Below are 57,671 nucleotides of genomic sequence, written 5' to 3' on the forward strand. Positions count from 1 at the left end.
AATTATAACAGCCTGCAACCGCTGGTAAGCAAATTTGGTATTCCGTTTCACTACGTCTCTCACGAAAATAGAACCCGCGAAGAGCACGAGCAGGCCATTCTACGAACATTGGCCATCTACGAACCTGAATACCTTGTACTGGCCAAATACATGCGGGTGCTGACACCGGGATTTGTCGATCAGTTCCCAAACCGAATTGTCAATATCCATCATTCATTCCTGCCCGCTTTTATCGGAGCCAATCCGTACCGGCAAGCCTACGAGCGAGGGGTGAAAATTATTGGAGCCACGGCTCATTTTGTGAACAATAATCTGGACGAAGGGCCAATTATTGCGCAAAATGTGAAAGATGTGGACCACCGTCACACGGCTGCCGACATGGCTACCGAAGGAAAAGACATCGAAAAGATTGTGCTATCGCAGGCACTAAAGCTGGTGTTCAACGACCGGGTCTTTATCGCAGGAAATCGGGCTATCGTTTTGTAAACCAAAGGGGCGTAGCGGGGGCTAGGTCGCTGTTATTTTGCCTCATTAAACAAATCAAGCTACGTTTAACGGCGTTAGTAGGCGAAAAGCACACTTTTTTGTATCAGGAATATGGTATATTTCGGACCTAAAAAATACTATTAACATAACATAGCTTTCCTGTACCCGCTCTATCATGCAAAAACTTCAGGCGTTAGACTACACAGTCTTTTTCGTTTACTTCATTATCGTCAGTGCCTATGGCTACTGGATTTACAAAAAAAAGCACGCTGAAAACATATCTACCACCGATTTCTTCCTGGCCGAAGGGTCACTGACTTGGTGGGCTATTGGTTCTTCGCTGATCGCGTCCAATATCTCAGCGGAACAATTCATTGGTGCTTCGGGCGACGGATTTGCGATGGGACTGGCCATTGCTACCTACGAATGGATGGCCGCGGCTACGCTGATTGTAGTAGCCGTTTTTTTTATGCCTATTTACCTCAAGAACCGCATCTTCACGATGCCGCAGTTTCTGACTCAACGGTACAACAATACCGTTGCGATGATCATGGCTATCTTCTGGCTGTTCCTGTACGTCCTTGTTAACTTAACCTCGATCCTCTTCCTGGGTGCATTGGCCGTTTCAACCATTTCGGGTCTGAACTTTACGGCTTGTATGATCGGACTAGCCGTTTTTGCCGTCATCATCACACTAGGGGGAATGAAAGTAATCGGCTATACCGACGTAATTCAGGTATTTTTCTTGATTCTGGGTGGCTTGGCAACTACGTATCTGGCGATTAATCTGGTTTCAACGCAAAGTGGGACAGAAGGGGTTATGAACGGATTCAATCAGATGCTGACTCAATCGGCGGACCACTTCCATATGATTTTTGAGAAAGACAATCCGCATTATTCGTCTTTGCCTGGACTGACGGTGCTGATTGGCGGTATGTGGATTGTAAACCTGAACTACTGGGGTTGTAACCAGTACATTACGCAACGGGCGCTGGGCGCTGATCTGAAAACGGCTCGCGAAGGTATTCTTTTTGCCGCCTTCCTGAAATTGTTGATGCCAATTATTGTGGTCTTACCGGGTATTGCGGCCTATACGTTGTACCAGAAAGGACTGTTTCAGCAGGAGATGCTCGACGCAACGGGTGAAATCAATAAAGACCATGCGTATCCGGTGTTGCTTAACCTATTACCAGCCGGTTTAAAAGGGCTTTCCTTCGCGGCACTAACGGCTGCGGTCGTCGCGTCACTGGCCGGTAAAGCCAACTCGATTTCAACCATTTTCACGCTTGATATTTTCAAGAAATACATTTCTCCCGACGCCAGTGAAAAGCGGCTGGTACAAGTTGGCCGTATCACCATTTGGGTATCGATGGTCATGGCTATTCTTATTTCGCCATTCATGGGTATCGATAAAAAAGGTGGTTTTCAGTTCATTCAGGAAATGACTGGTCTGGTTTCGCCGGGGGTTTTTGCTGCCTTCCTGCTTGGTTTCTTCTGGAAAAAGACGAATTCGCAAGGTGCCCTGTTTGCCATTGTCGGCGGCTTTTTGCTCTCCCTCTTTTTCAAATACGTACTTCCTGATATCGTGAACCTGGAATTCCTGGCTCCGATAGGCTTTGCCGTTCAGAATGCAAACGGTGTTTACACGATTCCGTTCCTCGACACGATGGGGCTTGTGTTCCTTATCTGCGTTGCGGTTATGATCGTTATGGGGCTAATGAAGCCCGGTTCGAAAGGGCTGGAAATTGATGCCAGTATGTTTAAAGTGGCACCTACGTTTGCAATAGGTGCCGGGGTAATTCTGGTATTGGTTACTATCCTTTACGCGACTTTCTGGTAAGGATCACCCCTTAACCTGATCAATCACGCTTTGAATGGCGTCGGCGCTGGCTTCGATACGTTCGTATTCGCCCAGTACAGCCGACGCCATTTGTATGTTTGGCCGACGATAAACCATGGGACTGGGTTGATTGCTTTTCCCGCTGAGGTGTAACGCGTCGAGACCAATTTGCGTGAACAGGTTCGCGTTGCGCCCGGAAACGCCGACGCCCGCCATTATTTCGATGCGTCCGGCGGCCTGCTCGGTTAGTTGACGAAGAACGGATAATCCCTCTTCGGCGGAAGGGTGCTGACCCGATGTCAGAATGCGGATAGCACCCGTACGGATGACGGCTTCCAGCGCTTCTGCCGGATCGCGGCTCACGTCGAAAGCGCGGTGGAAAGCAACCGGCATTGGGTGCGCCAGGGCTACCAATTCTTTGGTCCTCTCTTCGTCGATGGTTCCGTCAGCTTGCAGGATGCCCAATACAACGCCGTCGGCTCCTAATGACTTAGCAACGGCAATGTCGGCGCGCATAACCTCAAGTTCCGTATCGGAATACAAAAAGTCGCCCCCGCGTGGCCGGATCATGACAAATAGTTGGATAGACAGATGCTGACGAGCCAGTTGAATCAGTCCAGCACTTGGTGTGGTACCGCCTTCGCTCAGACCTCCACAAAGTTCGATCCGGTCGGCTCCGGCTTGTTGCGCCGTCAGGCACGATTCAAAAGAGTAAGCACAAACTTCGATGCGCATTGCAGATGAAATTAAAATTTAGAGAAGTGATGGCCGAGGCAAGAAATTATCGTCAAAATGATGGTATAGGTCCGAAAGTGTGTATTTTAACTGAAAATTATTGCTCAGCCTATATTTAGGACGAGATCCAAACAAAAGTAATGAATGGCTGTTATTGGCCTAAATCCCCTGCTAAATGCGCTTGCAAACATTTTTGCCGAAAAGCGTTTGGATATTAACTGTTTTTTTACTTTTGCACCCTCATTGAAAAAGTAGTCATTAAATACTGAAGACACTATGTACTGGACTCTCGAACTCGCATCCTACCTGGAAGATGCTCCTTGGCCTGCCACCAAAGATGAACTGATTGACTATTCCATCCGCTCCGGCGCACCCCTGGAAGTTGTAGAAAATTTGCAGGAATTGGAAGACGACGGTCAGCCTTACGAAAGCATCGAAGAAATCTGGCCGGATTACCCGACCAAAGACGATTTCTTTTTCAACGAAGACGAGTACTGAGTAATCCGAATAGTCTTCAACCCAAAAAGGCGTAACCTATCTATAAGGTTACGCCTTTTTGGTACATATGAATTAGTTATTACTTCGAAGCGCCGGTTGAGCGTTACTTTTCCTTGACGGTTGCCGGCGAGGATTTTACAGAACGATCATACTTCTTGGGAGCGTATAAAAAGCCAAATGCTTCAGCGCCCTCTTTTGTGTGGACTTTATGGTGAATGTAGTGCGCGCGCATGATGCGTTGCATGTATCGACCGCTCGTATCAATTTTCATCTTTACACGACGATGTACAATGATGTCGTGAAACACAAAGTAAAAGAAGCCGTATAGCGTTACGCCCGCACCAATCCAGGCAAGATAGCTTAACTCAGGTACTTCTACACCGACAACGATAAGGATGATGGCTGTCAGGCTGAAAACTACTGCGAACAGGTCGTTGATCTCAAAAAAGCCTTTATGATGGTTATGGTGATCGCGGTGCCAACTCCACAAAAAACCATGCATAACGTACTTATGAGTGAACCATGCAACACCTTCCATAAAGAGAAAAGTCCCTAGTACTAAGGCAACGTTTAGCAGCATTTTTGTGTTATTTAGTTAATATAAAGGTAATTGAGCGGGGCAATTACTTCTGTAGTTAGCTCACCAATTATTAGTCAGTAACGGTTTGTTCAGCGGAAAAGTTGGCTTGACCAGAATGACTTTTAAACGAAAAATAGGGATATATAACCGATACTTGCATGTTTGAAGAAAAGCCGTATCTTTATCCCGATTCAGTGCTCAACCAGATGAACCCATCGGTTATGGACTATCAGGCACTTAAGAACCTGGTTAGACGGGGAGAGGGTAGCAATTTAGAGTTTAAACTGAAAACGAATCATCCCGAGAAAATCATCCGGGGTGTAGTCGCTTTCGCGAATTCAAATGGCGGCATCATGCTGATCGGCATCGGTGACGACAAAAAAATTGTGGGACTCAAATACGCCGATGAGGACGAATACCTGCTCGTCCGGGCCATCAACAAGTATTGCTTCCCGCGTATCAGCTACACCATCGAACGAGTGCAACTTTACGACGAACGTGAAGTACTCGTTATCCGGGTGCCCCCCAGCCCGACCCGCCCGCATTACATCATCCCGGACCTCAACGAACCCGAAAATAAAAAGGCTTACGTTCGCGTAGCCGATAAGTCGGTTCAGGCCAGCCGCGAAGTGCGCGAAATCCTTAAAGGAGAACAGGCCGCCCGCGACATTCGATTTTCGTACGGTGAGAAGGAAAAGAAGCTGATGCAGCACCTCGGCGAACACAACAGCATTACGGTTGATCTGTTTGCGTCCATTGCTGGTATTTCAAGACGTATCGCATCCCGAACGCTTGTTTTGTTAGTTCTCGCCAATGTGCTCGAAATACATCCTAGCGACATAGTCGATCAATACACGACCCGACAGGTTAGTTAACAGTATTTAGAAAAAAGCGTAGAAGCGAAGAAGCATACGCCGTATCTTTAAGATACGGCGTATGCTTCTTCGCTTCTACGGGGGGCTACGAAAGGCTGGTCAATAACGCTTCTATCTGCGCATAGGTATACGCTAGCTGCTCGTCGGTAGTGCAGTAGGGTGGCATCAGGTAAAGTACGTTGCCCAACGGACGCATGAGTACTCCCCGTTCCAGCAGGAAGTGGTAAGCGCGGTCGCGGATGCTGTTGAAGTAGGAAGTTTGTTCGCCCACCTGCAAATCGAACGCAAGCAACGTTCCCCGCTGGCGGACATTGGCAACGGTCGAATAAGTCCGTAAGCGTTGGCTGAACGCAGCATGATGCGCAGCAATCCGCTCAATACTGGCCTGTGTTTCGTCCAGCAGCAGCAAATCCATGCTGGCTAAGGCAGCCGTACAAGCTACCGGATTAGCCGTAAAGGAGTGCCCGTGAAAAAGCGTCTTGCTTTTATCGCTCGACAGAAAAGCGTCGTAGATAGCCTGGGTGCATGTCGTTACGCCCAGTGCCATTGTGCCGCCGGTCAACCCTTTTGATAAGCACATCAAATCCGGTTTCTCTGGTACATAATCGCTGGCAAATCGTTTCCCCGTCCGGCCAAAGCCCGTCATCACTTCATCGGCAATAATGAGTGTACCATTTTGCCGCGCCAATGCATATAATTCGTTCAGGACAGCTGGCTCGTACATAATCATACCCCCGGAACCTTGCACCAGCGGCTCCACAATAAAAGCAGCCACTTCGTCGGTGAACAACTGCTTTGCTTGCTGAAGAACGGCTTCCTCCTGCCCAGCGACGGGCGCGGGTAAATATTCCACATCGAACAGGAAGGGGAAAAACGGAGCCGTAAACGCACTTCGGCCCCCTACAGCCATCGCGCCGAAGGTATCACCGTGGTAAGCGTTGTCCAGCGCTACGACTTTGTAACGCGGTCTACCGAGGTTGTGCCAGTACTGAAACGCCATTTTCAAGGCTACCTCAACGGCCGTCGATCCGTTGTCTGAATAAAAAACTTTCGACTGGTTCTGAGGCAGTATCGCCAGCACTCGTTCGGCTAGTTCGACGGCGGGCTCATGCGTAAAATCGGCGAAAATAACGTGTTCCAAGCGCTGCAACTGTTCCGAGACGCGTTGGGCAATGTGAGGATGCGCATGGCCGTGCAGATTGACCCACCAGGAGGCAATCATGTCGAGGTATTCGCGACCATCAGCACCGTATAGTATCGATCCGCTCCCTCTTACAATCGGAGTGGGGGGCAAAGCCGTCTGCATCTGCGTAAACGGGTGCCAGATCACCGCTTTATCGCGTTCTGATAAGTTCGGCAAATTGGTCGGCGTAGTGTCGGATAACATCCTTTGTGAGCGTATCTTCCTGCCCGATTCGACCGAGGCAGGGTATATTGGTGTAACTAAGAATAAATGATTCGGAACTGGTAACCGTTGGGCCGTTGAAAATGATCCCTAAGATTGGAATGTTGCGGCTCCGGCAGGCATCGATTGATAACAGCGTATGATTGATACTGCCCAGATAGTTGCGGGAAACCAGTATCACGGGTAGCCCCCACCGTTGTACCAGATCGATGTTCAACTCGCGTTCATTAAGCGGAACCATCAAACCACCGGCTAGCTCAACAACCAGTGCGTTGCTGGTTTGCGGCAAAACAATGTTGTCAAGACTGATGTGAACCCCATCAATGTCGGCGGCTGCGTGGGGCGACAACGGTTCGGTAAGCCGGTACGCTTCCGGGTGAAACTGCGTTCCTGAGTTACTGATCAACCGTCGGACGGCTTCGGTATCGGAGTCTTCCAGCGCACCGGACTGAATGGGTTTCCAGTAATCGGCCTGCAACGCTTCGACCAGTATCGTCGAAACGATTGTTTTTCCGATTTCGGTGCCGATACCAGCAACGACAAATTGGGTTGGAAAAATAGGGGTATTCATAAGCGTACTGTATGCGTAAGGGCTGTTTGTAAAACGGCAATCAGCCGGTCGATCTCGTCGAACGAATTAAAGAGGTGGATACAAATGCGCAAGCGTTCCTGGCCGCTCGGAACCGTTGGACTGAGAATCGCTCGTACGTCGAAATCCGCCCGTTGTGCTTCCTCGGCCACCTGCCGGGCCTGCTCATTGCCCGGTACTATCAAACACTGAATGGGAGATTGACTAGCCGTCCAGTTCGTTTCGGGTAATATGCTTGCCGCCTGTTGCCGGAAATAACTGATTCGGTTGTGCAATTGCTGACGGTCTTCCCCTGAAATGGATAGGTGTTGATGGGCGCACTGAATTGCCAGCAGGCTATGGGGCGGGAGCGCCGTGGTATAGATGAACGGTCGGGCGAAATTAATCAGGTAATCAAGCAGAACCGCCGGACCGACAACCACTGCTCCGTGAACGCCCAAGGCTTTTCCAAACGTGTGAACGCGGGCCAGTACCTGATTCGTCAAACCTAAAGCAGCTACTAACCCTTCACCATTGGGACCGTAAACGCCCGTTGCGTGGGCTTCGTCAACCAGCAGTGCCGCACCGTATCGCTCACACAAATCGACCAGTTCGGCCAGGGGAGCCTGATCGCCATCCATCGAATAAACTGATTCAACCGCAACAAATACCTGTCCTGATTGACCGTCGCCTGTTGCTTGCTGAAGTTTCGATTGGAGATCATACAGGTCGTTGTGCCGAAAACGCAGACGGTGGGCATAGCTAAGCCGTGCCCCGTCGATCATGCTGGCATGAATTAGTTCGTCTGTTATCAGGGTGTCGCCCGCTTGCGGCAGGCAAGCCAGCAAACCGAGGTTAGCGTCGTAGCCAGAGTTAAAAATCAGGGATGATTCGGTCTGATAAAATTGAGCCAACTCCTGCTCGACGTGATCGGCCAGCGCCGTCTGTCCAGCCAGTAGACGAGAACCCGTAGCTCCATTCTGCGTACCGGTGTTCAAACGTTCCGCTTCCTGAATACGTGCTTTGAGTGCGGCCGAACGGGCAAACCCCAGATAGTCGTTTGAGCAAAAATCGGTGAGGTGATCAGCCGTACGCAACTGGCGCAATAGCCCGGACTGGCGTCGGTTTACCAGCCGTTCGGCGAGTTTATCAGCGATTGAGAGATTTTGTTCAATCATAGCACAAAGGTAAAACAGGCGGCTCTACCGTTGTCTTTTTAATTTGCTTCTTATGAAAATGTTAATAAGATGGTAGTTATCCACATTTAGAATGTGGATAACTTTTGTAGCGTGTTACTAAGTTTTGGCAAAATCTTTTCTAGATATACGATTAGTTAACTATTCAAGAGGTTTGTTTCCTACTCGTCAATACGCAAAACGAGCTTTCCGAATTGCTTGCCGTCGTTCATTCTACGCATAGCCTGCTCTGCATCAGCCAATGGGAAAATTTCGTCAATAACGGGGACCAGCTGTTTTGCGGTTACGAAAGAAAGCATATCGGAAAATTCTAATTCGGTACCCATCGTAGTGCCCGCGATGTTCAGCTGCTTGAAAAAAACTTTGGCCGGGACAACATCGGTGATAACTCCCGTTGTGCCGCCATAAAAAACAATGCGCCCACCGGGGGCGGCTACGTCAATCAATCGGGCAAAGCCGGGGCCTCCTGCACTATCGATGATCACGTCAAAATAGCCCCGCGCTGAACGGCTTTGCGTTTGGGACATAAGCGTTTTAGCCCAGTCCGGCTCCCGATAATTGATACCCCCGGTTGCCCCTAGTGCCTTGGCGAGCTCCAGTTTCTGGGATGATCCCGACGTTACCCAGACCTCGGCATCTGCTCCTAGTGCGAACTGTAACGCAAACAAAGCGACTCCTCCGCCAATGCCGGTGATAAGCACTTTTTCGGGCTGACTGCTTGCTTTCTTGTGAAGCCCCGCTCGGGTCATAAGCGCTCGCCAGGCGGTCAGACCCGCCAGTGGAAGTGCGGCTGCTTGTTCGAAAGATAGGTGGTCTGGTTTCGGGAAAATGTACTCGGCATCTACGGCTACGTACTCCGCAAACGTACCATTGGCAGGCATCCCCAGGATCTGAAAGTCAGGCCCGTAAAAGTTGGGATCATCTCCCCAGTTCATGGCGCAGTTAATAACGACTTCCTGGCCGAGCCAGCTTGCATCAACACCTTCACCTACCGTATCAACGATTCCCGCACCGTCAGAACCTAAAATGACGGGAAGTTTGATGCCAGGATACAGACCTTGCTGGATAAAGAGGTCGCGGTGGTTTAGTGCCGCAGCTTTAAGATGAACAAGTACCTGACCCGGTCCGGCAATGGGCTTTGGCAGATCGATGTACTGAATGGGCTGGTGTATGGCCGACAGATAGATAGCTTTCATGAGTTGTTTACGGATCAGGGAGCGATTACGCAAATAAGTGCGGGTTCGGTGTTATCTGAGCGTATCTTTGTACCTCCAACGGATGCGTAAAATTCATCCTACAATCAGATTATGATTCGGTTTTTCAACGAAGACGTTCCGTACAAACTTCCTCAGAAACAGGCTACCCGCCAGTGGTTAAAACAGCAGGCTGAGCGCGAGGGTTACGCTGTGGGCGATTTAAATTATATTTTTTGCTCCGATGACTACGTGCTGCAAGTCAATCGGGATTACCTCGAACACGATTATTATACGGACATTATCACGTTTGATCAAAGCGAGGAGGAAGGAAAAATAGAAGGGGATATTTTTGTCAGCGTTGACCGGGTGGCCGATAATGCGGCACAACTGGGTGTACCTTCGGAGCAGGAAATGCGTCGGGTGCTGGCGCACGGACTGCTTCACCTCTGCGGCTACGGCGACAAAACAGGGGAAGAGGAAGCGCAGATGCGCGCAAAAGAAGAAGAATGGCTCCGCAATGCTTGATTGCTGTGCTCACTGATTCACAGACATAAAGTACTGGTTCGGTTGAGTTAGCCGGCTGTCATGCCCCCGTCCATCTGGATGGCCTGACCGGTACAAAAAACGTTTTCGTCGGAACACAGCCAGAGAATGGCCTGCGCTATATCGTCTGGATGTCCTAACCGGCCTACGGGGATCACCCGGCGCATTCGTTCTTCCATGTTGGGCGCCATCGTGAGCAAATGATCCACCATAGCCGAGTGGGTGTATACCGGGCAGACGGCGTTGATCCGAATATTTCTTTGTGCGTATTCCAAAGCGGCTGTTTTGGTCAGGCCAATAACCGCGTGTTTCGATGCACTATATGGCGCTCCCATTGGCATTCCCCGAACACCGGCTACGCTGGATACATTGACAATTTTGCCCCGGTCGCTATGCCCATTTTCTGGTTGCTTGAGCATTTGCCGGATCTGGGCTTGCATTCCGTGGAAAACGCCACCCACATTGACGGCCATTATTTCGTTAAAATCGTCGGGTGTCTGGTCCAGCAGTCGCGCAAATCGACCCCCAATACCCGCGTTGTTAATGGCTATGTCTAACCGGCCATACGCTTCGACTGTCTGCTGAATAGCTGTATCAATTTGGCTGGGGTTGGCTACGTCGCACGTAACGGACAAAGCTTCGCGACCGCTCTCCCGAATAAGCGTTGCGGTTTCCTGACCACTGGTTTCGTTTACTTCGGCCACGACAATACGGGCGCCTGCTTTTGCGAAGGCCAGAGCTGTTGCCCGACCGATACCAGAGCCTGCTCCTGTAATAAATGCTACTTGATTGGTAAAATCTAACATATATTGCTGAACGGTGAAGTCGAAAGACGAGCCGAAAATAAGGTTATTTTGTAGTCGATTCGTAGAAAGTCAACCAATTTTGCCGTTCCTATCCCGTGAAAACGCTCTGGCGCGACCTGCGCGATCATCTTCGTATTGACTTTCGACCTGATCTCTATGCGGCTACGGCAATCTGGGCGGCACTACTGCTTACTGTCAATTACTACATCGATCTCGAAGATTCGTACATCGACACGTTTCAGGGCGATCCGCGCTGGCCAGTATTGTACTTTGCCTTGTACGCGACAACGTATTATGTCAGCGTCTGGCTCTGGACTTATTTTCATCACCGATCCGACATCTGGCGAAACCGGGAGTTTTGGCTTCGCAGTCTCTGGGCGCTTGTCTTTTACTCGCTTTATTCCGGCTTCTACGCGCATACCGAATGGAGCCGTCAACTGTTTGGCGGACAGATTTTCGTGTATGCCTACTACTGCCTGCACAATCTACAGTCGGTGCTGACCATTGTGTTACCGTTGTACGTGTTTTACAAGCTGGTCGACCGAAACCCGAGCAGTTTTTACGGGATGGCCCCGAAGCGAAAGGGATTGGCGTTGTACGTGATCTTACTGGGGCTAATGATTCCGCTTATCACGCTGGCGTCGTTTCAGCCGGACTTTCTGGAATCGTACCCGACCTATCGCGATACCAACGCCGGTGAATTTCTAGGCATACCAGAATGGGTCACCGTACTGATTTACGAACTCTGCTACGGCTGGGATTTTATCCCCACTGAATTGTTGTTTCGCGGCTTTCTGGTTATTGGCATGAGTCGGGTACTGGGCCGGGGAGCTGTATTGCCCATGATTGTTTGGTATTGCGCCATTCATTTTGGCCGTCCGCTGGGCGAAGCAGTTTCTTCCCTGTTTGGTGGGTATCTGTTGGGCGTTCTCGCCTTGAGTACCCGAAGTATCTGGGGCGGGTTGCTCATTCACATCGGTATTGCCTGGGGAATGGAACTGGCCGCATTTTTACAGCGGTCCAGTCATTGAGGCAGTGGTCATGCCGGAGAAAATTACCCCAGCATGACCAGCTCTTTCAATTCATTGTCGCTCAAATCACCAAGCCAGGTTTCGCCCGTCTGGATACTCAGGTCGGCCAGTTCGCGCTTGGACCGGATCATCGCGTCGATTTTTTCTTCCAGCGTCCCCTGATTCATCAGGCGGTAAACCAGCACGTTTTTCGTTTGGCCAATCCGGAACGCCCGGTCGGTAGCCTGTGCTTCCACCGCTGGATTCCACCATAGATCGTAATGAATGACGTGGTTGGCCTGGGTCAAATTCAAGCCCGTACCACCCGCTTTGAGCGACAGGATAAAGGTATGATCGCTCCGGTTCCGCTGGAATTGCTCAACCATTTCGTCGCGATCGGCGCGGGAAGTGCCACCGTGCAGAAACAATGGCTGCGTACCGAACGTCTGCTGGATAAACTGCTGAAGCAACTCGCCCATCTCACGGTATTGCGTGAAAATCAAGACTTTTTCGTGGCTGGCGTAGATGTTTTCGAGCAAGTTGAGCAGTAAGGTTGCTTTCCCGGAAAGGCTGGGCGAAGGGCCTCTGTTTCGGCTACTGTTTCGTTTTAGATACTGTTGCGGATGGTTGCCGATCTGCTTCAGCGCTGTCATTAATTTCAGTACCAGACCCCGGCGGGCGATACCGTCTTTCTCTTCAATAGCGCGTAAGCTTTCCTGAACCACGCTTTCGTAGAGTGCCGCCTGCTCGGTCGTAAGCGAACAAAACTGATTGTTCTCGATCTTGTCGGGCAGATCACTAATAATACTCCGATCGGTTTTGACACGGCGGAGCAAAAACGGACTCGTGACGCGCCGAAATAAGTCCAGCTTGTGGCGGTCGTGCTCCTGCTGAATGGGTTTTCCAAAGTCTTCGTTGAACTTTCCTAAGCCGCCTAAATACCCTTTATTCACAAAATCCATGATGCTCCAGAACTCCGACAGCCGGTTTTCGACGGGCGTACCACTGAGCGCAATACGGATCGGCGCTTTCAGGGCTTTTACGGCTTTGGTTTGTTCGGCGTCGGGATTTTTGATGTTCTGTGCTTCGTCGATGACGACGGTTGCCCAGGTCGATTTTTTGAGCGTATCAAGGTCTGACCGAACGACGCCGTAGGTTGTCAGCAACAGATCGTACTCGTCAGCTTTGCCCGTACCCGTCGGAAATTTCCGGTTGGGACCATGATAAATGTGCGCTCTTAAATCGGGGGCAAACCGGGCAATCTCTTTTTGCCAGTTGGTAAGCAGTGTCGTTGGTAAAACCACCAGGCCTCTCTGCTTTTTGAAACGACCATCCTGCTTGAATTTTAGCAGTAACGCGATGATTTGAAGCGTTTTTCCCAAGCCCATGTCATCGGCCAGCAAACTGCCCATGCCTAAGGTTGTATTTTTGAACAGCCAGTCGTAGCCACGCTGCTGATAAGGCCGGAGGGTCGCGTTCAGGGCGTCGGGGAGGGGTTGCGCTTCGCTGTCCGTAAACTGCTTAACCAGGTTACGAACCTCCGCTGTGAGTCCCAGACGAGCACCTTTGTACTCTTCGGCTAGCGCGGCTTTCAGCAAATCGGCACCTGTCAACTCAGGCGGGTTTTCAAGTTGCTTGTACAATTTGGTCAGCTCCGCCGGGTCGATTAGCACATATTGATCCTTGATTTTGACAAGACCTTTGGAAGTGCTCACCAGTTTCTGAAACTCCTTAACGCCCATCATCTCGTCGCCAAGTGCCACTTGCCAGTCGAAGGTAAGCATGTCTTCCAGACGCATGAACGCGTTTTTGTCGGTAACCTTGGCTTTAAGGCGTCCGCCGATCTGCGGTCTAACCCAGTGCTGAAGAGATTTCGGCAGCCAGAGGGCAATGCCGAGCAATTGCATCCGGGGCAAGGTTTCGAGCAGAACCTTTACAAATTCGTCGGGTGAATACGAGAGATGTACAGGGCCGCCCATCTTAGTAAGTTTCGCCAGATCGGGGAAGTGTCGCGACAGCACCAGCAGATCCTGCAAAACGGCCATCCGAATCCGCTCGTGCTTCTTTTTTGTCAGCAGTTCGGGTAACGGAATAGGCTGTTCGGTTGCTCCGGCGGTGTTTGCTGCTTCGCGATCCCGGATAAGCAGGCTGAGCCGAAACTCGTCGCCGAACTCGCTATCTTCAACGGCCAGGATAGGTACGAATCGTTTGTGAGTCAGGAAAAAATCGTTGAGCCACAGTTGAATAGCCAGGGGCATTTCTTTCCGGCCAAACCCTTCAAATCGTAAGGTTTCGACGCCAAAAAATAAGCGGTCGGCATCTTCCAGAGGCCAGCGCTCCCATAGTTCAATGGTACTTGGCTTAATGACCCGACGCAAAAACAGGGAGCAAAGCGTCAATACCTGCTGATCGTCGGGTAAGGCCAGCCATTCTTTTTGCCAGCGAACCGTCAGCAGCGTTGGTGGAATCTGGGTCGCCAGCCGACTCGTTAGGTCTTTGATCGTTTCGTTCAGCGTGGCGGGTAGCCAGCGTACCCGATATTGATCTTCGGTAGGGCCAACGCGCAACAATTGGGGAACAATTGCTCCCCGACGCAGTAAGGCAGCCGCAAATTGCTGAGTCAGGTAAAGACTCCGTACCGAATCGCTCATTTCGGGCCAGTCGGCCTCGGTCAGTGTATCGAGCCAGTTGTTCAGATCGGTCATGGTAAAACCCGCAATAGAACGGGGCTCACCATGTTCGCTGAACATGCTGATCTTTTTTACTTTCATCACCTCATCCAGTTGCAGCTCAATGCTATCACTCGGATCGGGATGGGGTTCATTGTCGGTTTCTGGTTTCTTAATAAGCTTGTCCAGCAGCGGTTTACTGAAAAGCTTGTAGGATTTGCTGAGCGACTTATGGAAATCGCTTTTCGTAAACGTTACATCGGTTGAGAGCAGATCGAGGAGCTGATCGGCCAGGGGCGGAATTACGGCAAAGTCGAGCCCAGCGCGAATCTTATCGTCGGGACGCCAGTCTTCGTCATCATCGGGTAGTTCGTCGGTACCGAGCTCCCGAAACGACAGTACTGTATTCATACTACCATTAACCGCATCGGGTTGACCTTTTTGCAGTTCGGCCAGAATATCGAGTCCTTTCAGCAAAAAAACCTGGAATGGATTGCGGTCAATTTCATTGGCAACTACATAAATGACCGCAGCCAGATGTTTACACGGAACCGCTTCATCGGGACAGGAGCAACCCATAATCAAATCCTGAAAGGAATGCGGAAAGAGCTGTGTCCCCTGCCGATTCGCAAATTCGATCAGCTCGGCGGGAAGCTGGCGATTAAGAAGCTGGGCCAGTATAGCCGGATTTTCCCGGATTTCGTTTAATAACCCTTCCTTCTCAGCTTCGGTAAACAACTGTACTGTCAACTTCGTCCGGTAGGGGCGGGGGGCCGACCCTTTAATAGACGCTGAAATCTGGTTGTTCGAAATGGTTAATCCCTGTACCGCTCCTTTGTTGGCATATGTTTTGCCTCTTGGTAGTCGGTTGGCCATGTCAATGCTTGTCAGGGCATTGAGCCACTGCTGTCCCCACCACGTTTTGCCGTAGGTGATGCGTTCCGCCATCTATACTAAAAAAGTAAGTTCATGTAAAAAGCAACTGGTTTCTAGCACGGCTATGTCGGATAGGTATGCGTAGTACCCATTACCGGTGTAAACCAGACTCGACATACGACTATAACCCGTGTGGCCAAACTGTTGAGTGAAGTTCAGCCGTATTTCTTCCAGTACGTTAACGGTTATTGTCCTGAAGTAGTTTGAACGATCTGCTACGAATCATTAGTTTAATCTGTTTTAGTCGAGGTGAAGTGACGCACTTTGGTTTGTTTTGTCAAAATGGAATAATATATTGTACATTCATTTATAATATACATTTAATTTGTCAAAATGGTTATGATGCTTAGTTTTGTATGAGTCTTGTGGCGATCTCTTACATAATACAAGTACAGGAATAACAAGCTGGTATCGACTAACGCTTTATGTATCGCTCACTGCCGGGACAGTAACTAGTAAGAGGAGGTATCAGGCAGGTTACCGCCAAATAACAAATTTTGCTCTGCTGCAAAGAATATAGTTATCAGAAACATATGCGATGAGCACTCAACGGCTTAGCTCAATTCGTGCGTGGGACGTGGATAAGGGGCTGTTCGTAGAATAATAGTGCCTTCTCAACGGCTGTTTCTGGTGGCTGGCTATCTATAAGTAGTTAACTGCTACAAGTTTTCTTTTACGTATTTATTATTCACGCTCTAGCACGCTTATGTCAATCGTAAATCTGGATCTGGATTCGCCCGCTGATACGGCGCTTGGTCGAGGAATCAAACACATTGGCATTGGTAAATACGGTAGTAAGCCGCTTTCCGCCGAACTACTGGCTGAGTGCCGTGCTGCCCTCGAAGATCCTATGTCGCATCCGCTTCAACGGGGAGCTTTTCTGGGAGCACTGATCGCTAAGGGACCCACGCCTGCCGAAATGACGTTGGAGGACGTGATCGGTAAAGGCGCATTCTCGCATCCTACGTTTTTTATTAACAAGGTTTGTCCTGATTTGCCGATTGGTATGCATCCGATTGCCACTAAACTGGTGCGAGGACATAACCTGCAAATCAGTGAAGCACATCAACTAGGCGATTATTTGTTCGGTAATGGCGACTGCGAAACATTTCGTGGGCTAGCCGCCAGCATTCTACGCGTCAGACACGAAACCAACGAAGAATATCTGGGGCTGATGCGAGCCGCCGAGCAAACCTATTCACCAGGATTTGCGCCGATCAGTTGTGCCGACCGCCCGTTGATTCAACTGGCTGAGCCGTTCGATGGGGTGGACAACAGCTACCTGATTACACCCCTGTTGGGGCAATTTTTTCAGAAGCGCGGCTACGGTGCCGTCTCTATGGTTGGACGTTCGGGCGGGCCGAAATTTACGCTCAATGCGCTTGATCTGTACATGCACATGGGCTGTCAGTTCCTGCAAAGCAACCACGAACTGGATACACCGTTGGGTCGCTACGGCTGGGTGCTCGATCAGAAAGCCCTGTCTCCCGCGTTGAACCATTGGGTAGACCGGCGACACACGATCATCAAGCGCCCTTTTCTGGCTACCTTGGAGAAAGTGCTTAACCCTTGTCACGCGCAAATTCTGGTAACGTCGGTCTTCCACATCACGTATCAGATGAAAATGGCCGAACTGGCATTGATGGCGGGTTTCGACGCAGCTATTGTCCTGAAACGTGGTCTGGAAGGAAGTCTTGCCCCGTCAACCAGCCGGTCAACTGGAATCTTATGCGCCGTCCGGACTCCACGGGGACATATGTTTCATCAGAACTTTGAAGGCGATTCTTCCGCGTTTACGGCGTTCCGTACCGAGAGCGACGTACAATACGAAAATCCGCTGGCTTCGGATAATGCTCGGCTTGTCCAACGGTTTATGGACGAAGGGCAAACGAACAATGCGGATTTTGATAACCGGGTGCATTTTGCTCATGCGCTGTATGGGCGTGGGCTGGATTGGGTAGAAGCGCAACTGCAATACACCAATTAGCCAAGGCTGTAGCGTTTGCGGAAAGAAGAACGCAACGACCCGACTTATCACCTCTTTTTAGAAAGAAACGATCATTACGCCGTACCTTTGTGGCTGATATTTAGCCATTCTGGCATGACAGACGTAGTAATTATTGGCGGTGGCATTGTGGGTTTAGCCACGGCGCTGCAACTGAAACAGCAACGACCAAACTTAAAAGTCGTTTTGATCGAAAAAGAACCAGCGGTGGCCCGCCACCAGACTGGTCATAACAGTGGTGTTATTCACTCCGGGCTGTATTACAAACCGGGTAGCCTGAAAGCCACGAATTGCATCCGGGGTTACCACATGCTGATCGATTTTTGTAACGCCGAAGGGATTCCCTACGACCTTTGCGGAAAAATTGTGGTAGCCACCAAGCAGGAAGAGCTGCCGCAACTGGATACCCTTTACCAGCGTGGTCAACAGAAAGGCTTAACGGGCCTGAAAAAATTGTCGCTGCCCGAAATGCGCGAGATTGAGCCTCACGTAAACGGAGTCGCCGGGATGTTTGTGCCCCAAACGGGTATCATCGATTATAAGCAGGTATCCGAGAAATACGCGGAGAAGTTTCAACAGTTGGGTGGCGAAATCCGGCTAGCCGAACGCGTTGAGCAGGTAACTCCCGGTACTAGCCTGAGCATCGTCGTGACGAACAAAGCGCGTTACGAAACAAAGCTGGTCGTCAACTGCGCCGGTCTGTATTCGGACAAAATTGCGCAGCTGACTCAGCCCGTCGATGTGCGTATAGTGCCGTTCCGGGGCGAGTATTTCAAGATTCGTCCCCAGAAGGAGTACCTGGTCAAAAACCTGATTTATCCGGTTCCTGATCCAAATTTTCCGTTTCTCGGCGTTCACTTTACCCGTATGGTTCACGGGGGTGTCGAAGCGGGGCCTAATGCGGTACTGGCCTTTCGGCGGGAAGGCTATTCTAAATCCGATATTAACCTGAAAGAGCTATTTGAGACATTAGCGTGGCCAGGTTTTCAGAAGGTGGCGGCTAAATATTGGGAAACGGGATTGGGTGAAATGTATCGTTCGTTTTCGAAATCGGCCTTTACGAAAGCCTTGCAGGCATTGATTCCAGACGTGCAGGAAGCCGACCTCGAAGACGGTGGGGCGGGTGTCCGGGCGCAGGCCTGTGACCGGACCGGCGGTCTCCTCGACGACTTTGCTATTCTGGAAACCGATAAAGCCATTAACGTCATCAACGCCCCTTCTCCCGCAGCAACCTCGTCATTGTCAATTGGGAAAACGGTATCCGAAAAAGTTCTAATCCGCTTTTAATGATCTTCACAAACAATCGTGCGTACAGAAGGTTGTAAATAGTGACAATTTTAGACTTAAAACGGACTTAGCCATGAACGCTATCACCCATATCGAAGCGCTTGATACACCTTCTGACTTGAAAGAAAAAGGAAGAGAGAAGGTTGCAGAAGCTATAAACAGACTTGTTGCCGATTCATTTGCGCTATATATCAAAACGAAAAACTACCACTGGCATATGTCCGGTCGTCACTTCCGTGATTACCACTTGCTGCTGGATGAGCAGGCCGATCAGATCTTCGCTACGATTGACCCACTAGCCGAGCGCGTTCGGAAAATCGGTGGAAACACCATCCGGTCGGTGGCTCACATTGCACAGCTGCAACGGGTAAAAGACAACGACGAGGATTTTGTAGCTCCCAAAGACATGCTGGCCGATCTGATCGATGAGAACAAAAAAATGGCCAAGAACATGCGCGATGCTCACCAGATCTGCGACGACGCAGAAGACGTAGCAACAGCGAGTTTGCTGGAAAACTACATCGACGAAACCGAACGTCGTACCTGGTTCCTGTTTGAAACGACGCGTGAACTGAACTAATAGAACTTGTTTTATCACTAGTAAGAAGCGGTCGTTTTCCGGCAATAACCCGGAAAACGACCGCTTTTAAGTATGCTGCCTTTATGAAAGTTCGCCCATCTGCTCTTATCTGGCGCCAGAATGCCAATCAAGCGGAAGTATTATTGATGCGTTATAACTACGGTGGTCAGGATGTGTACGCGTTGCCGGGTGGTAATCCGGATCGGGGCGAAATCCTGACTGAAACGGTTGTCCGAGAAATCCAGGAAGAATTAGGGGTTTCGGTCGATGTGGGCGAAATGATTCTGGCGGGCGAAATGCTACTGTCGCAACGGAATGATGATGTTCTGCACATTGTGTTTGCTACCCGCAATCTCCAGGGGCAACCAGCGCTGAATCCCGCCGAAACAACCGCGCACGAACTGGTCTGGCAACCCGTTGATGTACTCGACAAACTAAATATGTATCCGAACATCGGCGCGAAAATTCAACCCTGGTTTAGATCGGCAACGTATCTTGGCTACGTCGGACGCATCGAACAGCAATACTTTGGTTAGCGGGTAAAGTATTCTATTTTGCGTTTCGTTACGATTGAATGTAATAAACCAATTACTAAGGCAGAAATAGTTTGTAGTAGTTTACAATATCGTTTTTGTCATGCTTCCTGCGTCAGCATGACAAAAGTTTTCGATGATTTACCTATGCTTGTACAGACCTTGAAAAGCTTATTTGGCCGGGATTTAGCCCGGTTGAAGCACGAGATTAGCCTTTACAAAGACGAAAGCCGGATTTGGTACATTGAGGAAGAAATTGCCAACTCTGCCGGTAATCTGTGTTTGCACCTGATTGGTAACCTGAACACATACATCGGCGCTGAACTCGGCAAGACGGACTATGTGCGCTATCGTGCTCTAGAATTCTCGCGTAAGAATGTATCGAAGCACGAACTCATTCGGATGGTTGAGGAAACGGATGCCGTTGTCCAGAAGGCGCTTGATACGGTAACCAGCGAGCAACTTGACGAGGAGTACCCTATGCTGGTTTTCGAGGAAAAAACGACAACTGGCTATCTGCTCGTACACCTGACAACCCACTTGACGTATCACCTCGGGCAGATCAATTACCACCGGCGGTTGCTGGATAATTGAGTAAATCGTTACTTACAAAGCAGTCGGCTGATTGACGGGCTGTCTTTGCCGAGTGATCAAACTTCCCAGGACCATTGCTAGTATGCTGGCCAGCAGGCCCCACAAAATCGGTTCGTAGTTAGTGTTCAGCCACAGGCAGGCTACCCAAACCACAAAACCAACGCCCATCGACCACAGACAACCCGTTAGGTTTGCCCGTTTCCAGTAGATTCCGGCGGTTAGTGGGACAAAAAGGGACACCAGGCTAAAAGCCGACGATTCGCCTACGAGATCAAAAATATTGGTATCGCGGACCGTACTCATGCCGACACAGATAATGGTAATGACGACGACCGCCCAGCGGATGGTTGCCAGCAATGCCTGATCACTCAGGTCAGGACGAAAAAATTTAACCACGTTCTCGCCAAAGACCGTTGCCGGAGCCAGAATCGCCCCACTCGACACGCTCAGTATGGCCGACGTAACTGCACCGAAGAATAAGACTTGTAAAGCCAGATTGCCGTGCCGCATCACCATGTTCGGAATGATCAGCTGATTGTCTTTGGGAAGGTCAGGGTGAAGGAGCCGGGCGCTCAGTGCAATAAAAAGCGGGATCAGGGCGATGGTCAGGTACATGCCCGATGCCAAGAACGAAGCCCGAACGGATGTATCCTCGGTTTTGGCCGCCATCACGCGTTGAAAAACGTCCTGCTGCGGTATCGATCCAAGTCCGATTGTTATCCAGGCGGCTATGTACGTTGACCAGTCTTTAAGCGTCGCCTGTGGAAAGAAGCGAAAAAATCCGGTGGGCGTTCGCTTCTGAATCGTTTCCCAGCCACCCACATCATTCCAAAGCATAACGCCTAAAACCAGCATAGCTAGAATGATGATCAGGTTATGAAAAAAGTCGGTAACCGAGATTGACCACATGCCACCCAGCAGGGTGTAGATCATCACGATGGTTGCGCTGGCAATAATGCAGTATTCACGGGGTACATCGATTACGACGCTTAGCACAATGCCGATGGCAACCAGCTGGGCCGCTATCCAGCTAAAGTAGGAGGGAATGACCATTAGCGCAGACAGCAGCTCGGCTGATCGGCCAAATCGAATCCGGAAATAATCGCTGAATGTTGTGATGTTGAGCCGGTAGAGAGGGCGGGCAAAGAACGCGCCGACGAGAAATAAGCAAAGCGACGATCCGAACGGTTCTTCGATAACCGCCTGAACACCCCCTTCTACGAACATAGCGGGCGCGCCCATAATCGTCTCCGAGCCAAACCAGGTCGCAAACGTAACGGATGCGGCCAGAAACAGCGGCAATCGTCGGCCCGCCAGCACGAAATCCTGGGCGCTTGTCACGCGTCGGGCGGCCCAGGCGCCAACCGCTACGTTGGAAAGAAGGTATAGGGAAATCAGAAGGAGCAGCATCGGCAACGGATAAAACACGGAGGCACAAAATACACAAAGATTGGCTGTGTATTTTGTGCCTCAATAATTTATAGTCGCTAGTTAGGACGCTAACCAAATTTTGCCCTGACGAACCGAAATGAGTGTTTTTTGTCATCTCGACGGCAGGAGAGATCTTCGGGAGCGGGTATTTTATGTCACATCCGAAGATCCCTCATTCCTCAGAATGACAAAAGTGTTACAAAAATAAATCTTTAGATGCTTGGTAAGACGCTCACATTCAAACCGGTGCAATATTCGTCGGTCTATGCTTACAATTTCAGCGTTGCGGGCAAATACTTGGCGATCAGATCCTCGTAATACGGTTTTAGTTCGCTTACGACCGGTGGCTTCGGACTTTTCGAATACAGATCGTACGGGTTGAATTTATGAACCCATTTAAACATCTCATGGTCGTGATCGTCCATCAGGTGGTTATAGGCTTCTTCGCGGTGTTGCGAATAGAATGAGTGGTATCGCATCATGTACAAGGCCGGTTCAGGCATGTAATCTTTCATGATCTGATACAGATACTCATCATGACCCCACGACATATGGACGTTACGCAGGCCACAGTTTGGCTCGTAGACGCCATATTTGGTATTATACCGTTCGTCGTAGCTATCCGGGTTATTGACAAAGTATTCAGAGTAAACGATCTTATCCGAATGCTTGCAACCTACGGGGAAGGTATCACCAACGACCGCCCACTGTGGCTCGCCGAACAGACACAGTACTTTACCCATGTCGTGCAGGAAGCCGGTCAACACAAACCAATCGGGGTGACCGTCGGCGCGGATGGCTTCGGCAGTCTGCAACAGGTGCTGAAGCTGATCGAGGTCCGTGTCCGGGTCCGAATCGTCCACGAGCGTGTTCAAAAACTCCATAGCGCCCCAGACGGGTAGCTCTTTCTTATCGAATTTCAAAAATTCCTGCTCTTTCTCGCGTACAAAAGCATACGTCTGGTACGTATGGTTGAGCCGGTAGAACTCACGAACGGTATCCCGCTCCGGCGTATCGTAGTTCCGATAGTCTTCTTTAGCTTTATGCGTTGGCTCGGGATAACGGCTCAGTAAGTCATCTTCCCACTGATCGAGACTGGCAAGGGGAGCGGTTTCGCTGATCATAGTTCAATGAAAATTTTTGCAGTAAATATATGATTTTATTGCTGTTAACCGACAGATCGAACCAGATGTTATTGACGGGTTAAGCAAAAGTCCGGTGTTTACCAGAATACAGCGTACAAAACGGCCAAAATGCTGAATATGACCACTGACCCAGCCACAAAGGAAGGCGCTACCCGAAACATTTGCCGATCAACAATTAACCCTTTCACTCGAACGGAATCGGTCAGTGACACGACAACCATCAGCAGTACATCAATGCAGAAAACCCAGGTTGTACGGTGTAGAAACGGAATGGGGTCCGACTGAATACCGATCAGTTCGGTTACTTCCGGCCAGAACTTAAGCAGCGTTGACAGGGGAATGGTCAGGATGGCAACGGTGAGGGCAGCCCGGTTGGTCGCGCGTTTCCAGAAAAAGCCAAGCAGAAAAATGGCCAGTACACCGGGAGTGATAAAGTTTGTGTATTCCTGAATGTACTGATAAACCTGATCGAGTGACCGGAGCAGAGGGGCCAGCGTAAGAGCGATGGCAAAAGCCACGACAACAACCCAGCGGCCAACGTTGACCAGCTTTTGTTCGGACGCGTTCTTGTCGATGTATTTTTTGTAGATATCCAGCGTAAAGATCGTTGAGATCGAGTTGCCTTTACCCGCCAGCGAGGCTACTATAGCGGCTGTCAGTGCGGCAAACGCCAGTCCTTTCATACCCGCGGGTAGTAAGTTCATCAGTACCGGGTAGGCATGGTCGGGTTTAACGACGCCCGATGCATCGGTCATCGCGTCGCGAAACGGGCCGCTTTGGTACAGCACGAACGCAGCAATACCCGGAATGACAACAATCAACGGAATCATCAGCTTCAGGAAGGCGGCAAACAAAATACCGCTCCGTGCTGTCTTTAGATCCGCGCCCAACGCCCGCTGGATGATGTACTGATTACAGCCCCAGTACGAAAAGTTGTTGATCCACATACCGCCCGTCACTAACGCCATACCGGGCAAAGCGTCGTAATGCGGATGGCCTTTCGGCAGAAACATGTGAAAATGCGTGTTCGCCTGTTCGTGTAACGTCAGTAATCCATTCCAGACACTTGAATCACCGCTTTGCTGGGCCACCAGTTGTAAGGCCAGATACGTGACGACCAAGCCGCCGAACACCAGCACGGCAACCTGAATCACATCGGTATAACCGATTACTTTCATGCCGCCAAGGGTGATAAAAATAGCGAATATAGCCAGTCCGAAGGTGCAGGCCGTAAATGAAACCCCGGCCAGCGACTCGATAGCGATAGCGCCTAGGTACAGAATAGATGTAAGATTGACCAGCACGTACACGACTAGCCAGAATACGGCCAGAATGGTACTCACCGTGTTGCTATACCGCTGGGCCAGAAACTGAGGCATGGTATAAATGTGGTTCCGGAGATAGATCGGGATAAAGTAGACTGCCACAATGACCAACGTAGCAGCCGCAAACCATTCGTACGACGAAATCGCCAGACCCATCGCAAAGCCAGAGCCCGCCATACCAATGAAGTGTTCAGCGGATATATTCGACGCAATCAGGGAAGCGCCGATAGCCCACCAGGTCAGCGAGCCTTCAGCCAGAAAAAAATCCGTTGTGTTTACCTCGCTCCGTCGGCGTCGCTGGTAAACCCAGTAGCCGTAACCAACAACAATAACTAGATACGTAAAAAAAACGATGTAATCAGCGGTAACGAGATGGTTCATAAGGTGGGCAAAAGAAAAGGGTGCCTTAGCCTAAAGCAAGACACCCTTTTGTTATACCTAATGCTAGGTAAATACTACAACGTGCTAAAATCGAACGTTTCCAGGAATGCGGTTGTGAACTGACCCGATTTGAAGCCGGGGTCGTCCATAAGCTTGATATGGAACGGAATGGTCGTTTTGATACCTTCGATCACAAATTCCTGCAAAGCCCGCTTCATCCGGGTAATTACTTCTTCCCGCGACTGCCCTGATACAATCAGTTTGGCAATCATTGAGTCGTAGTTCGGTGGAATGGTATAACCCATGTACACGTGGCTATCGACCCGAACGCCATGACCACCCGGCATGTGCAGGACGGTAATTTTTCCCGGCGATGGGCGGAAACCGTTCGCTGGATCTTCGGCGTTGATCCGGCACTCCATAGCGTACAATTTCGGTGTATAATTCTGTCCCGAGATTCCAACGCCAGCGGCTACTTTGATCTGCTCTTTAATCAGGTCGAAATCCGTTACTTCTTCGGTGATCGGGTGTTCAACCTGAATCCGGGTGTTCATCTCCATGAAGTAGAACTTCCCGTGCTTATCGACCAGGAATTCAACCGTTCCGGCTCCTTCGTAGCCGATAGCTTGAGCACCTTTGATGGCTGCTTCTCCCATCCGGTCGCGAAGATCCTGCGAAACGATGGGTGAAGGGGTTTCTTCCACCAGTTTCTGGTGCCGACGTTGGATAGAGCAATCCCGTTCGGAGAGGTGGCACACGCGTCCGTATTGATCACCAACAATCTGGATCTCAATGTGACGGGGTTCTTCTACAAATTTTTCGAGGTAAAGACCATCGTTTCCGAAGGCAGCTCCTGCTTCCGTACGGGCGTCGTTCCAGGCTTTCTCGAATTCGTTCTCCGCCCGGATAATCCGCATCCCGCGTCCACCACCACCGGCCGTTGCTTTGATGATAACGGGATAGCCCATTTCCGCAGACAATGCTTTGCCTTCTTCAATCGATTCCAGCAAGCCATCGGAACCTGGAATAACCGGAACACCAGCGATTTTCATCGTTGCCTTGGCGGTTGCCTTGTCGCCCATGCCGTTGATCTGTTCGGCGGTCGCTCCTATGAACTTTATCCCGTAATCGGCGCAGATCTGCGAAAATTCAGCGTTTTCCGACAGGAAGCCGTAGCCTGGATGAATGGCATCGGCACCGGTGACTTCGGCAGCCGAAATGATGCTGGGGATACTCAGGTACGATTGTTTGCTGACGGGTGGGCCAATGCAAACAGCTTCGTCGGCGAAGCGCACGTGTAGGCTATCCCGGTCAGCCGTTGAGTAAACAGCGACCGTTTTTATACCCATTTCGCGGCACGTCCGAATAATTCGCAGGGCGATTTCTCCTCGGTTAGCGATTAATATTTTTTTGAACATAAACGAGAGAGGAAAAGCGTGAACGCGTGAAAGAGCGAAACTACTGCGCTTGTAACGCTCGCTCTTTCACGCGTTCACGCTTTCGCTATTAAATAGGTTCTACCAAAAATAAGGGCTGATCATATTCAACCGGCGTTGCATTTTCGACAAGCACCTTAACGATGCGTCCAGAAACTTCGGATTCAATTTCGTTGAACAGTTTCATGGCTTCGATGATGCAGACTACTTTTCCTTCGCTTACAGTGTCGCCTACCTCTACAAATGAAGGTGTTTCGGGGTTAGATGACCGGTAGAATGTACCAATCATGGGCGATTTGATGGTAACGTAGTTTGACGAATCAGCTTTGGGGGCTGCCACTGTTGGGGCGGCTGCGGCTGTTTGTGCTGGGGCTGCTACTGGCTGCGGTTGTAGAGCGGCTACTGGTGCAGGGGCAGCGGGCGCTGGAGCGGCTGCGGCAACGACAGGCACGCCTGATCCGTAGCGCTTTACGCTGATCTTGAGGTCAGTCGTTTCGATATTTACCTCATCTAATCCCGATTGAGAGATGAAGTCAATTAGTTGCTGAATGTCTTGTGTGCTCATAGTCTAGGAGTGAAGAGCGAGAAGAGAGGGTGAGAGGCAAAGATTGGTGTCGTGCTCACAACTCGCTCCTCACTTCTTGTTTATTTCACGCGTTCTACATAATCCCGTGTACGGGTATCAACTCGAATTTTTTCACCTGACTCGATGAAGAGTGGTACCATGATTTTGGCTCCCGACTCAACTTCGACCCGCTTTTTAGGGCTGTTGGCTGTATCGCCTTTAATACCTGGCTCGGCGTAGGTCACTTCCAGCTCAACGAATGGCGGTAATTCGCACGAAAGCGGAGTGTCATTTTCAGCATTGATCAGAATTTCAACTTCCTGGCCTTCTTTCATCAGATCGGAGCCATCAACGAGTTTCTCATCGATGTTAATTTGATCAAACGATTCCTGGTCCATAAAGTTATAACCCGCTTCGTCTTTGTAAAGAAACTGGAATTTCCGGCGCTCAACCCGAACAGGGTAAATCGTTACGCCCGAGTTGAACGTGTTGTCGATCACCCGACCTGTAGTAAGGCTTTTTAGTTTGGTACGCACAAAAGCCGCGCCTTTACCGGGTTTCACGTGCTGAAACTCAGTAATCTGGAAGAGGTCGTTGTTGAAGTTTAAGACTAGTCCGTTGCGGATGTCTGCGGTCGTTGCCATGTCAAAAATGTATGATAGTAGATGTTGGACGTATGCTATAGGACGCCGTGATGTTCATGTATCCTATACCATGCATCGTATGTAAAGTTAATACGCCCACTTTACGTAGGCCGCTCCCCAGGTAAAGCCCCCACCAAAAGCAGCCAATACCAGATTATCCCCTTTTTTTAACTGCGATTCGTAGTCAAACAGGCAAAGCGGAATGGTTGCTGCTGTCGTGTTGCCGTATCGGTGGATGTTCATCATGACCTTGTCGGACTCAATACCCATGCGGTGAGCCGTTGCGTCGATGATGCGCTTGTTTGCCTGGTGCGGTACCAGCCAGGCAACATCGCTGCCCGTCAGTTGGTTACGCTCCATAATCTCAGCCGATACATCGGCCATATTTTTCACTGCGAATTTAAACACCGACGGACCATCCTGGTAAACGTAGTGCCATCGCTTTTCAACAGTTTCGTGGGTGGGCGGGTAGCGGCTGCCGCCTGCTTTCTGGAACAGGTGGTTCTGGCCGGTACCGTCGGACTTAATGAGCGAATCGAGAATACCCAGACCGTCATCGTTTGGTTCGAGCATTACCGCTCCGGCGCCATCGCCAAATAAAACACAGGTTGTCCGGTCCGTGTAGTCAACAATTGCCGACATCTTATCGGCGCCGACAACAATTACTTTCTTGTATTTACCAGTCTCGATAAACTGTGAGCCGACGGTTATTGCGTACAGAAAGCCCGAGCAAGCGGCCTGAATGTCGAAGCTACCTACATTCCGAATACCAACCATATCGCAGATAAGATTCGCCGTGCAGGGAAATACATAATCGGGCGTGGTCGTCGCGCAGATAAGCAGATCGACCTCTTCAGGTTTCGTGTTCAGCTTTTCGAGTAAACCCGCCACTGCTTTGGCCCCCATATGCGAGGACCCCATACCTTCGCCCTTCAGAATGTGACGTTCTTTTATCCCGGTCCGCGTTGTAATCCATTCATCGTTTGTATCGACCATGCGCTCCAATTCAGTATTGGTCAGCACGTAGTCGGGTACATAGCCGTGGACTCCTGTTATGGCAGCTTTACTCATAATTCGGTGGTACAAAAAATTTACAGCCTACGGTCTATACCTTTTCAGCAGTCAAGATAATACCTGAAAGCGTTGAACATAGACCGATCATTAACTGAGGGCCTGTGCGATTTTGGTGTAAGCGTCTGATTCAACCTGTCGGATGGCCAGACCAATCATGTTTTTGATCGCAAGCGGTGACGAAATTCCGTGAGCGATAATGACATTTCCATTAACGCCAAGAATAGGACTACCGCCTACCGATTCATAATTGGTCTTATCCAGAAATTCGTCACGGATGCCCCGTTGCAATGCCATTCCGTAAAACGACTCGCCGAGCTTAAACATGGTGTTACCCGTAAAGCCATCGGTTATAATGACATCGGCTTTGCCCGCGAAGAAATCTCCGCCTTCGATGTTACCGACAAAATTGATTTTTCGATTGTCTTTGAGCAGCTGATGCGCTGCCTGGGCCACAAGGGATCCTTTTTGCTCTTCGGTACCGATGTTCATCAGCGCTACGCGGGGCCGTTCGATGTCGAACGTATACTGAGCGTAGATCGAGCCGATCTCGCCGAACTGGGCGAGCATTTCAGGCTTGCAATCAGCATTGGCTCCAATGTCGAGCATAACGGCATGACCACCTGTGATCTGTGGGACAAAACCGGCAATACACGGCCGTAGGATACCCTCTATGGCTTTTATGCTAAACAGCGCACCAACGTGCATGGCTCCCGTATTTCCGGCGCTGCAAAAAGCGTTGACCTGACCGTCTTTCAAAAGCTTAAACCCAACTCCGATACTGGAATTGGGTTTCTGCGAGAGAGCTTTAGTAGGGTGCTCACTCATTTCGATGACGTCGTCAGCGTTGACCAATTCAATATTGGCAACGGCTTCCGCACCGTGTTTCTGGATTAGTTCATGCACAAGGGACTGCTTGCCAATCAGCACAATAGTTACATTTTCCGGCAATTCAGCAGCGGCCATTACAACTCCTTCCACAATTGCTTCGGGAGCAAAATCGCCACCCATTGCGTCCACTGCAATTTTCATTGACTCCGTTTGTTCAATACCTCCCAGCTTATACTGGCTAGCAAAAAATACGCGTAAAAATAGGGAGGTGGCGGGCAATAAAAAAGTATTTCGCGTTCATCTTCAGGAAGACGTCAACGAAATACTCTTTATAATAGAATGACAATTAAGCTGTTTTAGCGTAATTCTCAATGATCATCTGGCCTTTGTAAAACAAGTTGCCCTCGAAAACGTGAGCGTGGTGGCGCTCATGAACTTCACCTGTTTGGGCGTCTGTCGAGAGCGTTACGGCCGTAGCCTTGTAATGAGTTCTGCGCTTATCGCGCCGGGTGCTAGAGTGGCGTCGTTTGGGGTGTGCCATAAAACAGTTTGTAGTTTATAGTTTTTAGGTTCATCGTTCGAAGGCCATCACACACAAGCCCGTGAACAACAAACAGATTAATTATCACTCAATTTACGCAAGGCCGCCCAGCGCGGATCGATCTCCGGCTGCTCGTCTTCGCTTGTCGTTTCGGGGTCAGAGCGGTAAATTACTTTACCGTTTTGCTCATCGTCAGCATCATCCTCATCGCGAAAACGGGGATGCAATCGCTTCATGGGCAGCGACAGGCTAATAAACTCAAAAATGTAGTGAGCTACATTGATGGTTGCCGTACTGCGCTCAATCAGTTCAATCTCGTCGCTCAGCTCCTCGTTGTGGTCGCCAAACTTAAGCAGCATCGTCTGCTGCGTATCAACAGGTTCATCATAGTCATCAAGGCTCCGGTCGCATACTTGTTCGACGGTGCCTGTGATGTGAAAATCCAGCCGGATCATCGTTTCAGACTTATCCAGTGTCACATGAGTCCGAACGTTCCCTTTCTGAATTAGATCCTGTTCCAACGCAGCAAAAAACGCATCGTCCGATGTAAAATCGTACTCGTAGCGTTTGTTGTCCAGACCGACAATATTAATGTCGTATGCGCGTAGTGGGTTCACCTCTGTGTCTCCTCTTCAAAATAAGACCGCAAAGGTACGAAATGTTTGTTAATCAGTAAAGTGCTAAGCTAAAAAAGGTTTGCGGTTTAACGTTAACTTCCACTTTTTGAGAAATTTTTGTAACTCTGACACTTACCTTCCTGCTTGTTTATGTTCGTAACCTTTGTCAGCATTACCTCGCTGGCGGTACTGATCCGCATTGTTGCCAATCCGCTTTCGAACGTATTTCAGAAGCAGCTTACCCACCGATCTGCCGATCCGTTGTTCATCATTTCGGCTACCTACGGGTTTCTGGCGCTGGCTTGTCTCACGGTTTGGCCCCAGCTTCAGGTTGAAGGCTTACCCAAAGCTTTCTGGCTTAGTATGCTAGTCGTTGGTCTGTTTGCGATGCTTGGAAATGTATTTCTGGTGAAAGCACTGCACATCGGCGATCTGTCGGTACTAGGCCCCATCAATGCATATAAATCGGTAGTAGGTCTTGTTGTTGGTATCTTTCTTTTAAACGAAATTCCGGGTTGGTGGGGGCTGGCGGGCGTTGTGCTTATTGTAGTTGGTAGTTATGTCGTACTAAGTAATAAACAGCAGCGTAAAGGCTTTTCATGGCGTATTTTTGGTCGACAAGAAGTGAAATTAAGGTTGGCAGCGCTGGTATTTTCGGCCATCGACGGAGCATTTCTTAAAAAAGCAATCGTTCTCTCGTCACCGACTATAGCGTTCTTTTATTGGTGTGTGTTCGGATTTGCTTTTACGCTCATCTGGATGCTGATCGTTCTGAAAGACCGCTGGCAGGAGCAAACGAGCCTGCTTTTTTCGCAGAAAAGCACATACCTGGCCTTGTTCCTGACGGTTGGTGTCACGCAGGTCGCCAGCAACATTGCTCTGGCGGAGATGCAGGTCGGTTATGCGCTGGCTTTGTTTCAGACATCAGCGTTGATAAGCGTGCTGTTTGGGCACCGATTTTTCAATGAACAAGGTATACTCCGCAAACTAATAGGAGCTGCTATCATGGTTGCCGGGGCTATTCTAATCACTGTACTGGGATAAACATCTACTCGCGAAGTAGGTTATGATTGTTGAATCTAGAGTCCGTAGCTGATTAACCGCTACGACAAACCGTTATAAACTTTTTCGTTATGTCTCAGTACAAACTCGTCGAAAAACACGACATCGAACACCACAATGAGTATTATGAAGTGCGTATAACGCAGGACAACGATCACCCCGAAAGCTTGTTTTTTACCACCAATGAAGAAAATCTGGAAGAGGTCGCTGCTGACATTATCTATGAGCACAGACCCGGGGTAAAGAACTGGACGGTAATTCCACATCGCAAAGACAGTTAATTAGACAAGCGAAAAATCAGGATTCGTGGCAAACGCTTTCCTTATCATTGACACCCAGTTTGATTTCTGCCATCCCGACGGAGCTTTGTTTGTACCGGGGGCCGAACAGGACGTTATGCGTATGGCCAATCTGATTCGTCAACATACGGATCAGATCGACCATATAGTGGTGACGCTCGATACACACCATCTGCTCGACATTGCCCATCCTTTATTTTGGGTGGACAACAATGGGCAGCATCCGGCACCCTTTACCCGCATTTCAGCCGAAGACGTTGATGCCGGACGTTGGGTTCCACGTTTTGCGGTCGAAAAGGCGAAGCAATACGTTCACGATCTGGAAGCGGATGAGCAGTTTGCGCACTTTATCTGGCCTGAGCATTGCCTGATCGGCTCGCGGGGTGCCGCCTTACACGATACCCTGCTCGATGCGTTGAAAGATTGGTCACGCCAGCGAGAGCTTGATTACGTGGCGGTTCCGAAAGGATTACACCCGCTGTCGGAGCACTTCGGTATTTTCCGGGCGCAGGTTCCCGATCCGGCGGTGCCCGAATCGCAACTCAACACGGGCCTGATTGCTGACCTTGATCGTTTCGACCGGGTTTACCTGATGGGCGAAGCTAAATCCCACTGTGTAGCCAATAGCTTGAAACAAATCCTTGACTTTGCTCCGGAGCTTGTGCCCAAAGTGACGGTCGTGACTGATTGTATGTCGGACGTAACGGGCTTAGGTCATCTTGCTGATCCGATTTATGCTGAAGCTCGCGCAAGAAATGTGCATTTTGTGAAATCAGACGCGGTTTTTAGCTGAAAACCCGTACTTTTCGGCTGTATGGAAAAAACGTTACCACTGTTTCCGCTCAGTTTAATCGTTTATCCGGGCGAAGATTTGAATCTCCACATCTTCGAGCCGCGCTATCGCCAGCTCATTAATGAGTGTCTGGAAGAGGAGCGTACGTTCGGTATTCCGGCATTCATCAATAACAAGATGCCGGGTTACGGCACCGAAATGCACGTAACGAGTCTGCACAGGCGTTACGACGACGGCCGGATGGATATTAAGTCTAAAGGACTATCGGTGTTCCGGTTAGTTAATTTCGAAAACCCTATTCCCGGAAAGCTCTATGCAGGCGGGGAAGTAGAAATGATTGACAAGAGCGATAGCTTCAGCGCTCACGCGACGGCATTGATGGAACGCCTAGAGCGTCTATACGGCTTGTTGCAGATCGAAAACGATTACGATCCAACCAGCGAAAATTTTTCGTATAAAGTAGCGCACAAAGTTGGTTTATCGGTCGATCAGGAATATGAGTTGCTGACCCTTGAAACCGAAGCCGAACGTCAGCTTTTTTTGATTCAGCACCTTAATAATGTCATGCCTGTAGTGGCTGACATGGAGCGGACCAAGCAGCGCATCCGCATGAACGGCCACTTCAAAAACCTCGATCCGCTCAATTTTTAACAAGCTCCTTTGAGAGCCGATCTTTCGGGAGTGACAGACTCTTGTCCTAGGCGTGGTGTCGGTTTTGAGAAACCGACACCACGCTCACACCACGCCCACGGAGCTTACAGCAATTTCATTGTCTCGTAATCACCGACGTGTTGCAGGTAAAAGAAATGCAGCAGCAAACCATTGACGTTGTTGACCAATTTGTGCGCTTCGGGCAGCGACGTAACAACAGTGGTTATTCGTTCGTGCTCCGACTGGTTGCCCATATCTTTGTGGTGGAAGCTCATGATTTCGTCGTGCGACATTTCGCGTTCGACGTAGAAATAATGCATCGCTTCGTCGCTTGTACCCGTACTAGGATAGCACAACTGGGAGTTAAGTTTCGTCAACTCATCAGCCGTGACGGTAAGACCAATCTCTTCGCCTAGCTCACGAGCGGCTACTTCATCCGGTGCATCGCTGGCATCGACCATACCGGCGGGGTGCTCGTACGTGTGCGACCCGTCGGCAATCCGCCGTTGACGAACCAACACGACGTATTTCTGTTTGGTCTCTTTATCAATCAGGGCCACCAGCATACAGACCGCATGGCCTTTCAAGAACAAAGCCGGTGGAATTTTATCGCCCTCGGGTGTATCGGCGTCTACTTCGAGCATGGCAAAGAGTACTTTACCGTTATGCCGACGCCGGATGTAAAAATCGTTGATCGCGTTAATTTTAAGCCCATTGCTTTCCATCTGGCTTTTCCAGAATTTGAATTTCGGTGCGTCCTGAAGGGCTTCTTCGTGTTTACTCATAGTCGTTTATCGAATCAAAATTACGTTACTCACCGGGCGTTCGCCGGTATGAATCCACTGCTTGCTATCGGACGGATAATTAACGACCCCAGTGCTCCCCTGACCTACCGAGCGAATCCAGAGCGTTGTGGAGCCACCTCCGTCGAGGTTGATTGCGTCGCGGCAACCGAGCCAGCGCATGAGATCCGTTAGTTCGTGCAGGTTCATGCCTTGCGCGTTCGCATTTCGTCCGTCGACGGTAGCTAGAATCAGCCGTTTGCCCGGACCTACGCATAGACACGCCCGCGGATGACGATTGTCGTTAAAAGCGTTCTTTTGAAGCGGATGCGGCTGGCCGTCGAGCAGCAGCAGCGGACCCGTTGTCATTACGTTTTCCGCCGACAGTTGTCGGTCCCAACCGGGCTGGTTACCGCCAAAAACAAGCTCAACCTTATTCTTGTGAATAACAATGGCTGCCTGCTGATGTTCAACCATCGTTTTGCCGGACAATCGAGTGGTGTCCAGCACACGATCATCAATTTTGATCAGATCGACCGAACCTCCCTTTTTTGTGTCGAAGAACGTGCCGTTTAGGGCAACCAACGCCTTGAATTTCTGACCGAACCAGCTAGTCGGCTTTAAGCTATCACCGGCTGATCCAAAAGCGATGGTCGGCCGACGACGATTTTTGAGGACGATCAGGTTAATGTTCTGTTTCGATTTAAACAAGCTGTCGAAGTGCGCTTCCTGCCAGAGGATACGGCGGTGAATGCGGCTGTTGCGCCAGTTGGCCGTTTTGACCTGTACGGAATCCGTTGACTGAGCAAAGGTGAACCGAATGCTCAGCAAGGTGATAGCGACCAATAAAGTGACTCGAGAAAGATACATAGAATCGTTTGTAAACGCAGAGGAAGCCGACCTAGTCGGGGAGCTACCAAGCGCCTAAAGCGTGGCGTCCACGAATATCTCGGCTTCCTCCAGGTTTACCAAATTAACTTATTTCTGCGTCAGGCCCTGAGCATCGGGACCGACGTAGCGCTCAAAGAATTCGTAAATCCGAAGCATCCGGTCAATACGCTGACGGACATTGCCCGTACGACTCAACTCGTGCGTTGCCCCCGGCATCCGAACGTACTCAACCGGACGGCCCAGAATCTTAAGGCTCTTATACATCATCTCGCTTTGGATAATACCCGTGCGCAGGTCGTTTTCGCCGTGTTTGATCAGCAAAGGCGTTTTGATGTTCTGCACGAACGTGTACGGCGAGTTGGCATCCAGCACTTTGGCTTCGGCTGTCCATGGATAGGCGAAGTAGTTTGGCACAAGCCGCCAGGCATTACCCTCACCCAGGAAGGTCGTCAAATCGTACACACCGCGTTGCGAGAAAGCGGCTTTGAATCGGTTGTCGTGGCCGACGATCCAGGCCGTGAGGTAGCCCGCGTATGAACCACCTGTAATCACCTGCCGACTCGTATCAACCCAGGCTTCCTTTGCCGCAGCGGTTGCCGCAGCCAGTACATCTTCGGCCGGGCCGGTTCCCCAATCTTTGATGTTAGCCCGTTGAAATTCGAGTCCGTAACCGCCCGAACCGCGTGGATTGGCGTAGACAACCCCGTATCCCTGCGAACACATGTACTGAAATTCGTGCCACATTGACGGTTCGCCCGGTCCCCACATGGCGGTTGGCCCACCATGCATATTGAGCAGGAGCGGATATTTTTTACCATTTTCCACAAGGACTGGTTTCATGATCCAGTAATCAACCGTTTGACCAAGCGAATTCTTGTACGTGTGCTTTTCGGGAAAGCTAAGCTGTTTCTGAGTGACCCAGTCGTTGTGATTGCTCAGCTTCGTCTGAGCCTTGGCCTCGGCGTTCGTTAGATACAGTTCCGATGGGTTTGTTACCTCCGTCTTGGCGAAAACAATTTGACCACCAGCGATGTCGAAATTCGTTACGCCACTCTCAAACGGAGTTAACTGACTTACCTGGCGTGTTGCGGGATCGAGTCGGTAGAGCGGAGTTCCACCATTTGCGGCAGCGGTGAAGTAGATCGCATAGCCAGTGGTTCCTTTCTTGCCTTTGCCCGACGATGGAAGAGCTGTCCAGGTCAGATTACTCGCTGCCCGGTCGAAGGTAACGGGCTGGATGGTTGAGGCTGTTGTACCGGTTAACGTTGCCAGACCAATCTGCGCGAAGTTGACGCCTTCGGATGGACTCATCAGAACGGCCAGTTGTTTGCCATCAGGCGAAACCTCCGGCGAACCGTAGCTTTTTCCGGCTTCGGCCAGTACGACCGTCCGAGTACCGGAGCCATTGGCCGGGATGAATACGATGGCGTTGTCCGATTCACGGTCGGGGTGCTTGAGCGAGTCACGATCCGTTACAGCTAGTAAACCCTGCCCGTTGGGTAGCCAGGTTCCTGCCTGAAACGACGAAAAGCCACGCGTTAGGGCTTTGGGTGTTGCCTCTTCGTTGACGTCGATCACGTACAAATGCGTGAAACTAAGGTCTGGCTCGGTCGTAGACTCTCCCTGAAAGTTAAGCCGGGTAATGACCTTTGCCTTTTTATCGTCAACGTCTTTGTTTAGATACGCCCGAATTTCGGCCAGCGATCCGTCGGGGTTCGCTTTGATTTTTTTGTCTGTCTTGATGAAGTTGTTATTGGCAAAACCCGGTTTTTCGAGCGACCAGAGCGGACCATTCTTACTCGGATTCAACACCGAATCGGTTAGCATCTGCGCCGTAGTGACGGTACCCGAAAAGGCAATCCGCTTCCCATCGGGCGACCAGACCGGGCTCGACGCACCGTAGGGGCTGTTGGTTAGCTGCCAGGCTTCACCACCATTGAGCGGCATGACAAAAATCTGACCTTTGCCTTTTACGGTCCGCACAAAAGCAATCCGTTGACCATCCGGCGACCATACCGCCTGCCGGGCCGATTCATTACCACGGGTCAGGGCTTTGCTATCGCCGGGCTTAAGATTGGTCAAGTAAACGTGCGTTTTGTATTCGTATTCTTCCTTCTGGTCGGGGTTTGGCTCAATCGTCGTGAGCGTGTAAACCGCCTGTTTACCATCGGGGGAGAGTTCGATGCCGCCTACCTGCCTGATGCGTGTCAGATCGGTAACGACAACCTTGCTTTTGGTCTGCGCACAGACGACCTGTGCTGTCAGTGTAAGAAAAAGGAAAGTTCGTTTTAGCATAGCTAATTCAGGTTATATGTTGGCGAAAATACAAAAAAGGGGTGTAGAATGATTGTTCTACACCCCTTTTCAGCAATGCCTGCCTGATTAGGACAGCAAAGGCAGATAACGCTCTTGCAGGATAGCTGCGTGGTGCCGCGCGTGACCAACTACCACAAAGCCCAGCGCCAGTACGGATATGGTCTGATTAGAAGCGGTACCGCTGCGGACCAACATTTCGTCGTCAACGCTTTTGAACAGCCAGATGGTCGCCTGCCGAACACTGGCAAATTCATCATACAGATCCGCAAGCGTCCGGCGGTTGGCTTGAGCCGAATGGGCAAACGGATCCTCGTCGAAGCTGGGTAAGGCGGTTTTGTCGTTGCGGGCGAAGCGCATCGCACGGTACGTCATAATGCGCTCAGTATCGATAACATGCTGAAGAATGTCCTTGCCCGTCCATTTGCCGGGCGCGTAGCGGAGATCGCCCAACGCGTCGAGCGTTTCAAGTGGAATCAGGCTATTGAAAGATGCCTGTTGAGTCAGTGCATCAACGATGTCGATGTCCTGGACCAGGTGGATGTAGCGGTCGAAAAATTGGGGCAATGCCGGAATGTCGGACTTAGTCATAGTGGCGAATGATTGGCTGCCGAAAGATCTGAAACTTTGGTGAGTTTTCGAATTGGGACTATTTCTTTCGGATTGGGGACAAATCAATCATCAGCCGTGACCAATGTGTATACTTGCCGCTCTAACAGAAACCGGTAGGATTGGCTGCTGGCAATAAGCGGAAATTTTGAGCGGCAGGTATTCACATGCAACTGGTATGTTCTATCAACAAAGTGTTTGTCCACGTTTCCCATCAATTCTATGAAAAATAACTACGGAAAATTAACGGGCTTCGGTTGGTTAATAATGTTAGTGAGCGCTGTAAGCTTAGCCTTTTTTAGTCAGGCGCAAACCGTTTCTCCACCCCAAATTCAATGGCAGCGGACGATTGAAAAGAACCCCTTGTTGCCTACTGGTTATTCATCAACCAATGACATGCCGGTGCGGGTGGCTAAGATTGGTGACCAGGAATATGGAGTGCTTACATCTGGGGCAGAATTAGTACGCCTTTCTTCTACCGGAAACCCGATATGGTCAACGTTGATTGTCGATGCAAACAGTGGTTATTTCCGAACGGATGGAGTTATTGCTACCCAGGATGGCGGGTTTATGGTGCTCGCTCTTACAACAGGGAACTGGCGACTGATAAAGTACAACGCAAATGGTGTTGTCGAGAAAACGTATTCTCCGTTCAGTATTGGTAACCGTCGGCAATACAGTACTACAAGGAGTAATCTGATAACTACCTCTGATAATGGTATTTTAGTCCTAGGTAATCGTTGGGATATGCTAGAAGGGCAGATTACAGTTGTCGTTGCTAAGTTTGACTCAAACATTTCTCAGAGCTGGGAGACGGAGATTTCTTTTCCAATTCCTAATCCACCCGTAGAATCCAAGGACTACACAAATTCTGTAAAAGCACTTAATACTCCGGATGGTGGATACCTATTAGTCGGTAGTAATGGTAGAACCGTTAATGGGCCAACTGCTGGTTGGGCAGTCAAGCTGAATGGACAAGGCAATCAAGTCTGGCAAAAAAGATACGAGGATATTTCTGCAATCGACGATGTAATTCCAAGTCCATTTAGTGTCGATACATACATAACCATTGGAAGGGGCGCAAACGACCCAAGCTTAACACAGATAACGACTATCAGCTCGAATGGCAATGTAGTCGAAAAATCCACTTACCCTGGGCGAGCCACTGGTACAAGTTCAGCCCTAGTTGCCGTTCCTGCAAGGAATGGTGTTCCTGCCTATCTAACCCTCATGGATGTCAGCAGTCAGAATAATGGTGATATTCGGTTAACGGCGATCAATGCGCAAAATGAAGTAAGTTGGACAAAGACGTTAGGCGGTTCAGGCAAAGAAAAGGGGCAGGCTGTTCTGGCTACAGATGATGGTGGCTATATCACTGTTGGTACGACTACGTCAACGGATGGCGATGTAACCGGCAAGACAACGAGTGATGAAGCTACATGGGTAGTCAAGTTAAGCGCACCCGTATCAACACCCACATCGACCTTGAAGCTAACCCAGCCAACCTATAACTGTAATACAGGTATCATCACCTTCAACACAAGTGGTGGCGATGGTTCACCTATTACGTATACGGCACCAGGAATTACCCGTTCTTCACCTACCAGCAACACGGGAGTTATTGAACAGGGCTTACGGAATGATCCCAAGTCCATTACTATCCAGGCTACGCAGCATGGTTATACAACAAGTTACATCTTTGATTTAAAAGCAAGTTGTACATCCAACAACGGACCCTATCCTCCAGTTCTTGCCACACCCATTCAGAATCTTACCTTAACAGTGGGGCAGAGCTTGGATCGTTATAGGGTCAACTTTAATTTTAAAGATCCTAACTCGCACCACGGTACCAGCTTTTACCTGCTTTCGTTTGAAGCTACGAATACACCACCCGGCTTGTATTTCTTCGATGATACCGATTCGGGAACAGGGATAGGCGATGCTTATTTTACGGGTACACCTACCAAGCCTGGTACTTACCTAATCACGGTAACCGCTTACTTCTTTCGGTATACCACGTCTAGCATCTCTACTTCCGGAACCTTCACAATAACCGTAATTGACCCGTCCGTCAATCCACCCGCCGGAGGGGATTTAAAATTAACTCAGCCTACGTATGATTGCGCAACGGGGGCTATCACTTTTAACACCACAGGGGGCGACGGTTCACCCATCACGTATTCTGCGCCAGGAATTACTCGCTCGTCGGCCAGCAGCAACACCGGCGTCGTTGAGCAGGGACTGCGTAATGATCCTAAGCCTATTACCATCCAGGCGACCCAGAGCGGCTATATGACTAGCTATACCTTCGATTTGAAGGCTTACTGCACCTCTCGTCAGCGCTCTCCGCTTTACACATCGGTGGCGGACCGAAGCCTGGAAGTCGGTAAAGTGGTCCTCTATCCACCCTTTGAGATTGGGCAAGGCTACTACAGCCCCTCTGATCCCAACAATTATAAGAAGTGGTCGATTTCGGCAACGGGCTTGCCGCCCGGATTGTCTCTCGAAACGGAGGTGGTGATGAGTACGTTCTTTATAGTTCGGATTGGTGGCACTCCAACTACGGTGGGTGTATATCCGGTGATGGTAACGGCCATTGATCCGCAGTATCCCAATGATCCCTACACAACTCGTTTTACCATCACCGTCGTCAATTCCCCTACCGGAGGAACATTGACACTTACGCAGCCCACCTACGATTGTGCTACCGGTGCCATTACATTTAAGACAACAGGGGGGGGTGGCTCGCCGATTGAGTTCAGAGCCATTGGCATTACCGACTGGACAACCAATCCGAGCCAGTTTGTCGATCGGGAGAGCCGCACTGCGAGCGATGTACAACCCTTCACGCTTATGGCGCGTCAGAGCGGACAGGTCGTTACCTATACCTGGGACCTAAAGGCTGCCTGTGGGCGGGCACGAGTGGGTGCAATAGAATCAGGGCAAGCGTTCTCCATGCAACTACTCGGAAATCCGGTTCAGGACCAGGTGAACGTTCAGATACGGGGTGCTGAAGGCCAATCGGTACAGTTGCGGCTAACGGACTTACAAGGTCGCTTGCTGGAAAGCCGGACGATTGAGCAGGCCAAACCGGTAGAGGAGCAGCAATTCTGGCTACATGCATCCGCACCTAAATTATTATTGCTACAGGCCGCGACCCCGCAGCAAGTACAGACCGTAAAGATTATCAAGCAATAAACGTAGCGTATTGAGTTCGCAAACAGGCTTCTGGGAAACCGGAAGCCTGTTTTTTTTAATGATCGATCCGTGATTGAAGTAGGCCGTTCCGAAGTTAGTGGCGAACTAAGCGGACCATCCGTACCCGTTACTTTTTCGCCCCTCGCTAACCAAATTTTTTTGTAGCTTTGATTGTTATATAAAGACGCTGGATGCTGGATAGCACACGCTGGACGTTCGTTGAATCCAGCATCCAGCGTATGCTCTCCAACGTCTTTGTATGGTTGATTATATTTCTGGATTGAATGACCCCCAGCGGGAAGCCGTCATGCACGGTGATGGTCCGCTGATGATTATAGCCGGTGCTGGTTCGGGTAAGACGCGCGTGTTGACGTATCGGATTGCCCACCTGATTGAAAATGGCGTCGATCCGTTTCGGATTCTGTCGCTGACGTTTACGAATAAAGCAGCCGGTGAGATGCGGAAACGGATCGAAACGGTTGTTGGCACCGAAGCCCGCAACATCTGGATGGGTACCTTCCACTCCGTTTTTGCCAAGATCCTGCGCATCGAAGCCAAGGCGATTGGCTACACCAGCAACTTTTCGATTTACGATACCGACGACTCGAAGTCGCTGCTGCGGAGTATCGTTAAAGAAATGGGGCTGGACGATAAAGTATACCGGGTCAACAACGTGTTCGGACGTATTTCGGGCGCGAAGAACCGGCTGATCGGCCCCGACGATTACCTGAATAATGCGGTGATTCAGGCCGACGACGAAGCGGCCCGAATGCCACACATTGGCCGGATCTACAAGCAATACGCCGTTCGTTGCTTTGCGGCCAACGCCATGGACTTCGATGATCTGCTGTTCAACACGAACGTGCTGTTCCGTGACCATCTGGATATTCTGAACAAATACCAGCACAAGTTTCAGCACGTAATGGTCGATGAGTTTCAGGATACCAACGTATCGCAGTACCTCATCACGCGGAAGCTCGCAGCCGTTCATCAGAACATCTGTGTGGTAGGCGACGATGCGCAAAGTATTTACGCCTTCCGGGGGGCTAACATTGAGAACATCCTGAACTTCCAGCGCGATTATGGCAAAGAAAACGTCAAGATCGTGAAACTGGAGCAGAATTACCGCTCGACAAAAACGATCGTTCAGGCGGCTAATTCTATTATCTCCCGCAACAAAAATCAGCTGGAAAAGCACGTTTTCACCGATAACGAAGACGGTCCGCTGATTGATGTCATCAAAGCATCGTCGGATAATGAAGAAGGGCGGCTCGTCGCTTCGGCTATTTTTGAAGCCAAGATGAACGGCAGTCTCGTCAACAACGATTTTGCCATTCTGTACCGGACCAACGCTCAGTCGCGTGCGTTTGAGGAAGCCCTGCGGAAAGTAAGTATCAAGTACCGCATCATCGGTGGCCTTTCGTTCTATCAGCGGAAAGAGATCAAGGATTTGATTGCGTACCTGCGTTTTACGGTCAACCAGAATGACGAGGAAGCGTTCAAACGCATCATCAACCTACCCAAGCGGGGTATCGGCGACACGACGGTAGCAAAGATCAGCGTAATAGCCGCCGAAAAAGAAGATTCGATCTGGGAAATCGTTGCCGAGATCAATAAGCACATTGCTGGTCGGGCCTCTATTGCCATCGAAGCGTTTGCGGACCTGATCAAAAGTTTTAAACTACTGCTCGATCAGAAAGATGCGTTTGAAGTGGCCTCGCACATTGCTAAAGCGTCGGGTCTGTTGAAAGAACTGTACGATGACAAAACCGTGGAAGGGCTGGCTCGGTACGAAAACGTACAGGAATTGCTGAACGCCATCAAAGAGTTTGTCGATAATCCCGATAACGAAGAAAAAAGTTTAGGAGCCTTCCTGCAATCCGTGTCGCTGCTGACTACCGCCGACGAAAAAGAAGATGACGGTGATAACGACAAGGTGACGCTGATGACGATTCACGCGGCCAAGGGACTGGAATTTAAATACGTACACATTGTCGGACTGGAAGAAGACCTTTTTCCTAGTCAGATGATGCTCGAAAGCCGCAACGATCTGGAAGAAGAACGGCGGCTGTTTTACGTAGCGATTACCCGTGCCGAAAAACGCCTGACTGTATCGTACGCCGAAACGCGCTATCACTTCGGTCGCCTGAAAATGTGCGAACCAAGCCGGTTCTTGATGGAAATAGACCAGCGGTATCTGAAAATGTCGAAGTTGCGGTCGGCTCCCAGTCGGATGGATTTCGACCGACCCGAACGGGATCGCAGCGAAAGTAACTCGACGGGTTCGATGGCCTTTGTCCGGTCGCTGGCCCAGAAAACCGCTCAGCGGCAGGCCCCTCAACCAACCGTATCGCATACACCCTCAGCCGATTTTGCGCCGACCAGTACCGCTGAACTGGCCGCTGGCCAGCGCGTAGAACACGCGAAGTTTGGCTTCGGAACGGTAAAAAAAGTGGAGGTAAACGGTACCGAGCGTAAGGCTACGATCCAGTTTGAAACCGCTGGCGTTGGCGAAAAAGTGCTGTTGCTTAGTTTTGCAAAGTTGAGGGTAGTAACATAAGAGACCAGATTTCGTAGTTTGCTATACAGAACCGGGTTTGCCTGTCGTTTCCCTTAAACAACTTCACTATCCTTTACCATAGTATGAATGCCAACGGTATCGTTGTCGCCAGTTTGTTTTTTGCAATAGCATCCCTGGCTGCTTTCGCGCAGCCAGGCGACGCTGCGCAGCGGCAAGACTCGACCAAAACTGCCAGTGCATCGGACACAAAAGTTGAAAACTTGGGTAGCCAGGTCAATTCAGAATACAACGAGATCAACCCGATGATTTCGCCGGATGGCAAAACGCTGTACTTTGCCCGGATAAGCCATCCCAACAACACGCACGGAACCAAAGGCAGTCAGGATATTTGGTATTCTGAACTCGATGGGGCCAGCGGTAAATGGGGACCCGCCCGGCGCATGGGCTTTCCGCTGAATAAGGATGAATATAACTGTGCCTACAGCATTACGCCCGATGGCAATTCGATGCTGATCAAGGGACAGTATGCCAACGGAAACTACGAAACGCGCGGTTTTTCAACCAGTAAACGCACGGCAAGCGGTTGGTCCGTTCCGCAAAAGCTCGATATACCGAGCTACGTGAACATGAGCAAAGGTCAGTTCGACTGTGGCTTCATGTCTGCGGATGGCAAGGTGCTGCTGATGGCGTTCAGCGAAAAGAAAAACAGCAAAGACGACGATATCTACGTCAGCTTTCGGCAAAAGGACGGTTCCTGGACGAAGCCGATGGAGCTTGGCCCGGAAGTAAATACAAAGTTTACGGAAACGACCCCATTTCTGGCTCCCGACGGCGCAACGCTTTATTTTTCCAGTAACCGCGAAGGGGGACTGGGTAGTAATGACATTTACGTTTGTAAGCGCGTAGACAAAACCTGGAAACACTGGACGAAACCTGTTAATCTGGGCCCCAAAGTCAATACCGAAGGTTATGACGCGTATTACACGCTGGCTGCTTCGGGCGATTATGCTTATCTGACCACCTTCAAGAATACGCTCGGCAAAGGCGACATCGTGCGGGTGAAGCTGACTGAGGATCAACCAACCAACCAGCCGGGGCGATTGGGCGGTAGTGACGATGTGGCTGGCAAGGGTGATGTAACGCGTCCCGATCCAGTAGCGCTAATCAGCGGAAAAGTAATTGACCAGAAAACCGGTAAGCCCGTTGAAGCCCGAATTGTGTACCAGACGCTCCCCGATGGAGCCGAAGCGGGTGAGGCTACGTCGGACCCGGTTACGGGTGAGTACAAGATCGTGCTTCCCTACGGCCAGAAATACAGCATGCGGGCTATCGCCAAAGATTTTATTGCGGAAGGCGACAACGTGGATTTGACCCAGACGAAGGGTTTTCAGGAAATTAAAGGGAAAGAACTGAAGCTGGTGCCTATCGAAGAAGGACGAGCGATTCGGTTGAATAACATCTTCTTCGATACGGGCAAATCGGAGCTTCGTCCGGAATCCGGTCCTGAACTTGATCGTCTGGTGACAACGTTGAACGAAACACCGAAAATGATCATCGAAGTGCGTGGTCACACCGACAATACAGGCTCAAACGAAATAAACGCAAAGCTGTCGCAGGACCGGGCCGACGCTGTTCGTGAATATTTTATCAGCAAAGGCATTGAGCCGGATCGGGTTGGTAGCAAAGGGTTTGGAGAAGCCAAACCCGTCGCACCAAACGACACGGACGAAGGGCGGCAGAAGAACCGACGCGTAGAATTTGTAATCGTGAAAAAATAGGGATTGGGCCAAGCGAACGCTTGGCCCAATTGTTAATCCAACCCCGGACGTTTGAACGCACGGGCGTCTGGAAACAAACCTTCCAATTCCCGGCGCAGGCGACTTAACAGCGCCATCAGATCAAGCACATCGTCGGTTTTTTCCGGAGAATGCTGAATAATCGTTTCCCAGGCCAACAACGAACGGTCAATGCTGACCAGAATAAGTTTGGCTTTACCCAACTGGTAATTGACTAACTGCGGATTGTTAATCGGCTCGGCAAAAGCGCGCAGAACCGATTGCGTTTTCACCGGAATCAGCGTGCGATACCAGCGAATCATGTCCCACGCATCTTTCAACGCGTGCAGAATCGGCATCGCTTCCTCCTGCGTCCGTAAGCCCAGTTCAACGGCGCGGATTTGCTCTTGGCCGGTCTGTTCCAGCAAGTTTTTTTCTTCGCTGAGCCAGACGCCCGTTTGCTTTAAGTAGTCACCGGATAAACGCGTGGTGATATGGTTTCGAAAATCGATTTGTTCGACAGCCTTTTGTTCCAAAGCTTGAGCTTGTTCTTCGGTGGGAACGTCTGAACCCGAAAGTGCTTGTGTCCGCGTCAGGTTTTCGACATACTTCTTCGTTAGATTGAGAGCCTCGGTTAGCTGCTGAACCAGGTTGTCACCAGCCGTCTCCGGTTTTGCCAGACCCGTTTCTGTTTGCAGTTGAAAACTACGGCAGCGTGCTGTAAACAGGCACCGCTCACACCAGGCGTCACAGTAATTATAAATACCAGTAATCAATTCAGCTTGTGTATTCATTTGCCGATAGGGCAGATATTGTAGTATTATTTTGTAAATATAGTAAATATCGAAATGATGTCTTGATTAAAATCGTGTGAAATCGACGAGTTGATGAGACCATTTATACGTTTGGTCAGCCGTTTAAACTAAGGTATTTCTACTCATCCGATTCTTGTGCATTGTCCGATTAAATAAGGTAGTTTTGAGCTATACTAAACACATCTTCTATGAAACGTCTCTTTGTACTGTTCGCCTTTGTTTTTGCGTCGGTTGCTGTATCTGCGCAAACTACCGACAAAGCCGTTGCCTCACCCGAAGCCGCCAAGTTGGACTCGTTAGCCAAATTATCGCAGCGGTTTATGAATAACAATCAGCCTGATTCGCTATACGCCCTGATGGGAGCTACGTTCAAGCAGAATATTTCGCCGGAAAAGGTGAAAGAGGTGACAGGCCAGCTTGCGGGCCAACTGGGAAAGTGGGTGTCGCTGGAACCGCGTGGCGTACAAAACGGAGTAGCCCGCTATAAAGCTGTATTCGCCTTAGCGGCAATGGACTTTTACATCAGTCGGGATAAGGAAGGAAAAATTGAGACTTTTTTATTTAAGCAGCTACAGGAATAGTGTGATTGGGCATAGCTGTAATTTACCCTATTTTTGTCAAAAACAGCGCTTTGTATGAATCCTCAACAACAACAAAACCCTGAAGGCTCTATTGATGTCGAACTGAGCGAAGAAATTGCCGAAGGGGTATACGCTAATTTAGCGATGATCGCTCATTCCAACAGCGAATTCATTCTTGATTTTATCCGTCTGATGCCGGGTGTACCGAAGGCGAAGGTGAAAGCGCGTATCATTCTGACACCAGAACACGCCAAGCGATTATTGGAAGCGCTTCGCGAAAACATCAGTCGGTTTGAAGAAGCCTATGGCAACATCAACAACCCGACCGATACCTTTAAATTTCCCAACGGAGGCTTCGGCGGACCTGTCGGACAGGCGTAGACAGTAAGCGTTAAAAATTTTTGCAGAAAGGCGTTGAATACGAGAAGCCAGAACAGGCTTAAGCGCTCGTATTCAACGCCTTTTATTTTGGGTATCTTCTGCTTAGAGGTTTGGTATTCAAAGAGTTTTCCGTATCTTTGCACCTCAAATTTCGGGAAGACTGTTTTTTGTAAACAATTTAAAGAATGCCTACTATACAACAACTAGTGCGTAAAGGCCGCGAGAAGCTTGAATTCAAGTCAAAATCGCCGGCTCTTGACGCCTGCCCACAACGTCGTGGCGTGTGCACACGTGTGTATACGACGACACCGAAGAAGCCAAACTCGGCTCTTCGTAAAGTTGCCCGGGTTCGTTTGACGAACGGTCGGGAAGTTAACGCGTACATTCCGGGTGAAGGCCACAACCTACAGGAGCACTCAATCGTGCTGATCCGTGGTGGCCGGGTAAAAGACCTTCCGGGTGTTCGTTACCACATTGTTCGGGGTGCTCTGGATACGGCTGGTGTAAACGGTCGTCTGCAAAGCCGTTCGAAATACGGTGCAAAACGTCCGAAGCCAGGTCAGGCTCCAGCGGGCAAAGGCGCACCAGCAAAAGGTAAGAAGAAGTAATTAATCAGACTGCCCGTTGAAAAAACACGGCAGAGTAAGATCAAAAATCTGAAGAAATCATGAGAAAGGCGAAACCGCCCAAGCGTTACGTGTTACCCGATCCTAAATACAAGGAGGTCCTCGTAACCAAATTTGTTAACAACCTGATGTACGAAGGCAAAAAGAGCCTGGCGTACGGTATCTTCTATGACGCACTTGACGTGGTTGCAAAACGCACCAGCGAAAGTGGTCTGGATACGTGGAAAAAGGCGTTGAACAACGTCATGCCATCAGTTGAAGTAAAAAGCCGTCGCGTCGGTGGAGCTACCTTCCAGGTGCCAACCGAAGTACGGGCAGACCGAAAAGTCGCGGTAGGCATGAAATGGCTTATTAAGTATGCTCGTTCGCGGGGTGAGAAAACGATGGTAGACCGGTTAGCAGCCGAAATCGTTGCAGCATCGAAAGGTGAAGGCGCGGCTGTGAAAAAGAAAGACGATACGCACCGTATGGCCGAAGCCAACAAAGCGTTCTCGCACTTCCGGTTCTAAATCACTACCGACCACATTCCCGGTGGTCACCAAATTCAAAAAAGCCGCTCAACATTGGGCGGCTTTTTTAGTTTTGCAGGATATGACGATTTTAGAAAACGATCAAATTCGCGTCTCAGTCCGTTCCAAGGGGGCTGAATTAACATCCATATTCCACAAAGCAAGTGGCATCGAGCACCTCTGGCAAGCTGATCCAAGTGTTTGGGCCTGGCACGCGCCGAATCTGTTTCCGGTAGTAGGTGGTTGCTTAAACAATCAGCTACTAGTCGACGGAAAAACCTACCCAATCGAACGACACGGTTTCGCCCGGCAGTCGACCTTCGAGACAACGGAATCGACAGCGACACATGCCGTTTTTTCGTTGCGGTCGAGTGAGGCAACACGTGTTCATTTTCCGTATGAATTCGAATTTCAGATCATCTATGAACTGAGCGGACCAACGCTTACGGTTACGTACCGGGTGCTCAACGAAGATGAGAAAACGGTCTTTTTCTCGGTAGGAGCGCACCCCGCGTTTGCCGTACCATTTGGACCGGATGAAGTCTACGAGGATTATTACATTGAATTTGAGAAGGCTGAGCCTTTACAAACCCATATGCTGTCAGCAGCGGGGTACTTTACGGGCGAAACAAGACCAGTTGCGACGGACGAAAACCGCTTGCCGTTGACCAAGCATCTGTTCGATCAGGATGCGTTGGTGTTCAAAAGGCTGCGTTCACATCGGGCAGCAATTCGAAGCCGTAACCACGACCATGCCGTAACTGTTGATTATCCTGCTTTTCCGTATCTGGGGATCTGGGCTAAGCCCGGAGCGCCGTTTGTGTGCATCGAGCCCTGGTTGGGATGCGCCGATAGCGAAGGGAACCAGAAGCCAATCGAACGAAAAGAAGCTATTCAGCATGTCGAGCCGGGCCGCGTGTTCAACGCTTCTTTTACGATTACGGTGTCGTAGGGTATCAGGTCTAAAAGCTGATACTGTCCAAAATAAGTATCCGCCTGGTGGTGTCGGTTTTTTGAACCGACACCACCAGGCGGTACTATAAAAAAGTTTGGGTTGTGTTTAGTCGTGTGGTATCAGGTTTTGAACCGCACGGGCGGCCCCGCTGACACCACACGACTAAACACAACCCAGATAAACACCTTAGCCGTTGGCTTACAGTTCCTTTAACTCCAGTTTCCGCCAGCGAACTTTAATACCGCCACCATCGTGGATTTGCAGGGCTACTGAACCATCGGCCTGTCCAATCTTTTCGTCGTGCATGTCTACCATTTCTTTGCCGTTCAGGTACGTTTGTACATGGTCGCCTTCGACCCGAATACGCATTTTGTTCCATTCGCCGGGCTTCAGAATGTTTTCTTTTTCGTCGGGGATTTTTTCCAGCCAACCGCGTCCGTACGATTCGTAAACACCGCCTGTATCATGATCTTTAGGGGCCACTTCTACCTGCCAGCCCGTGACTTTGGTTCCTTCGATGCTGGAACGGAAAAAGACGCCACTGTTGCCGTTCGCTTCCTGTTTGAATTCAAGCGATAAGTCAAAATTCTTGTACGGCTTCTCGGTAGCTAAATAGCCGTATTGTTTGTCAGGACCACTTTCGCAGACAAGTTCGCCGTTATCGACATACCATTTTTCGGTGCCATATACTTTCCAGCCAGAAAGGTCTTTACCGTTAAACAGTTTTACCGATTTGGTTGGAGCCGTAAAGGCCAGCGTCGCTATGGCCAGGCCAGTAATCAGAAGGTGTTTCATTGAGTACAGGAAGTTAAATTCGTGACAGCGTATTCGATGCACGGCTAAAAATACGATGCACGCGCTTTATCTATTATATCTAACGTTAAAATCTACTTTTCAGCGCTAGAAAACGGCTTAGCGCTTAGCCATGATAACGCAAACGGGCGCGGGGACTTTCACTGACTGGCCCGTGTACGTCAGCTTACCCGTTTTCTGATCACGCTTGAAAATGGTAATGTTGTCCGAATCCTGGTGAGCAACAAAAACAAAATCGCCTTTCGGATCGATCAGGAAGTTACGAGGGTTTTTGCCTTCGGTTGGTTGGTCACCCACTTTCGTTAGTTTGCCATCGTTGCCAATCGAAAAAATAGCGAGTGCGTTATAACCACGATTTGATTGGTACAAGAATTTGCCGCTCGGGTCAATGTGAATGTCGGCGCTGGTATTTTGCCCCGTGAAATCATCGGGCAAGGTTTTAACACCGTCCTGAATAAGCGTCAGCGCACCGGTTTTCGGATTCCGTGAGAAGACGGCTACCGAAGAGGTCAATTCTTCTACCAGATACGCGTATTTACCGTTTGGATGAAAGGTGAAATGCCGTGGGCCCGAACCGGGTTTTACGGATGCGTAAGGCGTCGAAGCTGGTTTGACAGTACTGGCTTTTACGTCCGTCTCGAAGATATTAAGTTTATCCGTACTCAAGTTAGCTACGTAAACAAACCGGTTATCAGGAGCCAGCGTAGCCGAATGAACGTGGGATTTCTCCTGTCGTTGCGTGTTCGGACCTGAGCCAACGTCCTGAACGCTGTCAGCGGCTGCACTCAGCTTACCATCTGCGTTAATGGGCAGCACCGCCAGGCTACCACCGCCGTAGTTGGAAACAAACGCCGTTTTGCCGGTCTGATCGATGCTGATGTGACAAGGACCGCTTCCTAACGACGACTGACCGTTCAGGTACTGAAGTTTTCCCGTGGCTTTGTCAACGCCGTAGGCACTGACACCACCCGACTTGTCGGCCCCCTCGTTGACAGAATACAGGTAGTTTCCTGATGGATGTAGCGCTAAAAATGACGGGCTTTTGGCATTAGAAACGGCCTGAAGCTGTTGCATGGTACCCTTGCTCCGGTCGAACTCAAAGACGTAGATTCCCTCACTACCGCGAAGCGAGTAGGTGCCGATGTACATAATTTCTTTGTTGGACTGAGCTTGCGCAGTTGTACTTAAACCGATCATAATGCCTAAAAAACAGCGGACTAATTTGTTCATAACTGAAAGAATGGGTCGTTGTAATAAGTAAAAATGGATGGTAAACTACCGATGCTGATCATATTGGTTGGCGGGCAAAGCGTTGGCTAGCTGTTGCCACTCCTGCTCCGTCAAGGCCAGACTGGTCTGACTAAGCACGACATCGGTTAATTGTTCCTGCGTCCGTACACCAACTACCGCCGATGCGACCGCCGGGTGATGAAGTACATACCGAATGGCCGTCGCCACGGGGCTACGATTGGTAGATACTGCCACAGTGGATACTGCCGCAGTGGATGCTGCCGTAGTGGATGCTGCCTTAATGGCGTCGGCGGCCTGCCGCACCTCGTCAGTTGTATAATTTAGGTACGATTTGGCTGGTTTGTTGGCAAGCAAGCCTTTCGCCAGACTACCTCGCGCCAGTACGCTGACTTTATGTTCGTGCAGCAGGTCCAGACTAGTTTCCTCGGGGCGACGGTCCAGTAGACTGTATTGCATCATGACACTGACGATGTTCGAGCGAGCGATCCACTCGCGGATGACATTCGGACGAATCGAAGAGATACCGTACTCCCTAATTTTACCTTCCCGTTTAAGCTGCTCAAATGCTTCGATGGTTTCGTCGATAGGGTCATCAAGCGTACCGCCGTGCAACTGGTAGAGGTCGATGTAATCGGTCTGTAGTCGCTTTAAGCTTTCTTCGACCGCTTGCAGAATATACGCCTTGGTTGGGTTCCAGTCCCAGCCCGAACCGTCGGGCCGCCACCGATTACCCACCTTGGTTGCCAGAATGACTTGCTGCCGCATGCCGGCAAAGGCTTGGCCGACCATCCGCTCGTTCTGACCCTGGTCATACAGATCCGCTGTGTCGAAGAGAGTAATACCGTTATCAAAAGCATGACGGAGTAAAGACGCGTTCTGATTCGGATCATCGCCTAGCGACATGCATCCCATGCTGATCTCGCTGACAATAAGGTCCGATTGTCCCAGTGGCAAATAATTCATGGAATAACTTCGTTCTTAATTACATCTAACTTTTTGAGAAATTTCTCCGGTGTCATGAAGAAATAATGCAAAAAGAATTGTTTTAGATGAGGAATGCTATTAAAACGATTAAACAGAATCACTTACCTTTGTAAAACGGTTTAGTGTGCAAGCCATTTATAGCGTTTAAACCTAACTTTTCGTTACCCTTCAATATTTTAATCATCCGTATGAAACGAGTTTTGATTGTTTTCGCAGCTGTAGCAATGCTTTCTTCCTGCAATAGCAAGAAGCGGCTGGCTGAAATCAAATCCCTACAGGAAGCCCGTGATAAGGCTGTGGCATCATTGAATGACTGCGATCAGCGTACCGCCGACTTACGCACGCAATTATCCGCCAAAGACAACGATCTGCAAGGTAAAGACAAACAGGTATCTGACCTGCAAGCACAAGTGGATTACCTGAAAAAGACAAATACGAACCTCCTCGACCGGATGTCTGATTTGTCGATTGTTAGTAAGTCAGGTGCTGAAAGTATCAAAAAATCGCTTGAGACACTGAACGAGCAAACCAAGTATACGAACAACCTGAACGCTAGCATTCAGCGTAAAGACTCGTTGAACTTGGCGTTGGTTATGAGCCTGAAACGGTCACTGGACGATATCAACGACCAGGACGTGCAGGTTGAAGTGAAGAAAGGTGTCGTTTACGTATCAATCTCTGACAAACTGCTGTTCAAATCGGGTAGCTACGACATTACGCCACGTGCTGAAACCGTATTAGGTAAAGTAGCTAAGGTTGTCAATGACCACAAAGACCTGGACATTCTGGTTGAAGGTCATACGGATGTTGTCCCTATCTCTACCGCGTCTATCAAAGATAACTGGGATTTGAGTGCATTGCGGGCTACGTCGGTTGTGCGGACGCTGCAAGGTCGCTTCGGGGTATCTCCTGAGCGTATGACAGCGGGTGGCCGGTCCGAGTACGCGCCGAAAGATGATAACACCACATCGGCTGGTCGTCAACAAAACCGCCGGACCGAAATCATTATTACGCCGAAACTTGATCAGTTCTTCAACTTGTTGTCGAGCGGTCAGGCTGGCGGAAGCCGGTAAGCGGACATACTAGATAATTGAGAAGCCCTGCTCCATAGCGATTCCGTTATGAGGCAGGGCTTCTCTCGTAATAGCGTTCTGACAAATAAGGACAAGGTACCAAAAGCTATTTTTATCGGTTGCTGCGCACACCATTACCCCGGCGAGTAGTTTATAAAAAGGGAAAAACTGGATAGATCAACAGATGAATGGAATTGACATTATTTTGGCTGGTGTTGCTGGCACGGCCATTATGACAGCGTTCATGTACGGTATGACCTTCGTTACCAAACGCGTTATGAAAGTGGTGAAAATATTGGGTACGATGCTGACCTTTCGAACGTCGCCCGATGGAAAACTGTCAGACACGCCACGCGCTATTTCAATCGGAATTATTGCTCACTACGCTATTGGTGTGTTGTTTGCTTTTATTTACAACTCACTGTGGTCTAGGGGAGTAGGGCGTCCCGATTTTGAGTCCGGTATTTGGTTGGGAATCGGCAGTGGGGTTGCCGCCATTGCGTTCTGGTACAGCTTCTTCGCTATTCATCCCAATCCCCCGGCTATTTCACTGAAGCACTATCTAGTCACGCTGTTTCTAGCGCACATTGTCTTCACGTACGGTGTTATTCTGGCTTATAATTTTCTGAAATAGACAGGTTGTCGGGGCTATTTATTTGCCTTCCAGTTAAAGCGTTTTTATTTTTAAGTTGGCTAATGAAGCGCCAGAATAGGCGTATCGTTGGTCTTCTAAACGAATTCGTCTTTAACCGTACCTGTTTGATGCATACGTCTACAACAAAAGCACTGTTTCATATTCTGTTGGCTGGCACTTTGGCTTGGCCCGCCTTTGCGCAGACGCCCGTACCAACGCCTAAATTCGCCTTCGCCGAACCAAGTCTTTCGCCCGATGGCTCAGAGATCGCTTTTGTGTCGGGTGGCGACATCTGGACCGTTCCTGCAAATGGAGGAGAGGCCCGTTTACTGGTTTCTCATCCCGATAATGAGTCTCGTCCGCTCTATTCGCCGGATGGAAAATACTTGGCATTTGTATCGTCGCGGACGGGCAATGGGGATGTTTATCTGTTGACGCTGGAAACCGGAGCCATCAAACGACTCACGTACGACGACGGCGCGGAAGTGCTTACCGCCTGGTCGCGGGATGGTAAGATGGTCTACTTTCAGTCAACAAGCCGCGATATTGCCGGTATGAACGACATGTACCGCGTGCCGGTTACGGGTGGTACCCCAATGGCGATTACGGCTGATCGTTACGCCAACGAATTTTACGGCGCACCTTCCCCGGATGGCAAAACGCTGGCATTTTCGGCGCGGGGCATCGCGTCGAACCAATGGTGGCGTAAAGGACACAGTCACCTCGATGAAGCCGAAATCTGGCTCTACCATAGCGATGCGAAAAAAGCAGGAACTGCGTACGAACGACTGACGGAAAGCGGAGCGAAAGAGTTATGGCCGATGTGGAGCCAGGACGGTAAAACGCTTTTTTACGTATCGGATCGGAATCAGGGCCAGAATCTATGGACATTGCCGATTGATGGTAAGCCTGCTATGCTGACAAACTTTACCAGCGGTCGGGTACTGTGGCCGTCGATCAGCTATGATGGTAAGGCTATTGTCTTTGAACGCGATTTTCAGTTGTGGAAATACGATATCGCTAGTCGGCAGGCGACACCGATTGCCATCCGGCTGCGGGGCGTTGCCGCTAGTCCGGCAGTTGAACACCTGAAGCTAACAAATCAATTCCGTGAGCTGACTTTGTCGCCAGATGGTAAGAAAGTTGCTTTCGTTGCGCATGGTGACGTGTTTGCAGCATCGACCAAAGAAGGGGGCGACGCAACGCGGATTAGTCACAGTGCCGCGAATGAATCGCAACCAGTCTGGACACCCAACAGTCGTAGTTTGGTCTATGTCTCCACGCGCGACGGGGTAGCCCATTTGTATCGCTATGATTTCTCGACGCGTGACGAAACGCGTCTGACGGATGGTACGCTGGACGATGGTTCACCCGTGTTTTCACCCGATGGTAAATCGCTGGCTTTTGTTCGGAATGGGCAGGAATTGCGGGTGGTGGATCTTACCACAAAAAAGGATCGTCTGCTTAAGAAAGCGTATCTGGGCCGTCCGCCATTCGGCGCTAATGGAAGTGTTGTCTGGTCGCCGGATGGTAAATGGATTGCGTTTGCATCGTACGGTGCCAAAACGTTTCGGAATATTTCGGTTATCCCGGCAGCCGGTGGCGAGAGTAAGCCAATCAGCTTTCTGGCGAATACATTCGGCGGTAATGTAAGCTGGAGTCCTGATGGAAAATACATTCTGTTCGGTACAACCCAGCGGACCGAGACGGCCCAGATTGCCCGCGTTGACCTGGTTCCCCGTTCGCCTAAATTCCGGGAGGATCAGTTCCGTGATTTGTTTAACGAAGAAGTGCCCAAGACGCTGAAGCCAGCGCCGACGAGTCCAGCAATTGCCAAAACCCCTACGCGCGATACGACGGCCCTCGCTCTAGGCGATACCGCTAAATCGGGACGGGGCGGAGCAACCCGAATCGTTTTCGACGACATTCGCCAGCGGCTAAGCCTGTTGCCCGTAGGCGTAGACGTGGATGCCCATTCGATTAGTAAGGACGGCAAAACGCTGTTGCTGGTAGCTACCGTCGCTGGTCAACAAAACCTGTACACCTATTCACTCGATGAATTAGGGCGCGATCAGAGCGTAGCGCGTCAGCTAACCTCGACGCCCGGTAGCAAAAGCGGGGTACAATTCTCGCCCGATGGTAAGGAGGTATTTTATCTGGAACAGGGGAGAGTTCAATCCATTGCTTTAGACAAACGCGAACCCAAACCACTCGCTATAACCGCTGAAATGGACGTTGACTTTGGCGAAGAGAAAATTCAGGTGTTTCGGCAGGCGTGGGATATACAAAACAAAGGCTTTTACGATTCTACATTCCACGGTGTAGACTGGAAAGCCGTCCGGGCAGAATACGAATCGGTAGCGGCTGGTGCCCGTACGCCCGACGAACTACGTCGGCTGATTAGCTTAATGCTCGGCGAGTTGAACGCGTCACATTCGGGAATTTCGGCGCCCGCTGGCTCGGTGCAGACCACTACGGGACGGATCGGCCTGCGCTTTGACCGGGAGGAATACGAAAATAAGGGTAGGCTAAAAATTACGGAAGTCATTGCGCTGGGGCCGGCTGCCGTAGCTGGCTCAATCAAACCCGGTGATTATTTACTGGCCGTTGATGATACAAAAATTACCGCTTCAACTAACCTTGACCAGCTACTCGAGAACCAGATTAACCGACGTCTTGCGCTCACAATCGCTTCTTCTGCCGACGGAACCCCGCGTGAAGTGACGGTTCGGCCTGTTAACCTGACAACAGAAAAAGGATTGCTTTACAAACAGTGGGTACAACAGCAGCGTCAGTACGTTGACAAGGTGAGTGGTGGGCGGCTGGGTTATGTGCACATGTACGATATGTCGGCTGAATCGTTGGCGCAGTTGAGCGTTGACCTTGATGCGGATAACCACGCCCGCGAAGGTGTCGTTGTTGACGTTCGAAATAACAACGGTGGTTTTGTCAATGCGTATGCGCTGGATGTCTTCACCCGGAAAGGTTATATGACGATGACTTCGCGCGGTTTACCATCGGCTCCGGCGCGGACGCAGTTGGGACAGCGAGCATTGGAAACACCAACCATTCTGATAACCAATCAACATTCACTTTCCGATGCGGAGGACTTTACAGAAGGGTATCGAACGCTTAAAGTTGGCAAGGTCGTTGGCGAGCCAACGGCCGGGTGGATTATCTACACATCAGCGGCTCAGTTGATCGACGGATCTAACTTACGGCTGCCTTTTTCAAAAATTACGGATAATGCCGGTAAGAACATGGAGTTGGCTCCCCGTCCAGTAGACATAGCCGTTGCTCGGCCAATCGGGGAGAGTTACACCGACAAAAACAGCCAGTTAGACGCTGCGGTTGCCGAATTGCTAAAAGAGCTAAATGAAGCAAAAGCTGCTAAATTGAGTATCGGAAAATGATATAACAAGGGGAGCGGATCAATTCCGTTCCCCTTGTTATTGATTAAATGTCATCAGAAAGTAAGCCCCTTCGTTCGATTGACCTCCAGCCTGAATGCGCCAGCCTTGTCGTTGGTAAAACTGTACGGCGTTCGTATTTTGTTGAAGGCATTTAAGCGAAGCTGGCCGGCCGACTTGCGCTAAACTCTCATCAAGCAACGCTTTGCCGATACCTTTATGGTGAAAGTGGTAATCAACGAATAAGGTATGAATGAAGTTGTCGGGAGGCCACCACGACACAAAACCAATCGGTTTTTCGCCCACAACGGCTACTCGTATCTCTTCGTCTTGCGTTGCTGAATCGAAATCGCTGGAAGCGAACCGCGCCTTATCTAGCCACGTGAACGTCTGCGCGCGAGAATCTAAGTACAATT

53 protein-coding genes (2 of these 53 running past the window's edge) are annotated in these 57,671 nt (G+C 50.0%); 26 read left to right on the plus strand and 27 right to left on the minus strand.

Annotated features, from left to right (window positions below; all coding sequences use genetic code 11):
• A protein-coding gene (gene purU, locus M0L20_RS09840; protein ID WP_248476774.1) for a formyltetrahydrofolate deformylase crosses the window boundary here: on the plus strand, positions 1 to 486 show its 3' portion. Its footprint begins 357 nt before the window's first position; only the last 486 of its 843 coding nucleotides appear in the window; its start codon lies beyond the left edge, outside the window; its stop codon occupies positions 484 to 486.
• Between the two features lie 175 nt (positions 487 to 661).
• Positions 662 to 2,326: a sodium/sugar symporter gene (locus tag M0L20_RS09845; protein ID WP_232560734.1), complete on the plus strand. Its 1,665-nt coding sequence runs from the start codon at positions 662 to 664 to the stop codon at positions 2,324 to 2,326.
• Positions 2,327 to 2,329: 3 nt separating this feature from the next.
• On the opposite strand, the gene M0L20_RS09850 is transcribed toward M0L20_RS09845, so the two are convergent.
• Positions 2,330 to 3,061 carry a copper homeostasis protein CutC gene (locus M0L20_RS09850; RefSeq protein ID WP_232560735.1) on the minus strand — a complete coding sequence of 244 codons (732 nt, stop codon included), beginning with the start codon at positions 3,059 to 3,061 and terminating at the stop codon, positions 2,330 to 2,332.
• A 276-nt stretch (positions 3,062 to 3,337) separates the two neighbouring features.
• Here M0L20_RS09850 and M0L20_RS09855 point away from each other — a divergent pair, with 276 nt between their 5' ends.
• A complete protein-coding gene (locus M0L20_RS09855) occupies positions 3,338 to 3,559 on the plus strand; it encodes a DUF2795 domain-containing protein (RefSeq protein ID WP_009284883.1) in 222 nt (73 codons plus the stop codon).
• A 103-nt stretch (positions 3,560 to 3,662) separates the two neighbouring features.
• Here M0L20_RS09855 and M0L20_RS09860 read toward each other — a convergent pair whose 3' ends face one another.
• Positions 3,663 to 4,139 (minus strand): sterol desaturase family protein, encoded by a 477-nt coding sequence (locus M0L20_RS09860; RefSeq protein WP_232560736.1) that lies wholly within the window; start codon positions 4,137 to 4,139, stop codon positions 3,663 to 3,665.
• 206 nt (positions 4,140 to 4,345) lie between these two features.
• On the opposite strand from M0L20_RS09860, the gene M0L20_RS09865 reads away from it, so the two are divergent.
• Positions 4,346 to 5,014 (plus strand): AlbA family DNA-binding domain-containing protein, encoded by a 669-nt coding sequence (locus tag M0L20_RS09865; protein WP_232562779.1) that lies wholly within the window; start codon positions 4,346 to 4,348, stop codon positions 5,012 to 5,014.
• Between the two features lie 85 nt (positions 5,015 to 5,099).
• Here M0L20_RS09865 and bioA read toward each other — a convergent pair whose 3' ends face one another.
• The 4 genes from bioA to M0L20_RS09885 form a co-directional block, all read right to left on the minus strand.
• Complete coding sequence (gene bioA, locus M0L20_RS09870) at positions 5,100 to 6,401, minus strand: adenosylmethionine--8-amino-7-oxononanoate transaminase (RefSeq protein WP_435531826.1); 1,302 nt, start codon at positions 6,399 to 6,401, stop codon at positions 5,100 to 5,102.
• Positions 6,349 to 6,990 (minus strand): dethiobiotin synthase, encoded by a 642-nt coding sequence (gene bioD, locus M0L20_RS09875; RefSeq protein WP_248476775.1) that lies wholly within the window; start codon positions 6,988 to 6,990, stop codon positions 6,349 to 6,351. The genes bioA and bioD overlap by 53 nt, the downstream gene beginning before the upstream one ends.
• Positions 6,987 to 8,165, minus strand: coding sequence for an aminotransferase class I/II-fold pyridoxal phosphate-dependent enzyme (locus tag M0L20_RS09880; protein WP_248476776.1), 1,179 nt, complete (start codon positions 8,163 to 8,165; stop codon positions 6,987 to 6,989). The genes bioD and M0L20_RS09880 overlap by 4 nt, the downstream gene beginning before the upstream one ends.
• A gap of 179 nt (positions 8,166 to 8,344) precedes the next feature.
• Entirely contained in the window at positions 8,345 to 9,379 is a 1,035-nt protein-coding gene (locus tag M0L20_RS09885) for a zinc-binding dehydrogenase (protein ID WP_248476777.1), read from the minus strand.
• A gap of 111 nt (positions 9,380 to 9,490) precedes the next feature.
• Between M0L20_RS09885 and ybeY the strand changes: the two genes are divergently transcribed.
• Positions 9,491 to 9,904, plus strand: a complete 414-nt coding sequence (gene ybeY / locus M0L20_RS09890; RefSeq protein ID WP_232560741.1) for an rRNA maturation RNase YbeY — start codon at positions 9,491 to 9,493, stop codon at positions 9,902 to 9,904.
• A 47-nt stretch (positions 9,905 to 9,951) separates the two neighbouring features.
• Here the strand turns inward: ybeY and M0L20_RS09895 are convergent, their stop codons facing one another.
• Complete coding sequence (locus M0L20_RS09895) at positions 9,952 to 10,728, minus strand: SDR family NAD(P)-dependent oxidoreductase (protein ID WP_248476778.1); 777 nt, start codon at positions 10,726 to 10,728, stop codon at positions 9,952 to 9,954.
• Between the two features lie 95 nt (positions 10,729 to 10,823).
• Between M0L20_RS09895 and M0L20_RS09900 the strand changes: the two genes are divergently transcribed.
• Positions 10,824 to 11,759, plus strand: a complete 936-nt coding sequence (locus tag M0L20_RS09900; RefSeq protein WP_248476779.1) for a CPBP family intramembrane glutamic endopeptidase — start codon at positions 10,824 to 10,826, stop codon at positions 11,757 to 11,759.
• 23 nt (positions 11,760 to 11,782) lie between these two features.
• Here the strand turns inward: M0L20_RS09900 and M0L20_RS09905 are convergent, their stop codons facing one another.
• Positions 11,783 to 15,355, minus strand: a complete 3,573-nt coding sequence (locus M0L20_RS09905) for a DEAD/DEAH box helicase (protein WP_248476780.1) — start codon at positions 15,353 to 15,355, stop codon at positions 11,783 to 11,785.
• A gap of 694 nt (positions 15,356 to 16,049) precedes the next feature.
• Between M0L20_RS09905 and M0L20_RS09910 the strand changes: the two genes are divergently transcribed.
• From M0L20_RS09910 to M0L20_RS09930, 5 genes are all read left to right on the plus strand, one after another.
• Positions 16,050 to 17,330 (plus strand): anthranilate phosphoribosyltransferase, encoded by a 1,281-nt coding sequence (locus M0L20_RS09910; protein ID WP_248476782.1) that lies wholly within the window; start codon positions 16,050 to 16,052, stop codon positions 17,328 to 17,330.
• 114 nt (positions 17,331 to 17,444) lie between these two features.
• Positions 17,445 to 18,635 carry an L-2-hydroxyglutarate oxidase gene (gene lhgO, locus M0L20_RS09915; RefSeq protein ID WP_248476784.1) on the plus strand — a complete coding sequence of 397 codons (1,191 nt, stop codon included), beginning with the start codon at positions 17,445 to 17,447 and terminating at the stop codon, positions 18,633 to 18,635.
• 73 nt (positions 18,636 to 18,708) lie between these two features.
• Positions 18,709 to 19,215 carry a Dps family protein gene (locus M0L20_RS09920; RefSeq protein ID WP_232560747.1) on the plus strand — a complete coding sequence of 169 codons (507 nt, stop codon included), beginning with the start codon at positions 18,709 to 18,711 and terminating at the stop codon, positions 19,213 to 19,215.
• An 83-nt stretch (positions 19,216 to 19,298) separates the two neighbouring features.
• Positions 19,299 to 19,751 (plus strand): NUDIX domain-containing protein, encoded by a 453-nt coding sequence (locus M0L20_RS09925; RefSeq protein ID WP_248476786.1) that lies wholly within the window; start codon positions 19,299 to 19,301, stop codon positions 19,749 to 19,751.
• Between the two features lie 144 nt (positions 19,752 to 19,895).
• Positions 19,896 to 20,342: a DinB family protein gene (locus M0L20_RS09930; RefSeq protein WP_248478066.1), complete on the plus strand. Its 447-nt coding sequence runs from the start codon at positions 19,896 to 19,898 to the stop codon at positions 20,340 to 20,342.
• A gap of 12 nt (positions 20,343 to 20,354) precedes the next feature.
• On the opposite strand, the gene M0L20_RS09935 is transcribed toward M0L20_RS09930, so the two are convergent.
• From M0L20_RS09935 to M0L20_RS09980, 10 genes are all read right to left on the minus strand, one after another.
• Entirely contained in the window at positions 20,355 to 21,752 is a 1,398-nt protein-coding gene (locus tag M0L20_RS09935) for a high affinity choline transporter 1 (protein ID WP_248476787.1), read from the minus strand.
• A gap of 290 nt (positions 21,753 to 22,042) precedes the next feature.
• Entirely contained in the window at positions 22,043 to 22,897 is an 855-nt protein-coding gene (locus tag M0L20_RS09940) for an inositol oxygenase (RefSeq protein WP_232560750.1), read from the minus strand.
• A gap of 98 nt (positions 22,898 to 22,995) precedes the next feature.
• Positions 22,996 to 24,624: a sodium:solute symporter family transporter gene (locus M0L20_RS09945; protein ID WP_232560751.1), complete on the minus strand. Its 1,629-nt coding sequence runs from the start codon at positions 24,622 to 24,624 to the stop codon at positions 22,996 to 22,998.
• Positions 24,625 to 24,698: 74 nt separating this feature from the next.
• Positions 24,699 to 26,042, minus strand: a complete 1,344-nt coding sequence (gene accC / locus M0L20_RS09950) for an acetyl-CoA carboxylase biotin carboxylase subunit (protein ID WP_232560752.1) — start codon at positions 26,040 to 26,042, stop codon at positions 24,699 to 24,701.
• A gap of 88 nt (positions 26,043 to 26,130) precedes the next feature.
• Positions 26,131 to 26,625, minus strand: coding sequence for an acetyl-CoA carboxylase biotin carboxyl carrier protein (gene accB / locus M0L20_RS09955; RefSeq protein ID WP_248476788.1), 495 nt, complete (start codon positions 26,623 to 26,625; stop codon positions 26,131 to 26,133).
• Between the two features lie 80 nt (positions 26,626 to 26,705).
• Positions 26,706 to 27,269: an elongation factor P gene (gene efp / locus M0L20_RS09960; RefSeq protein ID WP_232560754.1), complete on the minus strand. Its 564-nt coding sequence runs from the start codon at positions 27,267 to 27,269 to the stop codon at positions 26,706 to 26,708.
• An 87-nt stretch (positions 27,270 to 27,356) separates the two neighbouring features.
• Positions 27,357 to 28,340 carry a beta-ketoacyl-ACP synthase III gene (locus M0L20_RS09965; RefSeq protein ID WP_232560755.1) on the minus strand — a complete coding sequence of 328 codons (984 nt, stop codon included), beginning with the start codon at positions 28,338 to 28,340 and terminating at the stop codon, positions 27,357 to 27,359.
• 90 nt (positions 28,341 to 28,430) lie between these two features.
• On the minus strand, positions 28,431 to 29,372 hold the full coding sequence (gene plsX, locus M0L20_RS09970; protein ID WP_232560756.1) for a phosphate acyltransferase PlsX: 942 nt from the start codon (positions 29,370 to 29,372) through the stop codon (positions 28,431 to 28,433).
• Between the two features lie 145 nt (positions 29,373 to 29,517).
• A complete protein-coding gene (gene rpmF / locus M0L20_RS09975) occupies positions 29,518 to 29,712 on the minus strand; it encodes a 50S ribosomal protein L32 (RefSeq protein WP_077923042.1) in 195 nt (64 codons plus the stop codon).
• A 77-nt stretch (positions 29,713 to 29,789) separates the two neighbouring features.
• On the minus strand, positions 29,790 to 30,329 hold the full coding sequence (locus M0L20_RS09980) for a YceD family protein (protein WP_232560757.1): 540 nt from the start codon (positions 30,327 to 30,329) through the stop codon (positions 29,790 to 29,792).
• A gap of 150 nt (positions 30,330 to 30,479) precedes the next feature.
• On the opposite strand from M0L20_RS09980, the gene M0L20_RS09985 reads away from it, so the two are divergent.
• The 4 genes from M0L20_RS09985 to M0L20_RS10000 all read left to right on the plus strand — a co-directional run bounded on the left by M0L20_RS09985 (position 30,480) and on the right by M0L20_RS10000 (position 33,134).
• The gene (locus M0L20_RS09985) at positions 30,480 to 31,373 is read left to right on the plus strand and encodes an EamA family transporter (protein ID WP_248476789.1); all 894 of its coding nucleotides are present in this window, start codon (positions 30,480 to 30,482) and stop codon (positions 31,371 to 31,373) included.
• An 89-nt stretch (positions 31,374 to 31,462) separates the two neighbouring features.
• The gene (locus tag M0L20_RS09990; RefSeq protein WP_232560759.1) at positions 31,463 to 31,672 is read left to right on the plus strand and encodes a hypothetical protein; all 210 of its coding nucleotides are present in this window, start codon (positions 31,463 to 31,465) and stop codon (positions 31,670 to 31,672) included.
• 25 nt (positions 31,673 to 31,697) lie between these two features.
• A complete protein-coding gene (locus tag M0L20_RS09995) occupies positions 31,698 to 32,483 on the plus strand; it encodes a cysteine hydrolase family protein (RefSeq protein ID WP_248476790.1) in 786 nt (261 codons plus the stop codon).
• A 21-nt stretch (positions 32,484 to 32,504) separates the two neighbouring features.
• Positions 32,505 to 33,134, plus strand: coding sequence for an LON peptidase substrate-binding domain-containing protein (locus M0L20_RS10000; RefSeq protein ID WP_248476791.1), 630 nt, complete (start codon positions 32,505 to 32,507; stop codon positions 33,132 to 33,134).
• A 104-nt stretch (positions 33,135 to 33,238) separates the two neighbouring features.
• On the opposite strand, the gene M0L20_RS10005 is transcribed toward M0L20_RS10000, so the two are convergent.
• The 4 genes from M0L20_RS10005 to M0L20_RS10020 form a co-directional block, all read right to left on the minus strand.
• Entirely contained in the window at positions 33,239 to 33,919 is a 681-nt protein-coding gene (locus tag M0L20_RS10005; RefSeq protein WP_248476792.1) for an NUDIX hydrolase, read from the minus strand.
• Positions 33,920 to 33,925: 6 nt separating this feature from the next.
• The gene (locus M0L20_RS10010) at positions 33,926 to 34,786 is read right to left on the minus strand and encodes a phosphodiester glycosidase family protein (RefSeq protein WP_248476794.1); all 861 of its coding nucleotides are present in this window, start codon (positions 34,784 to 34,786) and stop codon (positions 33,926 to 33,928) included.
• A 108-nt stretch (positions 34,787 to 34,894) separates the two neighbouring features.
• Positions 34,895 to 37,102 carry a S9 family peptidase gene (locus tag M0L20_RS10015; protein WP_248476796.1) on the minus strand — a complete coding sequence of 736 codons (2,208 nt, stop codon included), beginning with the start codon at positions 37,100 to 37,102 and terminating at the stop codon, positions 34,895 to 34,897.
• An 87-nt stretch (positions 37,103 to 37,189) separates the two neighbouring features.
• On the minus strand, positions 37,190 to 37,711 hold the full coding sequence (locus M0L20_RS10020; RefSeq protein WP_248476798.1) for a DinB family protein: 522 nt from the start codon (positions 37,709 to 37,711) through the stop codon (positions 37,190 to 37,192).
• Positions 37,712 to 37,951: 240 nt separating this feature from the next.
• Between M0L20_RS10020 and M0L20_RS10025 the strand changes: the two genes are divergently transcribed.
• From M0L20_RS10025 to M0L20_RS10035, 3 genes are all read left to right on the plus strand, one after another.
• Positions 37,952 to 40,927, plus strand: a complete 2,976-nt coding sequence (locus M0L20_RS10025) for an RHS repeat domain-containing protein (RefSeq protein ID WP_248476800.1) — start codon at positions 37,952 to 37,954, stop codon at positions 40,925 to 40,927.
• 259 nt (positions 40,928 to 41,186) lie between these two features.
• Positions 41,187 to 43,487: an ATP-dependent helicase gene (locus tag M0L20_RS10030; protein WP_248476802.1), complete on the plus strand. Its 2,301-nt coding sequence runs from the start codon at positions 41,187 to 41,189 to the stop codon at positions 43,485 to 43,487.
• Positions 43,488 to 43,570: 83 nt separating this feature from the next.
• Positions 43,571 to 45,226, plus strand: a complete 1,656-nt coding sequence (locus M0L20_RS10035) for an OmpA family protein (RefSeq protein WP_248476804.1) — start codon at positions 43,571 to 43,573, stop codon at positions 45,224 to 45,226.
• 32 nt (positions 45,227 to 45,258) lie between these two features.
• Here M0L20_RS10035 and M0L20_RS10040 read toward each other — a convergent pair whose 3' ends face one another.
• A complete protein-coding gene (locus tag M0L20_RS10040; protein ID WP_232560769.1) occupies positions 45,259 to 46,017 on the minus strand; it encodes a hypothetical protein in 759 nt (252 codons plus the stop codon).
• A gap of 209 nt (positions 46,018 to 46,226) precedes the next feature.
• On the opposite strand from M0L20_RS10040, the gene M0L20_RS10045 reads away from it, so the two are divergent.
• The 5 genes from M0L20_RS10045 to M0L20_RS10065 all read left to right on the plus strand — a co-directional run bounded on the left by M0L20_RS10045 (position 46,227) and on the right by M0L20_RS10065 (position 49,087).
• Positions 46,227 to 46,619, plus strand: a complete 393-nt coding sequence (locus tag M0L20_RS10045) for a DUF3887 domain-containing protein (RefSeq protein ID WP_248476806.1) — start codon at positions 46,227 to 46,229, stop codon at positions 46,617 to 46,619.
• Between the two features lie 54 nt (positions 46,620 to 46,673).
• Complete coding sequence (locus tag M0L20_RS10050; protein ID WP_248476808.1) at positions 46,674 to 47,000, plus strand: DUF3467 domain-containing protein; 327 nt, start codon at positions 46,674 to 46,676, stop codon at positions 46,998 to 47,000.
• Between the two features lie 185 nt (positions 47,001 to 47,185).
• Positions 47,186 to 47,608: a 30S ribosomal protein S12 gene (gene rpsL / locus M0L20_RS10055; RefSeq protein WP_171741633.1), complete on the plus strand. Its 423-nt coding sequence runs from the start codon at positions 47,186 to 47,188 to the stop codon at positions 47,606 to 47,608.
• 59 nt (positions 47,609 to 47,667) lie between these two features.
• The gene (rpsG, locus tag M0L20_RS10060; protein ID WP_232560772.1) at positions 47,668 to 48,135 is read left to right on the plus strand and encodes a 30S ribosomal protein S7; all 468 of its coding nucleotides are present in this window, start codon (positions 47,668 to 47,670) and stop codon (positions 48,133 to 48,135) included.
• 22 nt (positions 48,136 to 48,157) lie between these two features.
• Entirely contained in the window at positions 48,158 to 49,087 is a 930-nt protein-coding gene (locus M0L20_RS10065) for an aldose 1-epimerase family protein (protein WP_494338090.1), read from the plus strand.
• A gap of 201 nt (positions 49,088 to 49,288) precedes the next feature.
• On the opposite strand, the gene M0L20_RS10070 is transcribed toward M0L20_RS10065, so the two are convergent.
• The 3 genes from M0L20_RS10070 to M0L20_RS10080 form a co-directional block, all read right to left on the minus strand.
• A complete protein-coding gene (locus M0L20_RS10070) occupies positions 49,289 to 49,885 on the minus strand; it encodes a 3-keto-disaccharide hydrolase (RefSeq protein ID WP_248476810.1) in 597 nt (198 codons plus the stop codon).
• 117 nt (positions 49,886 to 50,002) lie between these two features.
• Complete coding sequence (locus tag M0L20_RS10075; protein WP_248476811.1) at positions 50,003 to 51,133, minus strand: lactonase family protein; 1,131 nt, start codon at positions 51,131 to 51,133, stop codon at positions 50,003 to 50,005.
• Between the two features lie 45 nt (positions 51,134 to 51,178).
• Complete coding sequence (locus tag M0L20_RS10080) at positions 51,179 to 52,117, minus strand: aldo/keto reductase (protein WP_248476813.1); 939 nt, start codon at positions 52,115 to 52,117, stop codon at positions 51,179 to 51,181.
• 209 nt (positions 52,118 to 52,326) lie between these two features.
• Between M0L20_RS10080 and M0L20_RS10085 the strand changes: the two genes are divergently transcribed.
• The 3 genes from M0L20_RS10085 (at position 52,327) to M0L20_RS10095 (ending at position 57,258) form a co-directional block, all read left to right on the plus strand.
• A complete protein-coding gene (locus M0L20_RS10085) occupies positions 52,327 to 53,211 on the plus strand; it encodes an OmpA/MotB family protein (protein ID WP_232560776.1) in 885 nt (294 codons plus the stop codon).
• 184 nt (positions 53,212 to 53,395) lie between these two features.
• Positions 53,396 to 53,845: a hypothetical protein gene (locus M0L20_RS10090; protein WP_232560777.1), complete on the plus strand. Its 450-nt coding sequence runs from the start codon at positions 53,396 to 53,398 to the stop codon at positions 53,843 to 53,845.
• A gap of 128 nt (positions 53,846 to 53,973) precedes the next feature.
• Positions 53,974 to 57,258 carry a S41 family peptidase gene (locus tag M0L20_RS10095; RefSeq protein WP_248476814.1) on the plus strand — a complete coding sequence of 1,095 codons (3,285 nt, stop codon included), beginning with the start codon at positions 53,974 to 53,976 and terminating at the stop codon, positions 57,256 to 57,258.
• A gap of 36 nt (positions 57,259 to 57,294) precedes the next feature.
• Here the strand turns inward: M0L20_RS10095 and M0L20_RS10100 are convergent, their stop codons facing one another.
• Positions 57,295 to 57,671, minus strand: partial view of a GNAT family N-acetyltransferase gene (locus M0L20_RS10100; RefSeq protein ID WP_248476815.1) — the 3' portion only. Its footprint extends 52 nt past the window's final position; the window shows 377 of its 429 coding nt (coding positions 53-429); its start codon lies off the right edge, out of view; its stop codon occupies positions 57,295 to 57,297.

It is taken from the genome of Spirosoma liriopis, assembly GCF_023196085.1.
GTDB lineage: Bacteria > Bacteroidota > Bacteroidia > Cytophagales > Spirosomataceae > Spirosoma > Spirosoma oryzicola.

Excerpts from the sequence above, each read along its gene's own strand:
- ybeY (WP_232560741.1), top strand. The coding sequence starts at position 9,491 with ATGATTCGGTTTTTCAACGAAGACGTTCCGTACAAACTTCCTCAGAAA.
- M0L20_RS09940 (WP_232560750.1), bottom strand. The coding sequence starts at position 22,897 with ATGATCAGCGAAACCGCTCCCCTTGCCAGTCTCGATCAGTGGGAAGAT.
- M0L20_RS10075 (WP_248476811.1), bottom strand. The coding sequence starts at position 51,133 with ATGAACAAATTAGTCCGCTGTTTTTTAGGCATTATGATCGGTTTAAGT.
- M0L20_RS09885 (WP_248476777.1), bottom strand. The coding sequence starts at position 9,379 with ATGAAAGCTATCTATCTGTCGGCCATACACCAGCCCATTCAGTACATC.
- bioD (WP_248476775.1), bottom strand. The coding sequence starts at position 6,990 with ATGAATACCCCTATTTTTCCAACCCAATTTGTCGTTGCTGGTATCGGC.
- M0L20_RS09865 (WP_232562779.1), top strand. The coding sequence starts at position 4,346 with ATGAACCCATCGGTTATGGACTATCAGGCACTTAAGAACCTGGTTAGA.
- M0L20_RS10095 (WP_248476814.1), top strand. The coding sequence starts at position 53,974 with ATGCATACGTCTACAACAAAAGCACTGTTTCATATTCTGTTGGCTGGC.
- M0L20_RS10050 (WP_248476808.1), top strand. The coding sequence starts at position 46,674 with ATGAATCCTCAACAACAACAAAACCCTGAAGGCTCTATTGATGTCGAA.
- M0L20_RS09905 (WP_248476780.1), bottom strand. The coding sequence starts at position 15,355 with ATGGCGGAACGCATCACCTACGGCAAAACGTGGTGGGGACAGCAGTGG.
- M0L20_RS09880 (WP_248476776.1), bottom strand. The coding sequence starts at position 8,165 with ATGATTGAACAAAATCTCTCAATCGCTGATAAACTCGCCGAACGGCTG.
- M0L20_RS10035 (WP_248476804.1), top strand. The coding sequence starts at position 43,571 with ATGAATGCCAACGGTATCGTTGTCGCCAGTTTGTTTTTTGCAATAGCA.
- M0L20_RS09920 (WP_232560747.1), top strand. The coding sequence starts at position 18,709 with ATGAACGCTATCACCCATATCGAAGCGCTTGATACACCTTCTGACTTG.
- plsX (WP_232560756.1), bottom strand. The coding sequence starts at position 29,372 with ATGAAAATTGCAGTGGACGCAATGGGTGGCGATTTTGCTCCCGAAGCA.
- accB (WP_248476788.1), bottom strand. The coding sequence starts at position 26,625 with ATGAGCACACAAGACATTCAGCAACTAATTGACTTCATCTCTCAATCG.
- bioA (WP_435531826.1), bottom strand. The coding sequence starts at position 6,401 with ATGTTATCCGACACTACGCCGACCAATTTGCCGAACTTATCAGAACGC.
- lhgO (WP_248476784.1), top strand. The coding sequence starts at position 17,445 with ATGACAGACGTAGTAATTATTGGCGGTGGCATTGTGGGTTTAGCCACG.
- M0L20_RS09930 (WP_248478066.1), top strand. The coding sequence starts at position 19,896 with ATGCTTGTACAGACCTTGAAAAGCTTATTTGGCCGGGATTTAGCCCGG.
- M0L20_RS10090 (WP_232560777.1), top strand. The coding sequence starts at position 53,396 with ATGAATGGAATTGACATTATTTTGGCTGGTGTTGCTGGCACGGCCATT.
- rpsG (WP_232560772.1), top strand. The coding sequence starts at position 47,668 with ATGAGAAAGGCGAAACCGCCCAAGCGTTACGTGTTACCCGATCCTAAA.
- M0L20_RS09945 (WP_232560751.1), bottom strand. The coding sequence starts at position 24,624 with ATGAACCATCTCGTTACCGCTGATTACATCGTTTTTTTTACGTATCTA.
- efp (WP_232560754.1), bottom strand. The coding sequence starts at position 27,269 with ATGGCAACGACCGCAGACATCCGCAACGGACTAGTCTTAAACTTCAAC.
- M0L20_RS09965 (WP_232560755.1), bottom strand. The coding sequence starts at position 28,340 with ATGAGTAAAGCTGCCATAACAGGAGTCCACGGCTATGTACCCGACTAC.
- M0L20_RS10040 (WP_232560769.1), bottom strand. The coding sequence starts at position 46,017 with ATGAATACACAAGCTGAATTGATTACTGGTATTTATAATTACTGTGAC.
- M0L20_RS10005 (WP_248476792.1), bottom strand. The coding sequence starts at position 33,919 with ATGAGTAAACACGAAGAAGCCCTTCAGGACGCACCGAAATTCAAATTC.
- M0L20_RS10015 (WP_248476796.1), bottom strand. The coding sequence starts at position 37,102 with ATGCTAAAACGAACTTTCCTTTTTCTTACACTGACAGCACAGGTCGTC.
- M0L20_RS10010 (WP_248476794.1), bottom strand. The coding sequence starts at position 34,786 with ATGTATCTTTCTCGAGTCACTTTATTGGTCGCTATCACCTTGCTGAGC.
- M0L20_RS09895 (WP_248476778.1), bottom strand. The coding sequence starts at position 10,728 with ATGTTAGATTTTACCAATCAAGTAGCATTTATTACAGGAGCAGGCTCT.
- M0L20_RS09845 (WP_232560734.1), top strand. The coding sequence starts at position 662 with ATGCAAAAACTTCAGGCGTTAGACTACACAGTCTTTTTCGTTTACTTC.
- M0L20_RS09910 (WP_248476782.1), top strand. The coding sequence starts at position 16,050 with ATGTCAATCGTAAATCTGGATCTGGATTCGCCCGCTGATACGGCGCTT.
- M0L20_RS09935 (WP_248476787.1), bottom strand. The coding sequence starts at position 21,752 with ATGCTGCTCCTTCTGATTTCCCTATACCTTCTTTCCAACGTAGCGGTT.
- M0L20_RS09985 (WP_248476789.1), top strand. The coding sequence starts at position 30,480 with ATGTTCGTAACCTTTGTCAGCATTACCTCGCTGGCGGTACTGATCCGC.
- M0L20_RS10030 (WP_248476802.1), top strand. The coding sequence starts at position 41,187 with ATGGTTGATTATATTTCTGGATTGAATGACCCCCAGCGGGAAGCCGTC.
- accC (WP_232560752.1), bottom strand. The coding sequence starts at position 26,042 with ATGTTCAAAAAAATATTAATCGCTAACCGAGGAGAAATCGCCCTGCGA.
- M0L20_RS09850 (WP_232560735.1), bottom strand. The coding sequence starts at position 3,061 with ATGCGCATCGAAGTTTGTGCTTACTCTTTTGAATCGTGCCTGACGGCG.
- rpsL (WP_171741633.1), top strand. The coding sequence starts at position 47,186 with ATGCCTACTATACAACAACTAGTGCGTAAAGGCCGCGAGAAGCTTGAA.
- M0L20_RS10045 (WP_248476806.1), top strand. The coding sequence starts at position 46,227 with ATGAAACGTCTCTTTGTACTGTTCGCCTTTGTTTTTGCGTCGGTTGCT.
- rpmF (WP_077923042.1), bottom strand. The coding sequence starts at position 29,712 with ATGGCACACCCCAAACGACGCCACTCTAGCACCCGGCGCGATAAGCGC.
- M0L20_RS10025 (WP_248476800.1), top strand. The coding sequence starts at position 37,952 with ATGAAAAATAACTACGGAAAATTAACGGGCTTCGGTTGGTTAATAATG.
- M0L20_RS09990 (WP_232560759.1), top strand. The coding sequence starts at position 31,463 with ATGTCTCAGTACAAACTCGTCGAAAAACACGACATCGAACACCACAAT.
- M0L20_RS10080 (WP_248476813.1), bottom strand. The coding sequence starts at position 52,117 with ATGAATTATTTGCCACTGGGACAATCGGACCTTATTGTCAGCGAGATC.
- M0L20_RS09860 (WP_232560736.1), bottom strand. The coding sequence starts at position 4,139 with ATGCTGCTAAACGTTGCCTTAGTACTAGGGACTTTTCTCTTTATGGAA.
- M0L20_RS10000 (WP_248476791.1), top strand. The coding sequence starts at position 32,505 with ATGGAAAAAACGTTACCACTGTTTCCGCTCAGTTTAATCGTTTATCCG.
- M0L20_RS09855 (WP_009284883.1), top strand. The coding sequence starts at position 3,338 with ATGTACTGGACTCTCGAACTCGCATCCTACCTGGAAGATGCTCCTTGG.
- M0L20_RS10020 (WP_248476798.1), bottom strand. The coding sequence starts at position 37,711 with ATGACTAAGTCCGACATTCCGGCATTGCCCCAATTTTTCGACCGCTAC.
- M0L20_RS10070 (WP_248476810.1), bottom strand. The coding sequence starts at position 49,885 with ATGAAACACCTTCTGATTACTGGCCTGGCCATAGCGACGCTGGCCTTT.
- M0L20_RS09925 (WP_248476786.1), top strand. The coding sequence starts at position 19,299 with ATGAAAGTTCGCCCATCTGCTCTTATCTGGCGCCAGAATGCCAATCAA.
- M0L20_RS10085 (WP_232560776.1), top strand. The coding sequence starts at position 52,327 with ATGAAACGAGTTTTGATTGTTTTCGCAGCTGTAGCAATGCTTTCTTCC.